The organism is Streptomyces sp. WP-1, from assembly GCF_030450125.1.
Classification (GTDB): Bacteria; Actinomycetota; Actinomycetes; order Streptomycetales; family Streptomycetaceae; genus Streptomyces; species Streptomyces incarnatus.
The window spans coordinates 5,137,653-5,194,506 of sequence record NZ_CP123923.1 but is presented as its reverse complement, the minus strand read 5'-3'; the positions used below and the strand labels follow the sequence as shown (position 1 = coordinate 5,194,506).

Annotated in this window: 51 protein-coding genes, 2 tRNA genes and 2 pseudogenes (2 of these 55 only partly in view); 23 read left to right on the top strand and 32 right to left on the bottom strand. The window is 73.0% G+C overall.

The features are described 5' to 3' along the window. On the top strand, positions 1–486 hold the 3' portion of the coding sequence (locus QHG49_RS22885) for a VWA domain-containing protein (RefSeq protein ID WP_301491026.1). The gene continues 864 nt to the left of window position 1, outside the view; the window shows 486 of its 1,350 coding nt (coding positions 865–1,350); the start codon falls outside the window, past its left edge; the stop codon is at positions 484–486. A gap of 59 nt (positions 487–545) precedes the next feature. Beyond that, complete coding sequence (locus tag QHG49_RS22880) at positions 546–2,480, top strand: FHA domain-containing protein (RefSeq protein ID WP_301491023.1); 1,935 nt, start codon at positions 546–548, stop codon at positions 2,478–2,480. A gap of 18 nt (positions 2,481–2,498) precedes the next feature. On the opposite strand, the gene QHG49_RS22875 is transcribed toward QHG49_RS22880, so the two are convergent. Next, positions 2,499–3,470, bottom strand: coding sequence for a methyltransferase domain-containing protein (locus tag QHG49_RS22875; RefSeq protein WP_301491021.1), 972 nt, complete (start codon positions 3,468–3,470; stop codon positions 2,499–2,501). Between the two features lie 79 nt (positions 3,471–3,549). On the opposite strand from QHG49_RS22875, the gene QHG49_RS22870 reads away from it, so the two are divergent. After that, on the top strand, positions 3,550–3,954 hold the full coding sequence (locus tag QHG49_RS22870; RefSeq protein ID WP_145485455.1) for a globin: 405 nt from the start codon (positions 3,550–3,552) through the stop codon (positions 3,952–3,954). Positions 3,955–3,978: 24 nt separating this feature from the next. Here the strand turns inward: QHG49_RS22870 and QHG49_RS22865 are convergent, their stop codons facing one another. The 5 genes and pseudogenes from QHG49_RS22865 to QHG49_RS22845 form a co-directional block, all read right to left on the bottom strand. Further along, positions 3,979–4,671, bottom strand: a complete 693-nt coding sequence (locus QHG49_RS22865) for a hypothetical protein (RefSeq protein WP_301491018.1) — start codon at positions 4,669–4,671, stop codon at positions 3,979–3,981. Then, the gene (locus QHG49_RS22860; RefSeq protein ID WP_145485453.1) at positions 4,668–5,090 is read right to left on the bottom strand and encodes a thioesterase family protein; all 423 of its coding nucleotides are present in this window, start codon (positions 5,088–5,090) and stop codon (positions 4,668–4,670) included. Before QHG49_RS22860 ends, QHG49_RS22865 begins: the two co-directional genes overlap by 4 nt. Before the next feature lie 6 nt (positions 5,091–5,096). After that, positions 5,097–6,761 carry an energy-dependent translational throttle protein EttA gene (gene ettA / locus QHG49_RS22855; protein WP_145485452.1) on the bottom strand — a complete coding sequence of 555 codons (1,665 nt, stop codon included), beginning with the start codon at positions 6,759–6,761 and terminating at the stop codon, positions 5,097–5,099. A 236-nt stretch (positions 6,762–6,997) separates the two neighbouring features. Further along, complete coding sequence (locus tag QHG49_RS22850) at positions 6,998–7,258, bottom strand: cold-shock protein (protein ID WP_301491015.1); 261 nt, start codon at positions 7,256–7,258, stop codon at positions 6,998–7,000. 166 nt (positions 7,259–7,424) lie between these two features. Next, positions 7,425–7,577 (bottom strand): annotated as a pseudogene (locus QHG49_RS22845) (GntR family transcriptional regulator); the annotation flags it as partial. Positions 7,578–7,814: 237 nt separating this feature from the next. On the opposite strand from QHG49_RS22845, the pseudogene QHG49_RS22835 reads away from it, so the two are divergent. Further along, positions 7,815–8,546: pseudogene (locus QHG49_RS22835) on the top strand (GntR family transcriptional regulator); the annotation flags it as partial. A 73-nt stretch (positions 8,547–8,619) separates the two neighbouring features. Beyond that, positions 8,620–8,859, top strand: a complete 240-nt coding sequence (locus QHG49_RS22830) for a hypothetical protein (RefSeq protein WP_301492893.1) — start codon at positions 8,620–8,622, stop codon at positions 8,857–8,859. A gap of 873 nt (positions 8,860–9,732) precedes the next feature. On the opposite strand, the gene QHG49_RS22825 is transcribed toward QHG49_RS22830, so the two are convergent. Both QHG49_RS22825 and QHG49_RS22820 read right to left on the bottom strand, forming a co-directional pair. After that, a complete protein-coding gene (locus QHG49_RS22825; protein ID WP_301491013.1) occupies positions 9,733–12,327 on the bottom strand; it encodes a DUF262 domain-containing protein in 2,595 nt (864 codons plus the stop codon). 476 nt (positions 12,328–12,803) lie between these two features. Beyond that, a tRNA-Gly gene (locus QHG49_RS22820) sits at positions 12,804–12,874 on the bottom strand. Between the two features lie 626 nt (positions 12,875–13,500). On the opposite strand from QHG49_RS22820, the gene QHG49_RS22815 reads away from it, so the two are divergent. From QHG49_RS22815 to QHG49_RS22805, 3 genes are all read left to right on the top strand, one after another. Next, positions 13,501–13,851, top strand: a complete 351-nt coding sequence (locus tag QHG49_RS22815; protein ID WP_301491011.1) for a hypothetical protein — start codon at positions 13,501–13,503, stop codon at positions 13,849–13,851. Between the two features lie 356 nt (positions 13,852–14,207). Then, positions 14,208–14,555 carry a hypothetical protein gene (locus tag QHG49_RS22810; RefSeq protein ID WP_301491010.1) on the top strand — a complete coding sequence of 116 codons (348 nt, stop codon included), beginning with the start codon at positions 14,208–14,210 and terminating at the stop codon, positions 14,553–14,555. A gap of 352 nt (positions 14,556–14,907) precedes the next feature. Continuing rightward, a complete protein-coding gene (locus QHG49_RS22805; RefSeq protein ID WP_301491008.1) occupies positions 14,908–15,318 on the top strand; it encodes a hypothetical protein in 411 nt (136 codons plus the stop codon). Between the two features lie 21 nt (positions 15,319–15,339). Here QHG49_RS22805 and QHG49_RS22800 read toward each other — a convergent pair whose 3' ends face one another. From QHG49_RS22800 to QHG49_RS22785, 4 genes are all read right to left on the bottom strand, one after another. Continuing rightward, a complete protein-coding gene (locus QHG49_RS22800; protein WP_370530497.1) occupies positions 15,340–16,737 on the bottom strand; it encodes a TQXA domain-containing protein in 1,398 nt (465 codons plus the stop codon). A 215-nt stretch (positions 16,738–16,952) separates the two neighbouring features. Next, the gene (locus QHG49_RS22795) at positions 16,953–17,438 is read right to left on the bottom strand and encodes a single-stranded DNA-binding protein (protein ID WP_159701455.1); all 486 of its coding nucleotides are present in this window, start codon (positions 17,436–17,438) and stop codon (positions 16,953–16,955) included. A gap of 238 nt (positions 17,439–17,676) precedes the next feature. Further along, positions 17,677–19,851 (bottom strand): GTPase, encoded by a 2,175-nt coding sequence (locus QHG49_RS22790; protein WP_370530583.1) that lies wholly within the window; start codon positions 19,849–19,851, stop codon positions 17,677–17,679. Positions 19,852–19,881: 30 nt separating this feature from the next. After that, positions 19,882–21,504 carry a dynamin family protein gene (locus QHG49_RS22785; RefSeq protein ID WP_145485449.1) on the bottom strand — a complete coding sequence of 541 codons (1,623 nt, stop codon included), beginning with the start codon at positions 21,502–21,504 and terminating at the stop codon, positions 19,882–19,884. A 274-nt stretch (positions 21,505–21,778) separates the two neighbouring features. On the opposite strand from QHG49_RS22785, the gene QHG49_RS22780 reads away from it, so the two are divergent. Then, positions 21,779–21,851 (top strand) — tRNA-Arg (locus QHG49_RS22780). 489 nt (positions 21,852–22,340) lie between these two features. Then, positions 22,341–25,514, top strand: a complete 3,174-nt coding sequence (locus QHG49_RS22775; protein ID WP_301491005.1) for an AfsR/SARP family transcriptional regulator — start codon at positions 22,341–22,343, stop codon at positions 25,512–25,514. Here the strand turns inward: QHG49_RS22775 and QHG49_RS22770 are convergent. From QHG49_RS22770 to QHG49_RS22710, 13 genes are all read right to left on the bottom strand, one after another. Beyond that, positions 25,487–25,687: a hypothetical protein gene (locus tag QHG49_RS22770; protein ID WP_301491003.1), complete on the bottom strand. Its 201-nt coding sequence runs from the start codon at positions 25,685–25,687 to the stop codon at positions 25,487–25,489. The two genes, QHG49_RS22775 and QHG49_RS22770, sit on opposite strands and share 28 nt — an antisense overlap. A 98-nt stretch (positions 25,688–25,785) precedes the next feature. Then, positions 25,786–26,001: a hypothetical protein gene (locus QHG49_RS22765; RefSeq protein ID WP_301491002.1), complete on the bottom strand. Its 216-nt coding sequence runs from the start codon at positions 25,999–26,001 to the stop codon at positions 25,786–25,788. Positions 26,002–26,168: 167 nt separating this feature from the next. Next, positions 26,169–27,569: a helix-turn-helix transcriptional regulator gene (locus QHG49_RS22760; RefSeq protein ID WP_145485446.1), complete on the bottom strand. Its 1,401-nt coding sequence runs from the start codon at positions 27,567–27,569 to the stop codon at positions 26,169–26,171. A 138-nt stretch (positions 27,570–27,707) separates the two neighbouring features. Further along, positions 27,708–28,385 (bottom strand): PIG-L deacetylase family protein, encoded by a 678-nt coding sequence (locus tag QHG49_RS22755; RefSeq protein WP_236576286.1) that lies wholly within the window; start codon positions 28,383–28,385, stop codon positions 27,708–27,710. Next, positions 28,382–29,299, bottom strand: coding sequence for an NAD(P)-dependent oxidoreductase (locus QHG49_RS22750; protein ID WP_145485445.1), 918 nt, complete (start codon positions 29,297–29,299; stop codon positions 28,382–28,384). Before QHG49_RS22750 ends, QHG49_RS22755 begins: the two co-directional genes overlap by 4 nt. Positions 29,300–29,370: 71 nt before the next feature. Next, complete coding sequence (locus QHG49_RS22745) at positions 29,371–30,720, bottom strand: UDP binding domain-containing protein (protein WP_301491001.1); 1,350 nt, start codon at positions 30,718–30,720, stop codon at positions 29,371–29,373. 85 nt (positions 30,721–30,805) lie between these two features. Next, the gene (locus QHG49_RS22740) at positions 30,806–32,113 is read right to left on the bottom strand and encodes an ATP phosphoribosyltransferase regulatory subunit (RefSeq protein WP_301491000.1); all 1,308 of its coding nucleotides are present in this window, start codon (positions 32,111–32,113) and stop codon (positions 30,806–30,808) included. 23 nt (positions 32,114–32,136) lie between these two features. Continuing rightward, entirely contained in the window at positions 32,137–33,009 is an 873-nt protein-coding gene (locus QHG49_RS22735) for a hypothetical protein (RefSeq protein ID WP_301490999.1), read from the bottom strand. Continuing rightward, positions 33,002–33,757, bottom strand: coding sequence for an ABC transporter permease (locus QHG49_RS22730; protein WP_145485441.1), 756 nt, complete (start codon positions 33,755–33,757; stop codon positions 33,002–33,004). The genes QHG49_RS22735 and QHG49_RS22730 overlap by 8 nt, the downstream gene beginning before the upstream one ends. Continuing rightward, complete coding sequence (locus tag QHG49_RS22725; protein ID WP_145485440.1) at positions 33,757–34,695, bottom strand: ABC transporter ATP-binding protein; 939 nt, start codon at positions 34,693–34,695, stop codon at positions 33,757–33,759. Before QHG49_RS22725 ends, QHG49_RS22730 begins: the two co-directional genes overlap by 1 nt. Before the next feature lie 3 nt (positions 34,696–34,698). Then, positions 34,699–35,820 carry a hypothetical protein gene (locus tag QHG49_RS22720; protein WP_301490998.1) on the bottom strand — a complete coding sequence of 374 codons (1,122 nt, stop codon included), beginning with the start codon at positions 35,818–35,820 and terminating at the stop codon, positions 34,699–34,701. Further along, a complete protein-coding gene (locus QHG49_RS22715; protein ID WP_301490997.1) occupies positions 35,817–36,701 on the bottom strand; it encodes a hypothetical protein in 885 nt (294 codons plus the stop codon). The genes QHG49_RS22720 and QHG49_RS22715 overlap by 4 nt, the downstream gene beginning before the upstream one ends. Further along, positions 36,698–37,927 carry a pitrilysin family protein gene (locus QHG49_RS22710; RefSeq protein WP_159701482.1) on the bottom strand — a complete coding sequence of 410 codons (1,230 nt, stop codon included), beginning with the start codon at positions 37,925–37,927 and terminating at the stop codon, positions 36,698–36,700. Before QHG49_RS22710 ends, QHG49_RS22715 begins: the two co-directional genes overlap by 4 nt. Positions 37,928–38,481: 554 nt before the next feature. On the opposite strand from QHG49_RS22710, the gene QHG49_RS22705 reads away from it, so the two are divergent. The 13 genes from QHG49_RS22705 to QHG49_RS22645 all read left to right on the top strand — a co-directional run bounded on the left by QHG49_RS22705 (position 38,482) and on the right by QHG49_RS22645 (position 52,272). After that, positions 38,482–39,477, top strand: coding sequence for a nucleoside-diphosphate kinase (locus tag QHG49_RS22705; protein WP_301490996.1), 996 nt, complete (start codon positions 38,482–38,484; stop codon positions 39,475–39,477). Beyond that, on the top strand, positions 39,474–41,144 hold the full coding sequence (locus QHG49_RS22700) for a class I adenylate-forming enzyme family protein (protein ID WP_301490995.1): 1,671 nt from the start codon (positions 39,474–39,476) through the stop codon (positions 41,142–41,144). The genes QHG49_RS22705 and QHG49_RS22700 overlap by 4 nt, the downstream gene beginning before the upstream one ends. Further along, complete coding sequence (locus tag QHG49_RS22695; protein WP_301490994.1) at positions 41,141–42,058, top strand: sugar phosphate isomerase/epimerase; 918 nt, start codon at positions 41,141–41,143, stop codon at positions 42,056–42,058. Before QHG49_RS22700 ends, QHG49_RS22695 begins: the two co-directional genes overlap by 4 nt. A gap of 9 nt (positions 42,059–42,067) precedes the next feature. Next, the gene (locus QHG49_RS22690) at positions 42,068–43,495 is read left to right on the top strand and encodes a pentapeptide repeat-containing protein (RefSeq protein ID WP_145485433.1); all 1,428 of its coding nucleotides are present in this window, start codon (positions 42,068–42,070) and stop codon (positions 43,493–43,495) included. Continuing rightward, complete coding sequence (locus tag QHG49_RS22685; protein WP_301490992.1) at positions 43,492–44,694, top strand: DapH/DapD/GlmU-related protein; 1,203 nt, start codon at positions 43,492–43,494, stop codon at positions 44,692–44,694. Before QHG49_RS22690 ends, QHG49_RS22685 begins: the two co-directional genes overlap by 4 nt. Beyond that, the gene (locus tag QHG49_RS22680) at positions 44,691–45,500 is read left to right on the top strand and encodes a trans-aconitate 2-methyltransferase (protein ID WP_301490991.1); all 810 of its coding nucleotides are present in this window, start codon (positions 44,691–44,693) and stop codon (positions 45,498–45,500) included. The genes QHG49_RS22685 and QHG49_RS22680 overlap by 4 nt, the downstream gene beginning before the upstream one ends. Beyond that, positions 45,497–46,678, top strand: coding sequence for a pyridoxal phosphate-dependent aminotransferase (locus QHG49_RS22675; RefSeq protein WP_301490990.1), 1,182 nt, complete (start codon positions 45,497–45,499; stop codon positions 46,676–46,678). The genes QHG49_RS22680 and QHG49_RS22675 overlap by 4 nt, the downstream gene beginning before the upstream one ends. Beyond that, positions 46,675–47,784, top strand: a complete 1,110-nt coding sequence (locus QHG49_RS22670) for a DegT/DnrJ/EryC1/StrS aminotransferase family protein (RefSeq protein ID WP_159701500.1) — start codon at positions 46,675–46,677, stop codon at positions 47,782–47,784. Before QHG49_RS22675 ends, QHG49_RS22670 begins: the two co-directional genes overlap by 4 nt. Positions 47,785–47,896: 112 nt before the next feature. Beyond that, positions 47,897–48,616: a YggS family pyridoxal phosphate-dependent enzyme gene (locus QHG49_RS22665; protein ID WP_159708179.1), complete on the top strand. Its 720-nt coding sequence runs from the start codon at positions 47,897–47,899 to the stop codon at positions 48,614–48,616. A 65-nt stretch (positions 48,617–48,681) separates the two neighbouring features. Further along, positions 48,682–49,983, top strand: coding sequence for a histidine--tRNA ligase (gene hisS / locus QHG49_RS22660; protein ID WP_145485429.1), 1,302 nt, complete (start codon positions 48,682–48,684; stop codon positions 49,981–49,983). Between the two features lie 340 nt (positions 49,984–50,323). After that, positions 50,324–50,665, top strand: a complete 342-nt coding sequence (locus QHG49_RS22655) for a hypothetical protein (RefSeq protein ID WP_301490989.1) — start codon at positions 50,324–50,326, stop codon at positions 50,663–50,665. Between the two features lie 229 nt (positions 50,666–50,894). After that, positions 50,895–51,854 (top strand): D-2-hydroxyacid dehydrogenase family protein, encoded by a 960-nt coding sequence (locus tag QHG49_RS22650; RefSeq protein WP_159701504.1) that lies wholly within the window; start codon positions 50,895–50,897, stop codon positions 51,852–51,854. Between the two features lie 139 nt (positions 51,855–51,993). After that, the gene (locus QHG49_RS22645; protein WP_145485426.1) at positions 51,994–52,272 is read left to right on the top strand and encodes a chaplin; all 279 of its coding nucleotides are present in this window, start codon (positions 51,994–51,996) and stop codon (positions 52,270–52,272) included. A 129-nt stretch (positions 52,273–52,401) separates the two neighbouring features. Here QHG49_RS22645 and QHG49_RS22640 read toward each other — a convergent pair whose 3' ends face one another. From QHG49_RS22640 to QHG49_RS22610, 7 genes are all read right to left on the bottom strand, one after another. Continuing rightward, entirely contained in the window at positions 52,402–53,268 is an 867-nt protein-coding gene (locus QHG49_RS22640; RefSeq protein ID WP_145485425.1) for a tyrosinase family protein, read from the bottom strand. Continuing rightward, on the bottom strand, positions 53,252–53,836 hold the full coding sequence (locus tag QHG49_RS34150; RefSeq protein WP_145485424.1) for a tyrosinase cofactor: 585 nt from the start codon (positions 53,834–53,836) through the stop codon (positions 53,252–53,254). The genes QHG49_RS22640 and QHG49_RS34150 overlap by 17 nt, the downstream gene beginning before the upstream one ends. A gap of 104 nt (positions 53,837–53,940) precedes the next feature. Next, complete coding sequence (locus QHG49_RS22630) at positions 53,941–54,444, bottom strand: hypothetical protein (protein WP_145485423.1); 504 nt, start codon at positions 54,442–54,444, stop codon at positions 53,941–53,943. Positions 54,445–54,762: 318 nt separating this feature from the next. Continuing rightward, positions 54,763–55,254 (bottom strand): DUF5949 family protein, encoded by a 492-nt coding sequence (locus QHG49_RS22625; protein ID WP_145485422.1) that lies wholly within the window; start codon positions 55,252–55,254, stop codon positions 54,763–54,765. A gap of 156 nt (positions 55,255–55,410) precedes the next feature. Further along, positions 55,411–55,701 carry a hypothetical protein gene (locus QHG49_RS22620; RefSeq protein WP_145485421.1) on the bottom strand — a complete coding sequence of 97 codons (291 nt, stop codon included), beginning with the start codon at positions 55,699–55,701 and terminating at the stop codon, positions 55,411–55,413. A 127-nt stretch (positions 55,702–55,828) separates the two neighbouring features. Then, entirely contained in the window at positions 55,829–56,584 is a 756-nt protein-coding gene (locus tag QHG49_RS22615; protein ID WP_301490987.1) for a hypothetical protein, read from the bottom strand. Between the two features lie 204 nt (positions 56,585–56,788). Further along, positions 56,789–56,854 carry the 3' portion of a chaplin gene (locus tag QHG49_RS22610; RefSeq protein WP_111584533.1) on the bottom strand. The gene runs 174 nt beyond the window's last position, so only the last 66 of its 240 coding nucleotides appear in the window; the start codon falls outside the window, past its right edge; the stop codon is at positions 56,789–56,791.

Below are 56,854 nucleotides of genomic sequence, written 5' to 3'. Positions count from 1 at the left end.
CCGACCGGGTCCTGGGGCGACGAGTCCCGCGACTACCACCTGTGCGTGGAGGTCCCCCCGGCCGGGCTGGGGCGCGAAATGCTGGCCGCGCGGGTGTCGTTGGTGGTGCCGCAACCGGACGGAAGCGCACAGGACCTCGGCGCCCAGGGTCTCGTGCGGGCCGTATGGACCGACGACATGACGGCCTCCACCGCGATCAGCCCGCAGGTCGCCCACTACACGGGCCAGGCCGAACTGGCACAAGTCATCAAGCAGGGGCTCGATCTGCGCAAAGTGGGCGATTTCGATGGAGCAACGGCCAAACTGGGACGGGCCGTTCAGCTGGCGAGCGCCTCGGGGAACGCGGATACTGCGAAACTGCTTTCGAAGGTGGTGGACGTGGTCGACGCCGCGACAGGTACTGTGCGGTTGAAGACGAGGGTCGCGGAGGCCGACGAGATGACTCTGGAGACCCGGTCCACAAAGACTGTTCGTGTAAAGAAGTGACCTGGAAGCGACCCTAGCGATCCAGCCGGACCCTTAACGGAAGAAGGGGAAGCACCGACATGCCGACCTGCCCGAACGGACACCAGTCGGGTTCCGACGACTGGTGCGAGGTCTGCGGTCACCGCATGGCCGGTGCCGTACCTCCGCCGCCCCCGCCGCCCGGCGGTTACGGCTTCCCGCCCCCCGGGGCCGGCCAGCAGGGCGCCCGCCCGCCGGCCGCCACCGGGGAGGCCGAGCTGTGCCCGCAGTGCCGTACGCCCCGCGAGGGCGGCGCACCCTTCTGCGAGGAGTGCCGGTGGAACTTCCTCACCAACACCGCGACCTCGTACACCCCGGCGGCCCCGCGCCCCACGGGCGGCCCGCACTTCCCGTCGCCCAACACGCCGTTCGGCGACGGTGACGGGTACGAGTACCAGGGCTCGCGGCCCTCGCGGGTGAACCGTCCGGCCGAGCCGATCCCGTCGTTCGGCAGCGAGCCCTCGGGCCCGACCCCGTTCGACCGCACCCCGCCGGGCCCGCCGACCTCCCCCGGCCCCCCGGCCCCGCCCGCCTTCGGCCGGGTCCCGGGCCAGGGCGCGCCGGGCGCTCCCTCGGGCCCCGGTCAGGGTCCCGGGGGTCAGGGCCCTGGCGGTCAGCATCAGGGGGGCTACGGCTACCCCCAGCCCGGCAACCAGCAGTCCCCGCCCCCGCCGCCCGGCTTCGGCGGCGACCGCGGCCCCGGCACGGGCCCCGGTGGTCCTTCCGGTCCCGGTCAGGGTCCCGGCGGCCAGAGCGGTCCCGGTGGCCAGGGCGGTGGGTACGGCTACCCGCAGTCCGGTGGCACCCCGTCCCCTCCGTCCCCGCCCGGCTTCGGCGGCGATCGCGCTCCGGCCGGCCGTCCCTCGCCCTTCGGCAACGCTCCGGGACAGGCTCCCGGCGTCGGCGGTCCCGGCGCCGGTGGTCCGGGTGCCGGTGGTCCGGGTGCCGGTGGTCCGGGTGCCGGTGGCCCCTCCGGTCCCGGCCAGGGTCCCGGTGGCCAGGGTCAGGGCGGCGGCTACGGCTACCCCCAGTCCGGCAACCAGCAGTCCCCGCCCCCGCCGCCCGGCTTCGGCGGCGACCGCGGCCCCGGCACGGGCCCCGGTGGTCAGGGCGGCGGCCCCTCGCCCTTCGGGAACGGTCCCGGCCAGGGCCCCTTCGGCGACCCCTCCCGGCCCACGGGCCCCGGCGGCCCGGGAGGTCCCGCCGGTCACGGTGGCCCCTCCGGTCACGGTGGTCACGGTCAGGGTCCCGGTGGTCCCGGTGGCGGCTCGCAGGCGTTCCCGTCGGCGGCCGGCGGCCCGCCCGCGCCCCCCGCGTTCCCGCAGGAGACCGGTCGTCCCCCGGCCGGCGGCCCCTTCGGCGGTCCCGGTGGCGGTCCCGGCTCCGGTGGTCCCTCCTTCGGCGGCGGTGAGGACGACTGGGTGATCTCCCCGCCGTCCTCCGCCGGCCCCTCGGGCCCCGGCCAGGGCGGCGGCTACGGCTACCCCCAGCCCGGTGGCACCCAGGCGCCCTCGGGCCCCGGCTTCCAGAAGGCCCCCGCGGGCCCGGGCTTCCCGGACGCCCCGGGTCAGTCCACCTGGACCGCCACCATCGGCCCGGACCGCGAGTACTTCATGGCGATGATGCACCGCTCCGGTCCCGAGGCCACGGGTCTGAACCTGCCCGCGTACTCCCCCGAGCAGCAGCGCACCCTCACCGGCGACCAGGTGACGATCGGCCGCCGCCGGCACTCCACCGGCGACACCCCGGACATCGACCTGGCCGTGCCCCCGGAGGACCCGGGCGTCTCGCACCAGCACGCGATGCTGGTGCAGCAGCCGGACGGCAGCTGGGCGGTGGTCGACCAGAACTCGACCAACGGCACCACGGTCAACATGTCCGAGGAGCCGATCCAGCCGTTCGTGCCGGTTCCGCTGCGCGACGGCGACCGGGTGCACGTGGGCGCCTGGACGACGATCACCGTGCGCCGGGGCTGAGCACCGGCGGCGGAGCGGTCACGGGAGGGGCCAGGCGTACGGCCCCTCCGGGTCGTCCAGCCAGGCCCAGCCGTGATCGCCGGCGAGCGTGACGCCGTACCGTTCGCGCTCCGGCTCCCGCTCGCGCTCCCACAGCGCGTACGCCTCCCGCGCGTCGAGCGCGCCCCTGGTCAGCGCCAGCAGGAAGCGGAAGGTGTCCTGCTCGCGGGCCCCGTGCGGCAGCCCCGTGCAGCAGACGCCCTCGGGTGCGGCCAGGCCCTGTCCGCGCAGCGGCACGAAGGAGGCGGCCGTCGCGAGGAAGCGGCCCTCGGCGTGCTCCGCGTCCCGCACGGCGAGCGTGAGCAGCCCGGTCGCCAGCGGGAGCAGGACGCGCGCGCCGGGGCGGCACTGAGTGAGCCAGGCGCGCGGCACCGTGGGCAGCGCGCAGGTCGCGATGATCCGGTCGAAGGGGGCGCGTCCGGGCACCCCGCGCGCCCCGTCCCCGGTGACGACCACCGGGTGGTGCCCGGCAGCGGCCAGATGCGCCCGCGCGGACTCGGTGATCTCCGGCTCCAGCTCGACGCTGGTGACGAGACCGTCGTCGCCGAGCCGCCGGGCCAGCAGGGCCGCGTTGTAGCCGGTGCCGGCGCCCACCTCCAGGACCCGGTCGCCGTCCTCGACGTCCAGCGCGGCCAGTATCCGGGCCATCAGGGAGGGCCGGCTGCTGGAGGACAGCAGCTCGCCGTCGCGCAGCCGGGTGGCCAGCGGCTCGTCCGCGTAGGCGCCGCGCACCCAGCGTGCACGGGCCCGGGGGTCGGGGCTCTCGCCCCAGCGCCGCTCGTAGCCGCGCGGCCCGGCGGCGAAGTAGTACGGCACGAACAGGTGCCGGGGCACCCGGGCGAATGGCTCCCGCCATCGCGGGTCCGCCGCGAAGGCGCCCTCCGCCGCGATCTCCCGCACCATCTGGGCCCGCGCGACGGTGGCGAGTTCCTCGGTGTCGTAGGCACCCATGCGCCCACCCTAGGGCCCCGATCTTCTCCCTGGTCCCCAGACTTGAGTCGTGGGCCGCGCCGTCTGAGACCATGGACGGGTGAATGAGATTCGGCGCGGCACGCTTCAGGAGCAGACCTTCTACGAGCAGGTCGGCGGGGAGGACACCTTCCGCCGGCTCGTCCACCGTTTCTACGAGGGGGTCGCCGAGGACCCCGAGCTGCGGGCGATGTACCCGGAGGAGGACCTGGGCCCGGCGGAGGAGCGGCTGCGGCTCTTCCTGATGCAGTACTGGGGCGGCCCCACGACCTACAGCGAGAACCGCGGCCACCCCCGGCTGCGGATGCGGCACGCGCCCTTCACGGTCGACCGGGCGGCGCACGACGCCTGGCTGCGGCACATGCGGGCGGCCGTGGACGACCTGGGCCTGTCCGAGGAGCACGAGCGGACGCTGTGGAACTACCTGACGTACGCCGCCGCTTCGATGATCAACACCGCGGACTGAGCCGGCCGTCGGACCGGCGGCGGTTCAGCCGCCGACGCTGACGCCCAGCGCGCCGAGGGAGCCGGGCGCGTCGGCCCGCCGTACCGCGATCGAGCCGTAGGGCGTGCGCAGCCGCAGCCACGCGCCCGAGGACAGCAGGCCGGTATCGGCCGCCCCGGTGCCCGGGCGCAGGAAGCCCAGGGACTGCGCCGCGTGCACGGCGCGCACGGGCAGCCGGGTGTGCCCGATCTCGCGGGACCAGATGTCCCGCCCGATCCGGTCCAGCTCCGCCCGGGTACGCCCCTCGGGCGCCAACTCCTCGCTGCGCGCCCGGAATTCACCGACCGCCGCGGCGACCATCGCGCGCAGCGCGTCCGGCGCCGGCAGCCCCGGCTCGGTCCGCCAGCCGCCGCGCGGCGGCAGCACACCGGCCCACGGCGGCCCGGTGACCGCGCCCGGCACGGCCGCGGTGGCCGCCCGTTCGGACACCGACTCCAGCAGCTCGCCTGCGGAGACGGTGGCGTCGAGAGTGACATCGAGGCCGTGCTCGTACGGCTTCGCGAGCCGTACCGCGCGCACCGCGAGCACCTCGAAGGACGGTGGCCGGCCGAAGACGGCGAGCGCGGTGCCGGCCGCCTGGAGGCGCACCGCGGCACCGCGGTCGTAGTGGAGCAGCCGGGCGAGGAAGGCGGCGAGGTCCGCCGCCTCCGTCTCGTCCACGAGGTGCAGCACCGTCATGCCGCGACGGCCTCGCCCTCTTCGGCGCCGGCCTTCTCCAGGTACTCCTGGAGGAACTCGCGCTCCTCGGAGGTGATCCGGCGCGGCCGCTGGGCCTCGAAGTCGAACGGTACGACGACGGTGGAGGCCCGCACGTAGACCTCGTCCGCGTCCTTCACCTCGTAGGCGATGGTGAAGGACGCGGCCCGGATCTCGGTGATCCACAGCTCGATGTCCACCGGGTGGTGCCGGTGGACGAGCTGGCGCTTGTAGTCGATCTCGTGGCGCGCCACCACGGAGCCCTGCCGGAACTCCTTGTCCGGACGGAACAGGAAGTTGATCCGGGCTTCTTCCAGATAACGGACGAAGACCGCGTTGTTGACATGGCCGTAGGCGTCCATGTCGGACCAGCGCAGCGGGCACGCGTAGATGTGGCGCAAGACCGATCAGCCCCGGGTCAGCTTCTTGTAGGTCGCCCGGTGCGGCCGCGCGGCGTCCGCGCCGAGGCGCTCGACCTTGTTCTTCTCGTACGACTCGAAGTTGCCCTCGAACCAGAACCACTTGGAGTCACCCTCGTAGGCGAGGATGTGGGTGGCGACCCGGTCGAGGAACCAGCGGTCGTGGGAGACGACGACGGCGCAGCCGGGGAACTCCAGCAGCGCGTTCTCCAGGCTGGAGAGGGTCTCGACGTCGAGGTCGTTGGTGGGCTCGTCGAGGAGGAGCAGGTTGCCGCCCTGCTTCAGGGTGAGCGCGAGGTTGAGGCGGTTGCGCTCACCGCCGGACAGGATGCCGGCCGGCTTCTGCTGGTCCGGGCCCTTGAAACCGAACGCGGAGACGTAGGCGCGGCTGGGCATCTCGACCTGGCCGACGTTGATGTAGTCGAGCCCGTCGGAGACGACCTCCCACAGCGTCTTCTTCGGGTCGATGTTGGCGCGGCCCTGGTCGACGTAGGAGACCTTGACGGTGTCGCCGACCTTGATGGTGCCGGAGTCGGGGGTCTCCAGGCCCTGGATCATCTTGAACAGCGTGGTCTTGCCGGCGCCGTTCGGACCGATGACGCCGACGATGCCGTTGCGCGGCAGCGTGAAGGACAGGTCGTCGACGAGGACCTTGTCGCCGAAGGCCTTGTTGAGCTTGTCGACCTCGACCACGACGTTGCCCAGGCGGGGGCCCGGCGGGATCTGGATCTCCTCGAAGTCCAGCTTCCGCATCTTGTCGGCCTCGGCGGCCATCTCCTCGTACCGAGCGAGGCGGGCCTTGGACTTGGCCTGACGCCCCTTGGCGTTCGACCGCACCCAGTCCAGCTCCTCCTTGAGGCGCTTCTGCCGCTTGGCGTCCTTCTGGCCCTCGACCTTGAGGCGGGCGGCCTTGGTCTCCAGGTACTTGGAGTAGTTGCCCTCGTAGCCGTGCAGACGGCCGCGGTCGACCTCGCAGATCCAGCCGGCCACGTTGTCCAGGAAGTACCGGTCGTGGGTGACGGCCACGACGGTGCCCGGGTACTTGGCCAGGTGCTGCTCCAGCCAGTTCACCGACTCGGCGTCGAGGTGGTTGGTGGGCTCGTCGAGGAGCAGCAGATCGGGCTGCTCCAGGAGCAGCTTGCAGAGCGCGACGCGGCGCTTCTCACCGCCGGAGAGGTTGACGACCGGCCAGTCGCCCGGGGGGCACCCGAGCGCGTCCATGGCCTGCTCCAGCTGGGCGTCGAGGTCCCAGGCGTTGGCGTGGTCCAGCTCCTCCTGGAGCTTGCCCATCTCCTCCAGCAGCGCGTCCGAGTAGTCGGTCGCCATCTGCTCGGCGATCTCGTTGAACCGGTCGAGCTTGCCCTTGACCTCGCGGACGCCGTCCTGGACGTTCTCCAGGACCGTCTTGTCCTCGTCGAGCGGGGGTTCCTGGAGCAGGATGCCGACGGTGTAGCCGGGCGACAGGTACGCGTCACCGTTGGACGGCTGCTCCAGGCCCGCCATGATCTTCAGCACGGTCGACTTACCGGCACCGTTCGGACCGACGACGCCGATCTTGGCACCTGGCAGGAAGTTCAGGGTGACATCGTCGAGGATCACCTTGTCGCCGTGCGCTTTGCGCGCCTTGCGCATGGTGTAAATGAACTCAGCCAAGAGAAACCGTCCGGCAGCTTGAAATCTGGCAGTGGGCAGATACACCCCATCTTGCCGCATCGCCACCCCTGCGCGGAAACCCGTTGGGGCCGGGGGCTGTGACCTGGGCTTTCGCTGGTGGCAGCGGTAGGGCGTCTGTGGCTGCCGGTCACCGGCGGGTGCCTTGGAACCCTCTCACGGGCCGGGGACGGCTCAGCGACCCGATGTCCGCCGAGATCGGGCCGTGACCGCGGAGGTCAAACAGCCCTGGGGACGATGCTCACCGCGCGGTAGTCGTACCCGTCCTGCTTGAAGCCGGGCGCTTCCCAGATGAGATCGACTTCCTGCCCCGGTGACAGCGTGCGAAAGCCGGATCCCTGAATGTCGGAGTAGTGGCCGAAGCACCCTCCGGGAGTCTCGGGCGAGTCGAGCACGCCCCACCCCTCCTCGTCGCTCCACTCACGCACGGTCGCGGTCACGGTTGCGGGGACCTTGCGAGCCCCTTGGCGGCGACGCATCTGCCTCTCCCGTTCCACAAGATCTGTTCGGACTCACACGGCGCTCCGTGGATGCACTGTGCCACCGGTGAGGACGCCGGCCCTCACAAGGGAGATCCGGGTGGTCGAAGCAGGGGGGTGGCCCATGCGCGCTGGATTCCGGAGGGAGTCTCGCTGAACGGCGCGATCACCGGTAGATCGGGGTCCCGTAGACGATCCCGCAGTGCGCGGCGGGCACGACGACGCCCGCGCTTTCCACGGGCCGTCCCTGGCCGCTGTAGTACGTCCGTCGGATGTGTGTGACGAGTGTGGCCTTCTGGATGCCGAGTATCGACGCCTCTCGGCGGGGGCGGACCGGTGAACGGCTGGGCACCTGGCAGCACATTGGTGTCCGACGTCGAGGTCAGCGCGGCCACCGTGCAAGGAGGGGACCTCACCAGCTCGGAGACCAGCCCTGCCGGGTGGCAGACCTCTTCCAACTCCCGCAAGGTGCCGAGCAGATCGTGTTCGAGTCGGGCGAACTGCTGACCGTGCACGCGCGAACGCGGCTCGCCGCCGTCCCCATGCCGAGAAGGCGGTGAACCGGTCCGTGCGCTCACGCCATCACGACATCGCCGACGATCTCCGGCACCAGATCACGACCGGCCGTATCAAGCCTGGCAAACGCCTCCTGTCAGAGGCGCCCCTCGCCGACCGGTACAAGGTCAGTACGGTGCCATTGCGGCGCGCCCTCGCGGTCCTCCAGGACGAGGGCATAGTCGAGAAGATCCCCGGCAAGGGCAACTTCGCCCGCCGCCGGCCTCGCAAGACCGTGTACGTGGGCGGCTGGGGGATGTTGAACCCTTGGACCGCCGACGAAGCAGGTCCGCGAATCACCGTTCGCACCACCACGGTCCAAGCAGCACACGGGCACCTGACGACCTTGCTCAAGGTGCCACCGGACAGCCCTCTCGCAGAGCTTCTCCTGCGTCAGCCACGGGGAGAGTCCCCGCACGGACTGGCCCGCATCTACACCCCACCCGACCTGGCTCCGGCCGCAGTCCAGAACGACAACTCCCCCTGGCGGAAGACGGCCACGCGCTTCGCCGTCCTGAGCACGGCGCGGGCGACAGTCCGTGAAACGGCGTGCGCCCGCCCACCGACCCCGGAGGAAGCCTCTGCTCTCCGGATCCGCTCCTCCGCACCGGTTCTCGCGATCACACGTGTCGCCACCGACACCTCGGGACGGGTCATCGAGGCCGCACTCCTGGCGTTCCCCGGCGACCACGTCGACGCCGTCTTCACCACCCACCCCCGACCGACGAGAGGCAGACCCAAGAATGACGGCACCGAACGAACTACGACTCCTGCCGTGATCCGGCTCGGACGGCAAGCCCTGCTACCTGAACACCGACGACAAGACCGGCTACATGTCCCGCCTGGCGGACAACATCGAAGCGATCCAACTGGGAACGGCGGCCGACCTGCTGGACCACGCCTCAGACACCATCAACGACCCTGACACGGACCCGGAGGACCTGCGCCTCCTGGCAAAGGAACTGACCGGGTCCCTACGGGACGTACTCCGCGTCGCGACCAGCCGCGGCCATCTCTTGGCCATGGGTAAACCGCACCGTTCCTGAACCGACGGCCGCAAACAGCGTCCACCCATGACGTCCCTCCATCTCACACGGAGAGGGAAGCCCAAGCACCAACCGGCTCCCCTCCCCGCTGCCTCCGTCGGCCGCCGGAACGCTAGGCATCGGGGGAGGAAGAGACTCTGAGCCCTCAGCTTAGGAATCAGCGGCCCTTGGGCGGTCGCATCCCCTATGACCTGCACGTTTGGTCGAGATGCGCGAGGTTGGCATGACCTCCAGGTGCCGTACTTGACCGCTGTTGTCCGTTCCGCTGGGCACGGATGGGACACGACCTGGATAGATCGGACGCCACTTCCGGAAGCGCCCGGCTCTCGCCTGTGGGGAGCCGACCTCGGCACCAGCCTTCACGGCGGCCGGTCCCCAGAGGTCTCTGACGCTGGTCATTCCACTCTGCGTAGCAGCTCGATGACGGCGTTCTTCAGTTCGTCGTCCGGCAAATCTCCGGCTCCTTGAACTCGGGTCGATGAAGTAGTCCTCCAGCAGCGAGAAGAAACGACCGAGAAGAGTCTCCAACGGATCGCGTACCCGCGCGCTCCGCTGCCGTGAACGGCGGCGTGCGTCCAGCCATCCGACGGCGAATTCTGCCCCTGTGCAGCGTCCGCTGCTACATCTCTCATAAGTGCTAGCTGTTGTCCTGTGGCGGTGGCCCCAGGAACGTCGTTCGGATACTTCCAGTCGATGTGTCCGGGAGGAAATGATCGCGCGGTCGACTCGAGAACGGGCCGTTTCCCCTGCTGTCCTTGCGTAACGGGCGAAGTGAGCCCGCCCGGCACCGAGGGCGGCGATGAGGGCCGCGTTGCAGTGAAGCGACAGCGCGGCCCCGAGACCAGTCGGCTTACGCCGATCAGTTGGGTGGGGTTAGACGGAGACTTGGCCCGGCTCGTCCGATGGTTCGTGCGCCATGACCTGCTGGACGAACCAGGACATGATTCCGACGATCTCCTCGGAATGATCCGCCAAAACCTCGAGAGGAAACGACGGGCGCAGTTCGAGCTTCGCCTCCGCCAGCTCGATTCCTGGGACGGCATTCAGACGGGACATGAATTCCTGACGCAGTCCGCTGTCGTCGAAGGGCGGCCTGGAGCGCATGTACTGGAAGACGACCTCGACTGTGCCGAATACAGGATAGAGAGTGAATGGCCAGATGGCGGCGGTACGGGGCACGGACTCCTTGCGCAGCATCAGGAAGCAGCTGGTCTCGGTCGCCTTGCCATAGTCGAGATGGCAGCCGGGAGCGAGACCTTCCCACGATTGGAGGAAGCTGAGGATGGGGGCGGCGGCGTCCGGCCGATTCGCCCGCAGCAGTTCGGTGAAGCGCGTGGCACGAGCATCGAATGTTCTGCCCGTGGCCACCTGATCGGAGGAGCCGCTCGACGTTCCGATCTCGGGCACCTCTTTGCCCAGAAGCGATGCGAGGTCCTCTGCGGTCAGGCGATGGGAACTGCGCGCCTTCCCGCTGGAGTCGAATGGCACCCCTTCTGCGTGTAGGAGCGTGAGGGGGTTGCCACCGTATTCGTGGTTCGGCCAGCGGAATGACGCGGAGACCCGTCCGGCAGCGGTCAGGACCCGGTAAGCCCCGTGTACGCCGGCCTTTGTGGCGAGAAAGTTGCCGACCGGAACAGGGTGGCTGCCGATCAGTTCAGCGATGTCCCCGTAAGTTGTCCAGGTGCCGGTGGGCATGGCAATCAGCGCTGCGCGCAGATCGGCCCATCCCGTCCACTCCTCGCTGTCCGCGCGTTGCTCCCCCTCGGGGCCAGGCCACAGGGAGACGGCACGCGTGGCCAGGTTGTCCGCGCGGTTCAGGATCTCCTTGCGGCCCCACCGTCGGGTCCCAGCGATCTCCTGGTTCATCCGGAGTGAACTTGCTTCCAGAATCTGTTGCTTCCGTTGGAAGGGGTGGTTGGAGAGTTTTGTGTTCTCGGCCGAGAGCGTCAGGTTTCCCAGGGTGTGGACCAACAGATCGTGCAGTTCTTGAGGGGTCTGGCCGTCATCCGAATCCTCGGCGAGGACGTCGATCCATGCCTGGGCTGGCCGCTGTGGCAGAACGTGCTCCACCGTGAGCTTGGCCCGCTTGAAGTCCACGGGCTCCGTCGATCCGTAACTCTCCTCCAGCCGCTCCAGGACGTACGCGCGTTGCGGTGCCTGCCCGTTCCAGTAGAACGGCTTGCTGCGGATCCCGTCGGCTACCTCAGCGTCAGTGGGCCAGCCGCGGCGTCGGCCCGAGAGGTAGCGTCGCACCGCCTCCGGAGCTGGTTGGTCAGTCTCCATGTCACCCGGCATCGACATGAAGAGGCGGTTCAGGCTCTGGGTGCTGGCCTGGCACAGCATGCGGCGGACGAGGAATCCTTCGACGTATCCGAGGGCTTCAGCCGCCTCGTCGGCCTGGGCGCGCCCGGTATCCACGAGATCGAGCAGGTGGAGCGCGATCGGATAGTGGATGCGTCCGCCCCAGCGGGCAAGGTGGTGAAGCTGCTGGCGCAGTTCGTCGTGCGGCTCCAGCGCGGGATCGAGAATTCGCCGCAACAGCTCGGCGCGCCGGGCGAGCTCGCCGACTTCCTTCTCCAGCGCCTCCTCGTTACCTGCCAGCGGTTCGAGCCGCTGTTGCTGGACGCGGTAGATGTCGGTCTGCTTCGTTTTGCTCTCGCCGCGTACGACGAGGTCGAGCCAGACGAGGAGTTCCAGATTCTTGGGCCCCAGTTGCTGCTGCATAGGCAGCCACAACTGCTCGTACACACGCTCTCCCCGGCCCGGGAGCAGCATGAACACGTAGTTTCGGAGCAAATCGCTCTGACTCAGGCCGACACCGGTGTTGTTGATCGATTCGAAGATCCGGTACACGTTGTCACCGCGCTCGGCGGTAATCTCCACGATGGAGAGCAAGTCCCGTAGGGCTATCTCCACTGCGGTCGTCCACTCCGCTCCATATTGCTCTTGTCCGCTCGCCAGCACGCCGCGGAAGAAACGGTAGGAGGCCCCGATGTTGTCGGCGCCTCCTGAACGAGGACTGCTGGAGACGCAGGCCCCATAGGACGCCCGGTCGGCCTGGGTGGGAAGCAGCCGGAAGTACTCATCGCCTTCCAGGAACTCGTTGACGAGGTACTGGCGGTGGATACGGTCGGCCGTTCGCGCGGAGCCCTCAGCCCCGGAGTCCCGGATGTGGTCGCGCAACGCGGTGAACGCCAGCATGATCGTTGTGATCCGCTGCTGACCGTCCACGACGAGCCAGCGTTGCACTCCTCCGGCCTGCAACTGGCCTGGGGCCAGAACGACGGAGCCGAGGAAGTGCGAGGGAGGACTGCCCCCTTCGAGCTGCTGCTCGGCCAAGTCGATCAGGTCGTCCCACAGCCGTTCCAGCTGCTTCCGCGTCCAACTGTAGGTCCGTTGGTAGAGAGGTACCTGAAACTGCTTCTCCCCCTGAACGAGCTTCAAAAATGTGATCTCTTGTGCGCGCAAGGAGCGGCCCTCTCGATTGTGAACGTCTTGCTCGGCAGCCTCGCGACCTGTGACGTCTCCCCACCAAGAGCGTAGTGCGGGGCTTCGCTACCCGTAGCGCGGTCGGGGAATGTGCACAGGACTGTGGAGTCACCCTCCCCATGTCCCGAGCCACGATCTATGTCCGTGCCGCGCCTCTCTGCGCAGGCCCGTCGATGTTCGACGGGGCCGTTACGGGGGCGCTGCGCATGCTCGTCACGCTCGCCGTGGGCTGTGCCTATGCGGATCGCGCAGCTCTCAAGCAGCAGCAAGCGGGGAGGCCGAGAGGCTCGTCATAGCCGGGGTGGCGGCCCTGGGGTGAGCCCGAGTTCCGGGCGCCGCCGATGAGCTCGGGCTGATGTCGGCGGTCTGCATCAGCCGGATCGCTCCACTCCCCACTCCAGCGCGTCGCGGACATGAAAGCAGGCCCAGGTCATCGACCTGGGCCTTGATCAAAGAGCGGGTGACGAGAATCGAACTCGCGCTCTGAGCTTGGGAAGCTCAGGTGATCCAGAGGTGATTACCTCGCTGACGTGCGGCGGGCTGGTGTCGGCACATGCCCGACCATCTGAGGACTCCTCGGTGTTCCCCGTGGTTCCCCGCGCCATCTGGCACGTATCTGGCACGAGCGCTGCAAGCGATGCTCATCGCTCTCCAAGCGCGCAAGGATCCGTGACGGTAGTTACTGCCGTACCGCCCAGAGATCAACGACGATGTTAGTCAGGATCCACACAGAGGCAACGGCGAGGATCGAACGATTGACCAGCCGGGACCGGCGTCGCGCCACGGCGGCGAGCTGTTCTGTGTTCCTGCCTTCAGCGCGTGGGTGATCCCGCCATCGGCCTGTTGCAACCCAGACTGCCGCCAAGCCGAGGGCGATCCAGATGGTCCACTGTCCCTCCGCATAGCCCAATTGGTACGCCGTCATCTGTTGCCCCCCGTCGGCAGAGGGAGACTCTACCGTGGCGGCGCGACACAACTTCGACGAGTGCCGCCACCAGAGTGGGGCACGGACGACTTCTGATCCGTAGCTCTAGAGAGATGGGTCGGAGACGGCCATACAGGTTGCGTTCTGGCCTCAAGGGGTCGCTACGGGGTGGGGCCGGTTGCTGTGGTTGCTGTATCCGGCTGCTGTACAACAGGATCCGGGTGGGGGTGACGGGTGTGGAGCGGGAACGACTCGAACGACTGCTGGTCGGTAGCGATGAGGCGTCTGCAGCCGCTCTGGTTGCGCTCCGCTGCGGCGGCTCCTACGTGATCTGGGACGGAGCTACGTCCGCCGAGTCGCTCGCCCTCGTCTATGCGCGCCGGCTGCGGCTCACGCGTCGTCGGGGCAGCGAGACCACGAACTTGGACCGTGCCGTGGAGTTACTCGGTCGGCATCAGCAGCCGGTTCGCCTGGGGCAGATCAGGACTGCCGATGGCTCCTGGATGTTCACGCTGTTCCTCACCGATGACGGAAGCAGGCTGATCGCGTGCACTGGCGTGCGACGGCCTCAGGTCTGAGCCCCGGCCGACGACAGTCAGCCACGATGGCGGGTGCGTCGATTGATCAGGCGCGCGTGTGTAGCGCTGCCCCCACCGGCATCAGCCACGCTGCTCGATCGGCGTCTGTCAGAGCAAGCTGCGACAGAGGAACCGCAGTGACGAGACGTTGCGCGGTGACTTCTTCATCCCAAAGCAACTTGGATGGGTGCGCTGCCTTGGGCTCGTAAGCCTCTTACCTGTGCTGATGGTCCGTAGGTGTCCGCGCTCGTTCGCCACTGTTCGTCGGCGTTGTCACGCAGTTAGACACTCACCACGGCGCCGACGCCGAGGACCAAGGCTTCCCTGCCACTCAGTGGTCACCGCATAGTGCAGGAATGAAACTAGCGATCACCATCCTGACCGTAGCCAGCGGCGTGCTGCCGGCGCTTGGCGTCTGGCTGCTGTGGCGGCGGATTGACGGCCGACGAGATCACCTCAGGCGGAAACTCCGAAGGTACGAAGAGATCATGGGAGATCCTGGACTCTCGGAGGAAGAGCGTAGGACCAGGCTGGAACGGGAGGCACCCAGCGAGAGCACCATTGGGGACCTCTTGCACATCCGAGAGCGGATCGAGCTTGTAGGTCTTGAGCAGGCCCCAGAATTCACAGCTCCCGCCGTCCTCGCTTCCATCGGCCTGATATGCGCGACTATCGCGGGTCTGCTGTCGACGTGGTTTGACTGACGTCGCGCGCGTCCACAGCAAGCCCAGCTGTCCTTCCACGGCCCAGGACGGCCCGCGAGGCGCTCGTGCGTGATCACCATTTTAGGAGCGAGGCGGGCAGTCGTGTTGACCTGCGACTTCTTGGCCGCGCTGCTCGTGGTGCATGAAGCTCGGCAGACTCCGAGATTCCCCGTGGCACCCCAACTTGCCGTATCGCCACACCTACACGGAAACCCGTTGTGGCCGAGGGCGCTGACCTGGACTTTCTTCCTGGGGCGGCTTGCTGGCAGGGGGTGAGTGAGTAGGAGTGCGGGGGTTGAGGTGAGTACGAGTGCTCTGCGCGGGGGCCAGAGGCGGGGGTGACGCTGGGGGTATGCGTCCAGAAACGTGGTGGAAGAAGTTGGCCAAGCAGTCCGTGTGGGTGCTCGGGTTGGGAGTCGTCGCGGGCGGGCTGTGGGGTGGTTGGCTGGGGTGGGATCAGTACAGGGACGTGGGGGCCGGCGGGGTGGGGAGTGGGCCGTACCAGGTGTGGCAGGTGGCCGGGCTGGTGGTGAGTCTGCTGGTGGCGGTCTGCTGGGCAGCCCTCCGGCGGCACACCGTGGCAACGGTGGCCGGGACGACGATCGGGCTGACCCTCGCCGCCTGGTGCGACTGGTCCGACGACTCCAGCGGTCTCTTCGCGGTCGGGGTGGCGATGGTCATGGTCGGGAGCCTGGGCGCCACCGGCCTCGTCTGTGCGCTGGTCGGTGTGGTGGCGCCGGGGGCACGGCGGGCGGGGCGTTGATCCGGCCGCCGTGCGGCGGGGTCATTCGCCGGGCTGTTCCGGCTTGCGCAGGACGACCAGGACCGCGCCGCCGATGACGACCAGGCCGATGGCGACGCCGGCGATCAGGGGGGTGAGGGCGGAGCCGCCCGTAGCCGCGAGGTCGGTGTCGTCGGGGGCGGGGGTGGCCAGCGGGGTCGGTTCGCCGACGGTCTGGGCGGCGGCCCTGGAGACGATCGTGCCCTGGGTCTTGCAGTCCAGGACGCCGGTGAAGCGGCGGGTGAAGCCGTTCGGGCCGGTGATCGTGAAGTCGTAGCCCTGGTCCTCCTGGAGCGGGACCGGGACGGTGCGCGTGGCGCCGGCCGGGACGGTGTGCCCGGTGCCCATCAGGCTGAAGGTGAAGGGCTGGTCGCCCTGGTCGGCGGCCGTGATGTCCACGGTGCCCTTGGCGCAGTCCTTGCGTGCCGTCACCGCCGGTATCGCGCCCCGCGCGGCCCAGTCGGCCGTCGCGCTCGCGGAGACCGCGGACTCGCTGGAGCCGGCCAGGATCTGGGTCTGGCTGCGGCTGTCGGAGGCGAGAGCGCGCCCCACCGGGACGGTCGTCGACGCCTGCACGCTCAGCTGGGCGGAGCCGTCCGCCGCGTCCTTCGGGATGTCGAAGTAGATCCGGCTGCCGTCCTTGACCCTGGTGAGCGCCTTGCCGGTCTTGTCGGTGATCCGCACCCCGCTGGTGGCCGCGTCCGCGGGCGGTATCACCGTGACCGCGCTCGCGTCGGTGTGCACGGTCACCGGTCCGACCACGCCCGGGCGGCCGGAGACCGCGGCCGGGTCCAGGGTCAGCGAGGCCCCCGGTTCGCCGCCGGCGCGGGCGCTGCGCTGGAGGTAGTCGGCGAGCTTCTCGGCGCCCGGGGCCACGGCGTCGACCTTGGCGTGGTCCGAGTACCGCCAGATGGCCACCTGGGTGCCGGTCGCCGCGTCCTGCTCGGTGAGGCTGCCCACGCCGGCCCGGTGGGCGAGCGCGGCGAGGTCGTTGACCTGGGGGTAGGAGTGCTGCACGATCCAGTCGATCCTGCCCGCGTCCCGGTTGGTGCCCAACGAGGTGCCGCTCCAGGACGTCTCCTGGTAGCGGGCGTCGCGCTGGACCGGGTTGTGCAGGTCGACGCCGTACGTCTGGAGGGTGCCGCCGCCGTCCACGGACATCTCGAACAGACCCGCCGACACCCGCTGGTCGCCGCCCGCCTCATGGACCACGGCCTCGCCGAAGGTCTTCAGGCCGTCCAGCGTGGCGCTCGCCCCGCCCTCGGTCTGCGGTGCCACATCGGCCGCGGCCGTACCGGCGCCGGACAGCACACCAGCCGCCACGAGCCCGGAGACCGTGGCGGTGGCGGCCAGGCGGGCCACGGTGGTGGACCGGCAGAACCCAGAGAGCGCAGCAAGCACAGAATTCCCCTTCGAGCAGGACCCGTTGAACGTGGGGGACGGGTCCCACCAGCAGAATCGGTGGCCCCGAGGGGCACGCCCGGCATCCTATGGACTCGGGCTGTGCCTCCCTGGCCGGTCGGATGATCCGATGGCGTTTCCGATCCGGAATCGTTATCGCCGGACCGCCGTTGAGCAGCGATTATCGATAAATAAACCCGGGCGGAAGGCTGACTTCACGTCACGGTGGCTGGTTCCGAAGCCTGTTGGACGGCGTCGCCCTCCCCGGTCTCCGGCGGACGCGGAGTCGCCCAGTCGGGCTCGGGCCGGGCGGCCCCGGCGGGGGGTTCCGGCTTGCCCGCGCGGCGGAAGACCGCCGTACCCCGCGAGAGGTCATGGCCGATCGCCGTGGCGTCGATGTCGGCCGACGCCCACTGCTGCTGCCCCTCGCGTCCGTCGCGCCCGTCGGTGCGCACCTTCAGCCGGCCCTGCACGACCAGCGGCTGCCCCACCTCCACCGACGCCATCGCGTTGGCGGCGAGCTGGCGGTTGGCCCACACCGTGAAGAAGTTGGTGTGCCCGTCCGTCCAGGCGCTCTTCTCCCGGTCCCAGTAGCGCGCGGTCGCCGCGAGCCGGAACCGCAGCGACGGCCCCGCCGCCAGCTCCCGGTACACCGGCGCGGTCGCCACATTGCCCACCACACAGACCAAGGTCTCGTTCATCCTCGCGCTCCCCTCCCCCGCCCGGCGCCCTCGCCGGACGGGCGGACGTACGTACGGGCCCGTCCCGTACGGCGGCGTCTGCCACGACCTCAGACTGCCTCCGCCGGGCCGAGCCCGCCGAGCGCTGTGGACGGTCCCCGCACCTGTGGAAAACTCCGCCACCCGTGCGAGTGACCACCGCCGGCCACCCCCGCTACGACCCCGAACTCACCCCGCCCCCACCGCCCTCAGATCAGCCTCACCCCACCCCCGCCTCCGCCCGCACCACCCTCCCGTACTGCTCCCGCACCTCTCCGTACCGCAGCAGCTCCGACGCCACCGGATCCAGCACCCGCGCCCGGCCGCAACTCGCGGCCGACTCGCACAACCGCCGTTCCGCGTCCTGGCCGTACCGCCGCGCCGGCCCCCGCGCGGCCATCCGGCAGCCCCACTCCACCAGCGGCCCGCCGACGATCCCGCACACCATCAGCAGCACCGGAACCCCCAGATTGGGCGCCATCAACCCGGCGATCTGCCCGACCAGCCACAGCCCGCCCGCGATCTGGAGCAGCGTCATCGCCGCCTGGACCAGCACCGCGGCCGGCCACCAGCCGGGACGCGGCGGCCGCCCGGAAGGACCCCCGGCCCGTTCCGCCAGCTCGTCCAGCGCCTCCGGCAGCCCCTGCGCACCGCGTACGGCCGCCTCGCGCACCGCCTGCGCCCAGGGCGCCGGCAGCCCGGCCGAGGCCCGGTCGGCGACCGTACGCACCGCCTGTTCCACCCGCTGCCGCGCCGTCGCCTCCTCGTCGGCCTGGGCGTCCACCTGATGGCGGCCGGTCGCCGCCGTACCGCGCTTCTGGTACCAGCGCCACAGCCGCAGCCAGGGCGTGCCGCAGGCCCGGTTGGCGTTGCGCAGCCAGGCCCGTTCGGCGGCCTCGCCCGCCGCCGTGGCGCCCACCGCCTCCGCGAGCCGCGCGGCGAACTCCTCGCGCGCCTCCTCGCTGAGCCCGACCCGGCGCCCGGCGGCGTAGACCGGCCGCAGCCCGGCCGCGGCCGCGTCCACGTCGGCGGCGACCCGGCGGGCCGCCGCGCCCCGCTCGGCCACGAACTCACCGAGCGACTCGCGCAGGTCACCGACGCCCTCGCCGGTGAGCGCGGACAGCGCGAGCACGGTGGCGCCGGGCTCCCCGTGCTCGCCGAGCGCCACGCCGTCCTCGTCCAGCAGCCGCCGCAGATCGTCCAGGACCTGGTCGGCGGCCTCCCCAGGCAGCCGGTCGACCTGGTTGAGCACGATGAACATGACCTCGGCGTGCCCGGCCATGGGCCGCAGATAGCGCTCGTGCAGCACGGCGTCGGCGTACTTCTCCGGGTCGACCACCCAGATCACCGCGTCCACCAGCTTCAGGATGCGGTCGACCTGTTCACGATGCTGTACGGCGGCGGAGTCGTGGTCGGGCAGGTCGATCAGGACCAGCCCGCGCAACTGCTCCTCCGACTCCGGGTTGTTCAGCGGACGGCGGCGCAGCCGGCCCGGGATGCCGAGCCGGTCGATGAGTCCCGCGGCGCCGTCGCTCCAGCTGCACGCGATCGGCGAGGAGGTGGTCGGGCGCCGTACGCCGGTCTCCGAAATGGCCACCCCGGCGAGCGAGTTGAACAGCTGCGACTTGCCGCTGCCGGTGGCGCCCGCGATCGCGACGACCGTGTGCCGCCCGGACAGCTTGCGCCGGTCCGCCGCCTCGTCCAGCACCCGGCCCGCCTCGGCCAGGGTCTGGCTGTCCAGCCGCGTCCGGGAGAGCCCGACGAGTTCCCGCAAGGCGTCGAGACGGGAGCGGAGGGGGCCTTCGTAGGCGAGCGGTACGACCGTACGGGCGGCCCCGCCACGCGCCGGGACCGGCGCCACGGGGGCGGCGAGCGCGGCGGAGGCGTCGGTGATACGGCGGGCGATGAGCCCGTCGTCCCAGGAACCGGAGGGGGTGGAGGGGGCTGACCCGCCGGACGCGTCCGGCGGGTCGGCGGGGGTGGCCGGGGCGCTTCCGGGGCCAGCGGCACGGGGGGCGCGCGCGGCACGAGGGGAGCCGCCCGGCGCACTCTCCTGCGCACCGGCGCCACTTGCCCCGCCCCGCGCACCCGGGCCCGCCTTCCTCCCGCCCTCGCCGCCTTCCCGGGCCTCGTCCGCTACGGCCCCGCCCGCGTCCGGCATCGACGTGCCCTCCTCGTCCCGCTCCTCCGGGGCGGCGGCAGCGGAGGCCGTCGTACCGTCTCCGCCTCTGTCCCTGCTTCTTCTGCCGTCCCCTGCTCCGCCCTGGTCGCCTCGGGCGCCCTCCCCCTGCTTGCCGATGTCGACGGCCCTGGGCCCCGCGATGGGGCTGGCGGGGTTGGTGCGCTTCACAGGGCTCATGGGGTCCCTGGGCTCGACGCGGTCTGTGTGGTCCATGTGCTCCTGGTCAGTGACGGCGGACACCGGTCACCTCTCCTTCTGCAGTACGGACAGGGCGGCGATGAGTTCGGCCTGGGGCTCGGGATGGATGTCGAGGGCGTCGAGCGGGGCGAGCCGGCGTTCGCGTTCGCGGTGGACGACGCGGTCCACGTGGTCGACGAGCAGCCGTTCGGCGCGGTCGCGCAGGCGCAGCGCGCCGTGGGCGCCGACCCGGTCGGCGAGCCGTTCGCCCGCGTGGCGCGCCCGGCGGCCGCCCAGCAGGGCGGTGGCGGCGAGGGCGGCGACGGCCTCGGGGTCGGGCGCGACGCTGCGGTCCAGCTCGCGCACCTCGTCCTCGGCGTACTCCTCCAGTTCGCGCCGCCAGCGCCGTACGGCGAGGCCGATACGGTGCTCCGCGCTCTCCGGCGAGGGCTCGCACCCGGCGAGTCCCGGGGCCGCGGCGGCGGGTTCGCGGCGCCAGGCCTCGGCCACCCGCTCGTCGGCGGCGGTGACCGCGCACAGCAGCAGCGCGCCGAGGCTCTCCACGAGGGCGTCGAGGAGTTCGCCCGCCGTGCAGTCCAGGGGGAAGGCGCGCCAGCGTTTGAGGGCGCCCCCGGCGAGTACGGCGCCGGACTGGAGGCGGTCGCGCAGGCGCGCGTGCTCCCGGTCGTACGCCCCCTCCACCGCCGTGGTGAGCCGGAGCGCGGCCGCGTACTGGGCGGCGGCGGCGCCGGCCAGCTCGGGCATGCGGGTCTTCAGCGAGTCGAGGAGGCCGTGGGCGGTACGGGCCATGACGTACTGCCGGGCGCCGGGGTCCTGGGCGTGCTGGATGAGCCAGGTGCGCAGGGCCGCGACGGCGGTGGCGGGCAGCAGGCCCGCGCTCCAGACGGATTCGGGCAGCTCGGGCACGGTGAAGCGGGGCACGTCGCCGAGGCCGGCCTTGGTGAGCAGGGCGGCGTACTGCCGGGAGACCTCGGAGACGACCTGGTGGGGTACGCGGTCGAGGACGGTGACGAGCGTGGCGTCGTACTCCTTGGCGGTGCGCAGCAGGTGCCAGGGGACGGCGTCGGCGTAGCGGGCCGCGCTGGTGACCATGACCCAGATGTCGGCGGCGCAGAGCAGTTCGGCGGCGAGGACGCGGTTCTCGGCGACCAGGGAGTCGACGTCGGGGGCGTCGAGGAGGGCGAGTCCGCGCGGGAGGGTGTCGGCGGTCTCGACGCGCAGGGCGCGGACGGGCTGGTCGCCGGGGAGTTCGCCCGGGAGCAGGAGGTCGTCGTCGCGGGAGGCGTGGTGGGGCACCCAGACGCGCGCGAGGTCGGGCAGGACGCGCATGCCGCTGAACCAGTGGTGATCCGCCGGATGGCAGACCAGCACCGGGGTGCGGGTCGTCGGCCTGAGCACGCCGGCCTCGCTCACGCGGCGCCCGACGAGGGAGTTGACGAGGGTCGACTTCCCCGCGCCGGTGGACCCGCCGACCACGGCCAGCAGCGGCGCCTCGGGTGCCCGTAGTCTGGGTACGAGGTAGTCGTCCAGCTGGGCGAGGAGTTCGTCGCGGTTGGCACGCGCGCGTGGGGCCCCGGCCAGGGGCAGCGGAAAGCGTGCGGCGGCGACACGGTCGCGCAGAGCGGAGAGTGTGTCGAGCAGCTGAGGCCGTACGTCCAAGGTCACCACATGTGAAGAATGCCCAATTTTAGGGGAATTCTGAAGCATATGGACATGTCTGCGCGCCGACGGAACAGAAAGGGCGGATGGGGCGACTGGGACATGGGCGCGGGCCAGGCATAACGAGTGCACAACACCCGGTCGCGTCGGACGCCAAAAGCGCTGCACGATTCGTACCCGCCTGCGATTATCAGGACCGCTTCACCGAACCTCCACATCGAGCCACGGAGGCGAAGCGACAGGGTCGGCGAGCAGGGAGCTTTATCCTTGGACGCGCCACCAGGCCCCCGTAGCTCAGCGGATAGAGCAGGCGCCTTCTAAGCGCTTGGCCGCAGGTTCGAGTCCTGCCGGGGGCGCTCTGCAATGGGCCGGTCGACGGGCTGGTCGACAGCCCATCGATGGTCGCGGCGGCCCGCCGACCGGCCCGCCCGGACCGGATCGAGCCGCTGACGCCGGCCGGTCCAGTCCGTGGGCGGCGACGGGTCGGCCACCGTCGCACCCTTGAGGCCATCGCCCGCCGATCACCCGCTCGGGCGCTCCGGCGGTGGGCCGAGCACCGAGGTCCACCTGGACGGCGCAGGGCTGCGGGCATCGGGCCGTCGGCGGCCTTCTCGCCGGTGGTGGTCCCTTCGCGGGCGCTGGCGGGCCGGGCGGCCAGGAGCACGTGCGTGCGCGGCCGGCGGACCGTGCAGATCGACAGCCGGGCCCCGGACCGGCACACCCGTCCCTCAAGCGCGCACCAAGTCGTAACAAAGTGGATCCCCGGCCCGGCCGATGCCGTCTTTAAGGTATCCGCGAGCGATCTTGTCCGCTTGCCCCACTGACCGTCGCGAGGGGAACACCGGGTGGCCGGAGCATTCCATTTCCAGATACTCGGCGCGGTGCGCGCGTACCGGGGGGACGCCGAGCTGCGCGTGGGACCGCCGCAGCAGCAGGCGTTGCTGTCGCTGCTGCTGCTGCGCGCCAACCAGCCCGTGTCCATGGCCCAGATCGTCGGCGCGCTCTGGGCGGACGCGCCGCCGACCCGGGCGGTGACCACCATCCGCACCTACGTCTGGCGGCTGCGCAAGCTGCTGGAGGCGGAGGGTGCCGCGCCGACCGTCCTGGAACTGGCCGGTGACGGCTACCGGTTGGCCGTGCCGGACGGGGCGCTGGATCTCAACCGTGCCGAGGAGCTGGCCGCCGGGGCCGCCCGCGCCGCGGCGGACGGCCGGGTACCGGAGGCCGCGCGGCTGCTGGCGCGGGCCCTGGACCTGTGGCAGGGGGAGCCGCTGGCAGGGGTGCCCGGGCCGTTCGCCGAGCGGCAGCGCGTCCGGCTGGAGGAGTTGCGGCTGACGCTGTGCGAGAAGCGCTTCGAACTCGCCCTGGCGCTGGGCCATCACCGTTCCGCCGTCCCGGACCTGGTCGAGCTGACCGACGCCCATCCGCTGCGGGAACGCCCGTACGGCCTGCTGATGCGCGCCCTGTACGGGGCGGGCCGTCAGGCCGACGCCCTCGCGGTGTTCAGCCGGGTGCGGGACCTGCTGATCGAGGAGCAGGGCATCGAGCCCGGTCCCGAACTGACCGAGACGCACCGGCGGATCCTGGCCGGCGACCCCGCGCTGGCCGGACCCGACCGGGACCTGCTGGAACCGGCGCGGCCTCGGCCGCCGCGAGAGGACGCCGAGGGTGAGGACGCCGAGGGCGAGGGCGCGCCCGGGCAGGACGGCGACGACGGCGAGGCCGGCCGGGGGACGGCGACGACGGCGGCCGTGGCCCCCGCGTGGCAGCCGGTGCCCGCCCAGCTCCCCTACGACGCACCGGACTTCGTCGGCCGGGCCGAGGAGGTCGACGCCTGGCTCGCGCTGCTCACCGAACCGGTGCGCCGGGCGCCGGTCGTGCTGGCCGCCGCCGGGATGGGGGGCGTCGGCAAGACCTGCCTCACCCTGCACATCGCCCACCGGGCCCGGACCCACTACCCCGACGGGCAGCTCCACACCGATCTGCGGGGCAGCGGGGCCGACCCGGCGAAACCGGGCTTCGTCCTGGCCGGGTTCCTGGCCGCGCTGGGCGTGCCCGAGGACGAGGTGCCCGACGACGTCGAGGACCGCTGCCGGCTGTTCCGGTCGCTGGTGGACGGGCGGCGGCTGCTGATCGTCCTGGACAACGCGCGGGACGCCGCCCAGGTCCGCGAGCTGATCCCGGGGTCGTCCAGCTGCGCCGTCGTCATCACCAGCAGATCGCCCATGTTCGACCTTCCGTTGACGGCCCAGCTCCTGCTGGAGCCGTTCCGCTCCGGGGAGGCGCTGGACCTGCTCGGCTCGATCATCGGCCCGGAGCGGCTGGCGGCGCAGCGGGAGGACGCGCTGAAGCTGATCGAGGCCTGCGGGCATCTGCCGCTCGCGGTGCGCATCGTGGCCACCCGGCTGGCGGCGCGGCCCGCCTGGACGGCGGCGACGCTGACCGCGCGGCTGGCGGACGAGCAGCGGCGCATCGCCGAGCTGCGGATCGGGGCGCTGGCCATCGATGCCGTCTTCGAACTGGGCTACGAGCAGCTCACCGTCGCGCAGGCGCGGGCCTTCCGGCTGGTCGCCCTGGCCGGCGCGGCGGACATCGGGGTGCCGGCGGCTGCTGCCGCGATGGGTGTCGACGAGGCCACCACGGAGGTGCTGCTGGAGTCGCTGACCGACGCGGCGATGCTGAAGTCCGCCAAGCCCGGCCGTTACGGGTACCACGATCTGGTGCGGGTCTTCGCCCGGCAGCGCGCGGAGGCGCACGACCCCGGGGAGGCGGCGGCGGCCCTCGGCAGGCTGCTGGACTTCCTGCTGGCGACGGCCGCCAGCGCGTTCCCGCACGCGATCCCCGGGGACGCGGTGGCGGACGCGTTCGGCCCGCTGAGATCGGCGGGGCTGGAGTTCCGCGATGTGCACGCCGCGCGTGCCTGGGTGGCGGCCGAGATCGACGGCCTGGTCGCGGCGGCGTTGAGCGCCGTCACGCTGCGGCTGCCGGACGCGGCGCAGGACCGGCTCGGCAGCGCGGTCGACCTGCTGCTCGCGGTCAGCCCGTTCACCCATGCCGTGTGGTACGAGCGGATGACCCCGGTGGCGCTCGCGCTGGCCGAGACCGCGGAACTGACCGGCTCTCAGCGGATCGTCGGGCGGGCGCGGATGCTCTGCGGGGGCATCGCGCTGCGCGCGGACCGGATCGAGGACGCGGGGCGGCACGCGGGGCTGGCCGTCGAGGCGGCCCGTGCCGCGGGAGACGTGTACACGCTGCGCCAGGCCCTCAACGACCTGGGTCTCGTGGCGCAGTTCCTGCGCCGCTTCGAGGAGGCGGCGGCCTGCTACGACGAGGCGATCGCCCTGGCGCACGCCCTGGGCCACCACTCCGGTGCGGCGGCGACGACCGTCAACGCGGCGCTGGCCCGGGTGCGCAGCGGGCGGCCCGAGGAGGCCATCCCCTCGTGCGAGTCCGCGTTGTCGCTGATGCGGGAGCTGGGTGACAGCGTCGGCACGGCCTACGCGCTGTATGTGCTCGCCCTGGCGCTGCACGGGCTGGGCCGCTACGAGGAGGCGGTGGCCCGGTACGGCGAGGCCCTCGCGGTGTGCCGGGCGGCCGGGCTGCGGGAGCGGGAGGCGCAGGTGCTCTACCGGTTGGCGGAGACCCTGCGCAGCACCGGGCGGCGGCGGGAGGCCGTGGCGCAGGCGGCCGCGGCGGTCGCCCGCTGCGAGGAGGTGTGCTCCGAACGGGACCGGGCGCAGGCCCTGGTCGTCCTGGGGCGGGCGCTGGCCGATCTGGGAGAGGCGGAGCGGGCCAGGGAGCATCTGGAGTCGGCCCGCGGTGTCTTCGCCCGGCTGGGGCTGCCCGACGCGGCCGACGTGTCGAAGCTGCTGGCCGGGCTGGCGGGGCGCGGCGGCGCGGACGAGGGGGGCGGGAGCGGGGCGGCGTACGGGAACGGCCGCCCGGGGCGGGAGGTGGCCACGCCGCCGGACGGCCGTGTGCCGGCCGTGGATCACATCTTCGCGGGCGGCGGGTCGTAGTTCGATCCGGTGTTGTTGACCTCGGTGCGGTCTTCTGCCCGGACGACGCTGTGCTCGCTCCCCGGTGTGCGGGTGTGCGCCGGGCCGGCGAGGGCGGAGCCGGCGGTGCCCAGGGCGGTCACGGCGAGGAGCGTCAGGCCGAGTGCCGTACAGGCGCGGGTCAGCTGAGACATGGGGAGTCCTCCTTGACGGTCACCACCGGTGTTCTGCCGGTGGTCGATGTGAGGGGGTGGGGTGGGGTGGGGTGGGGAGCCGCGGCGGGCGGGTCGCGTCAGCAGCAGAGGGGGATGTCGGTGGTGGGCGAGGGGTTGTGGAACGCGGTCAGCGCGTCGCCCGCCTTCGGTACCGGCGCCGCGGCGAGCGAGGCGGGGAGCACCGCCAGCAGCAGGGCCAGGACCGCCGTCCGGACGGCTCGATGGCGCAAGAGGCCGGTGACGGCCCCTCTGGGCGTGCGGGCACCCGCGGGGCGGGCGGAGGCGTTCGGCATGCGGGGCATCTGCTTTCGTCGGGGAGGAACCGGTGGGTGCCGGGGAGGGGGCGGCGGCCCCTTTCCCGTGCGGTCTCCTCCGACGTTAGGCGCCGGCGATCAACAGGAATTCAGCAAACGATCTACGCCCGGGTCGCGCGGCGGTCAACAGGGATGCAGCGAACGGTCTACGACCGGGTCGCGCGCCGGTGAGCGGCGGGTTCCGCGGCGGCAGCCGGGGCGCCGGACGCCCCCGTGGCGGCTGCTCGGTCCGTGGCCGGGAGCAGGCTGCTGCGCTGGCCGAGGCAGCGCAGGCTCTGCCGGTAGGCGTCCAGGGCGCGGTCGGTGTGTCCGGCGCGCTCCAGCAGGTCCCCGAGGTCGTTCCAGGCGGAGGCCGCCTGCCGGTCCGCCTCGGAGGCCTCCAGCAGCAGCGCGGCCCGCTCGCAGCCGGCCTCGGCCGCCGCCGCGTCGCCGAGCTGCAGCTGGGCGCCGGCCAGCACCAGGAGGGTGCGCGCGGTCTCCAGCCGGTGTCCGCCGCCCAGCAGTTCCAGTGCCCGCCGGGCGTGCCGCTCGGCCTGGCCGGCGTCGGACTCCAGCAGGCACGCGCGGGCCAGCGCGGTCTCGCAGTACGCCATGTCGACGGTGCTGCCGTGCTCCGCCAGGCTCTCGGCGCTGCGGGTCAGCTGCGCCTTGGCCTCCGCGAGGTCGCCGTCCCGCGTCTGCATCAGCACCGACGCGTAGGCGTTGCGCAGCCGGGACAGCGCCCGGGCGTCGTCGCCCTCGGAGTAGATGGCCAGGGCGCGTTCCAGCAGCAGCAGGGCGTCGGCGGAGGCGCCGTTGCGGTGCGCGACCACTCCGGCGTTCCAGTACGCGGCGCCCAGGGCCTTGCGGTCGCTGATCCCCTCCGCCTCCTCGATGGCGGTGCGGGCGAGTGCGGCGGCGCGGTGCAGGTCGCCGCGCTCGCAGTGCAGGCCGACGAGGGTGGCCAGCAGTTCGACGCCCAGCACGGTCGGGGTGAGCTGGAGCCCGCGGGCCTCCTCCAGGGTGGCGGTGGCCAGGTCGATCGCGTGGGCCAGATCGCCCATCTCCCGGTAGCAGCGGCACAGGGCCACCGCCACCGCGAGCCGCGGGACCAGGGTCTGCCCGTAGCCGGCGTGATCCAGCAGCGCCTGGTAGCGGTCGGCGGCCTCCTCCAGCCGGCCGTCGTGCTCCAGGGCCTGGGCCACGCCGTACTCGGCGGACAGCCGGACGGCCTCCTTCCCGGCCGCGGCGGCCTCGTCGCGGACCGCCGCAAAGGTGTTCAGGGCCGTCTTGGGGTCGCCGTTGCGCAGGCTGATCTCCGCGTAGCGCAGATCGGTCTGGAGGGTGTCCTGCCGTTCGGTCGTGAGCAGCTCCAGCAGGTGTCCCGGAGCGCAGCCGAGCCGGGCGGCGATCTGCTCCAGGACTTCCGGGGAGGGGGTCCGCTTGCCCGCCTCCAGCAGCGAGATGTAGCTCGGGGAGAGGGTCGCGCCGGCCAGGTCCGTCTGCGACAGGCCTGCCTCGCGGCGCAGCCGACGGATCCGTGAACCCAGTGCCTGCGATTCCGCCATGACGGCTTCCCCTTATTGTGACTGACAGCAGGAAATAATGAGTGAATATACTCGGTCAATGCCTGGCGGTGCCAGGCCTGCATGTCGGCCGCCGGACGGGGGCGGGATCGAGCCGCCGCGGGGTCGGTCTCCCGCGGTTCAGCCGGTGGGGAGCAGCCCCCCGATTCCGTGGACGCGCTCCACGACGAAGCCCTCCGCGCGGTCGGTTCCGCTCAGGCTCCCGTGGAAGCGGTCCGCGGCCTCCACCGCCGCCAGGTCCAGGGGGCGGAAGCCCGGCCGGGCGGCGCCGAAGGGTGCGAGGGCGCTCCGCTTGGCCGCGGCGTGGGCGGTGATGTCGACGAACGCCTGGGGGGCGAAGCGGGCGAAGGCGGGAGTGCGGGTCTCGCCGGGCCGCATCCCGTAGAGGTCGACGCGGCGGGTGCGGGTGGCGGCGGCGACCGCCCGGGCGGTGAGGCGGTGGTCGGCGTGGCCGTCGCCCCTCCAGTGGGTGAGCACCGCCCGGGGGGCGACGTCGGCGATCAGCCGGTCCACCGCGGCCACCAGGGCGATCTCACCGAGGTCGGCGACCTGCCGGTGCTCGCCGCCGGTCGGCCAGCGCAGTTCGTAGCCGAGGGTCGCGGCCGCCTGTTCGGTGTGGCGGGTGCGCTGCTCGGCCCCGGCGCCGGACTCCGGCAGCGAGAGGACGGCGGTGACCACCCGGACGCCGTGCGCGCCGAGGTGGGCGATGGTGCCGCCGGCGGCGATCTCCGCGTCGTCGGGGTGGGCGACCACCACCAGTACGGAGGCCGGCCGGTGCCCGGCGCCGTGTGCGCTCACACCTGCCATCCGTAGAAGGCCACGGTCTTGTCGATCTGCTCGGCGGGCAGCCGGGCGTACCACTCCAGGGTCTCGGCCAGGGAGGTGGTGTAGTCGCTCAGCCGCGGTTCGCCGAGGACGTCGCGCAGCTCGGTCATGTCGGCGGTGAGGACGGTGCGGGGCACCTCGCCGGGGCGCATCGGCAGGTGCTGGATGCCGGCGGCGTTGCCGAAGTGCTCGTTGACCGCGGTGGCCACCTCGTTGACGCTGACGCTGACGCCGCTGCCGCAGTCCGGGATCACGTCGGTGCGCTCGGTGCGGGTGAAGCGGATGGTCATGTCGGCGAGGTCGTGGGAGAAGACCATGTCCACGATCTGCTCGCCGTCGCCGTACACCTGGATGGGCAGGCCCCGCATGGCCTGGGCGGCGAAGGCGGGGACGATCTTGCGGATGGGGAGCAGCGACTGGCCGGGGCCGTAGGCGTTGTAGTAGCGCAGGGAGCAGATGCGGCTGGGGCCGGAGTCGTTGGCCATCTGGGCGAAGGACTCCGCCGCCGCCTTGGTGATGGTGTAGGTGTTCAGCCAGACGTTGGGCTTGCCGGGGTAGAAGACCCGGGGCACTCCGCAGGTGCCGGCCGCTTCGAAGACCTTGACCGTGCCGCCTATGTTGACGTCGATGGCCTCCTGCGGGGTCTCCTGGAGTTCGGAGGTGCCGAGCACGCCGGCCAGGTGGTAGACCTCCTCGGCGTCCTGGAAGGTCTTCATCAGCAGGTCGAAGTCGCGCACGTCGCCCTGCACGAAGCGGGCGTCGGGACTCAGGGCCTTGGTGCCGATGGGCACCAGGTCCAGGACCGTGACGTCGTGGCCCTCCTCGATCAGGCGGCAGGCGATGGTGCTGCCGAGGAATCCGCTTCCGCCTGTGACGACGGCTTTCATGGGGGTCTCCTTGAGTGGGTGTGCGAACGGACGGACGGGGCGGGCGGACGGGGGTGGCGCCGCCCGGGGGCTCAGGGCCGGGGGGCGGCGGAGGGCCGGGCGGCGGGGGTGCCCCATTCCGCGTAGGGGACGGCGGTGCCGCGCAGCGCGGCGCCGTAGCCGCCGAGGTTGTCCACCAGCGCCGGCGGGTCCTGGAGGGCGGAGAGGCGGGCGGGCAGGTCGGCGTACAGGTCGTGCGGGGTGGCGGCGACCAGGGTGGCGAGGCCGCTCAGGTCGTCCGGCCAGCGCAGCGGGCGGGCGCCGGTGAGGGCGGTGATCTCCTCGGGGGTGAAGTAGGGGTCGTGCAGCAGGACGTCGGCGCCGCGGGCGAGCAGGTGCTCGGCGACCCGCGCGGCGGGCGAGCCCTCGACGATCCTGGCGTTGGGCGCGTAGCTGAGGCCGAGGATGCCGATGGGGCCGTCGGCGATCCGCAGGATCGATTCCGCGACGCGGGCCGGGTGCTCGCCGTCCCAGTCCATCGCGGCGGCGACCAGGGGCAGCGGGGTGTCCTCGCCCGGGCCGGCGGTCCCGTCGACGGCGAACCGGGGGCTGAGCGGGATGCAGTAGCCGCCGATGCCGATGGAGGGGTGGAAGGTGGGGACGTTCCACTTGGTGCCGGCCAGCCGCAGCACCTCGGGCACGTCCAGGCCGGGGTAGGCCTCGGCGAGCTGGTTGGTGAGGACCAGGTCCAGATAGCGGTAGAGGTTCTCCACGGGCTTGGTGAGCCCGGCGTGCCGCCAGTCCGGAGCCACATGGACGACCTCGCTGATCGCCTCGTACAGCTCCCGGGCCGGCGGCAGGGATTCCGGTCGGGCGGTGCCCACCACCCGGGGCAGGGTGCGCAGGTTCATGTCGGGCGAGAGCATCCAGTCCCGGCGGGGCGCGGCCACCAGGTGCAGTGACGCGTCGTCGGCGGGGTCCGCGCCGAGCGCGGCGGGCACCAGGTCGTCGAGCCAGCGCAGGCTGACGGTGCTCTCCAGGGCGACGAGGGTCTCGCCGCCGGAGCGGGCCCGGCCGACGGCGCTCAGCACCTCGGTCAGCGGCCCGGTCACCGGCCGGCCGGCGCGGTCGGTGTTGACGCAGACCAGGTGCACCCTGGCGGCGACGGCCGGGGCGTCGTCGGGGGACGCGGCGCGCAGCCGTCCGCCGGAGCGGGCCTCGGCGAGGGGGATGACGTCCTCGAAGCCCGGCAGCGGGACCACTCCGGCGTTGATCTCGCGCACCCGGTGCTCGTCGGTGTCGAGCACCGTGCAGGGGAATCCCGCCCCGGCCAGCGCGCACGCGGCGGACAGACCGATGAAGCCCGCCCCCCACACCGTGACGGGCTCCGTCCGGTCCTGCAGCGCCGCCAGAAGCGGTCGCGGGGACGTCGAGGGCTGCATCGGCCTACTCCCTTGGGTCGAATCTGATTGACTGAATGATATTGACCGCTTTACAGACCAGTCAATATTCGAGTCACAAACATTGTCAGCGGTGTTCGAATACGGTCTGCGGTTGGGGCAGGTCGAGGTTTCTCGTGACCCCGGTGGTGGCCGCGTTCTGCAGGGTGAGCCGCCTCGTTCCGGCCTCCTTCTCCCCCACCAGCGCGAACCAGTGCGTGGGCCGGGCCGGGACCTGGCGGAGCTGGCGGCCCAGCCTGCGGGGCCGCCAGTGCTCCAGCACGTCGTATCCGGCCCCGCGCAGATGCCGGGCGGCGTCCATGAAGGTGCGCAGGTCGGCGGAGGGCATGCGCATCAGGTGCACGCACTCCGCCTCGGGCACCGGCCCCAGCTCGGCCAGCAGGTTGACCGAGGCGCTGGTGCTCCAGCAGCTGCTCAGCCCGATGTCCAGGGTGCGCACCATGTGGTGGTAGCCGCCGCCGTCGCCCAGCGTGCGGCCGTCACCGGCGCGGGCCAGGAAGCACAACCCCGCCTGGTACTCCGGCGCGTGCTCCCAGTCCAGGCCGAACTCCACCCGGACCCCCAGCTCGTGGGCGATCGTCAGGACGGTCCGCAGGTGGGCCGTCCGCTCCGCGGCCACGGGCTCCGCCGCCGCCACGCGCTCGGGGGCCTCGTCCGGCGGCAGCCCCCGGCAGAGTGCGGAGAGGCGGTCCAGGCGCCGCAGGAACCGTTCGTGGGACGGCGGGTCCGGCTGCGCGTAAGACAGCGGATCCGGCTGCGCGTGCGACGACGGGTCCGGCTGCGCCCCTCGCGGCTCCCCGGTGTCGCGGCGGCGGCGGTGGAGCGCGGCGCGGGCCTCGGCCGGGCTCAGGCCCTCGTCGGCGGCGATCGCGTCGAGCACCCCGTAGTCGCAGTACTCCAGCCTGCCCCCGGTGGCGGGCCCCAGGATCTGGAAGAGCTCGGCCCAGAGCCGCAGCAGGGTGAGGTCGGCGGCGAGTTCGTCGGTCTCGTTGCAGATGACCGCGACCGCCTGGCTCCAGCCCCGGTGCCGCTTGCGCCGGTAGCGCGCGATGGGCACGCAGGCCGCGCCGAGGGCGCTGGCGCCGCCGGTCAGCCGCCCCGACCCGGCCAGTGCCCGCAACACGGCCACCAGGGAGTCCGCGGTCAGGGCGAGCCGCCGGCCGGAGAGGTCCTCGAAGGCGAAGATGCGTCCGGTGGCCGCGGAGCCGAACTGCTCGAAGGTCTCCGCGTACCCGACCGGGGCCACCGTGACGGGCGCGAAGCCGAAGCTGCGCGTCACCGAGCGGAACGTCGCCTCGGCCCACACCCCCTGGGCGGCCTCCTCGCCCACCAGGTCGCTGAACCCGCGGGGCAGGGACTCGAACGTGTGACTCATGTGTATCCCCCCTGGGAGTGTGCTCAGCGCAGCGACAGTGATCCGGTGCGGACGGTGTGCCGCAGCGCCCTGGTCAGCAGCAGCCAGGCCAGCAGCCCCCAGCCCGCGGCGACGGCGGCCTCGCCGGCCACCGCGCCCAGGTCGAGCGGGCCGCCCGCGGCCAGCGTCCGGGCGGCCGACAGGCCGTGGGTGAGCGGCAGGACCCGGGCCAGCAGACCGGCGGCACCGGACCCGGGCACCGCCGTGGTGACCCCGGCGAGCAGCATCAGCACGATGGTGGTGCCGGCGGTCAGATACATCCGGGAGCCGGGCCTGCGGACGCTGACGCTGGTCATGCACAGGGCCAGGCAGTAGCAGGAGACGGTGCTGAGGCAGAGCACGGCGAGGATCACCGGCAGCGCCGCCCAGTGCAGCGGCACCCCCAGCAGCGGGGAGACCACGCACAGCGCGATGGTCGAGGTCAGCAGGCCGTCCGCCATCCAGTGCAGCCCCCGCGAGGCCAGCACCAGGAAGGTGCTGGCCCGGCTGAGCAGCAGGAACTGCAGGGTGCCGGAGACCCGTTCGCCGACGGTGGAGGAGACCACGCCCAGCGCGCCCAGCGGCCCGAGGACCGCGGCGTTGCCGAACGCGAGGTAGGTCTCGGCGGAGGGGGAGCCCACCAGCCGGCCGAGGCCGGCGAAGAACAGCACCTGGCAGATCAGGCGCACGGTCCAGCCGAACAGCCAGGTCCGCAGGGTGAACATCGCGCGGTAGTCCTGGTAGCTCGCCAGCGCGCCGTAGGCGACCTGGCGTCCGGCGGCACGCAGCCGCGCGGCCGGTGCCGGGCGCCCGGCGGGGACCGGATCCGGGGCGGGGCCGCCGGCAGCGGTGCCGGTTCCGAGAGCGAGGTCAGTCATGGAGAACCACCCGTCCACTGCGTACGAAGGACAGCACCCGGCGTACGGCCCACAACCCGGCGGCGGCCTGGAGGGCGACCAGGGCGCACAGCACGGCCAGCCGGGCGCCGAGGTCGCCGACCGGGCCGACGGCGGCGTCGCGCAGCAGTTGCGCTCCCCAGGAGAGGAAGAAGCCGCGGGCGATCCAGCGCAGCGGCTCGGGGAGCGTCGTGACCGGCAGGATCAGCCCGCCCAGCAGGTAGAAGGGGTAGGTCAGGGCGTTCTGCAGGCTGCGGGCGGCGCGGACCAGGATCATCAGGCCGCTCATCAGCAGCGCGGTGGCCGCCACCCCGGTCGTCACCAGCGCCGCGACCAGCAGGGTGAGCCCCGGCCGGTCCACCCGGATCGGCAGCCCGAAGACCCAGCGGCCGACGAGGAACATCTCGCCGAGCACGGGCAGCGCGAGCGAGGTGGTCACCAGGGTCCGCAGGGCCAGCGCGAGCAGGTAGCGGGAGGGCGTCAGCAGGGAGAGGCTCAGGGTGCCCTGGGCCCGGTCGTCGTCCACCGCCTGCGAGGCCACGAACACCGCGTGGGACCAGGCTCCCATCAGGAAGGCGGTCAGGGCCGTGGTGGTGGCCAGGCCGCCCTGGTGGTGCCCTTTCAGGAAGTGGAAGAAGACCAGCGAGTAGCACGGGATCACCACCAGGGTGGCGAAGAGCTGGGGTGAACGGATCAGCATCTGCGCCTGGGCGCGTACGAAGTGGAGCATCAGACCGCGAACTCCCGGTCGGTGATGACCGTGCGGTACAGCTCGGTGAGTCCCGGCGGGGCCACCGCGATCTCGGTGGCCCCGGCCTCCAGCAGGAGGGCCAGCGCCGCGGACTGGGCCTGTGGGCCGTCGAGCCGGGCGGTGAGGGAGCCCTGCTCGGTGACCTCGGTGCTGCCGGGCAGTTCCGCGATCCGGGCGGCGACCTCGGCGCGGACGCCCTCGGCCCGGATCGTGCGCGGCGCGCCGATGCGGGCGAGCAGCTCGTCGGCGGCGCCGATGCGCAGGATGCGGCCGTGGTCGATGAGGGCGATGCGGGTGCAGACGTCCTGGGCCTCGTGCATGTCGTGCGTGGTCAGGACGACCGTGCAGCCCGCGTCCTTCAGTTCGTGGACGAGCTGGCGGAAGCCGGCCCCGGCGTGCGGGTCCATGCCGTTGGTCGGCTCGTCCATGATCAGCAGCGGGGGGCTGCTCAGCAGGGCCCGGGCGAGGTGGACGCGCTGGACCATGCCGCGCGAGAAGAGCTCGACGCGGTCGTCGGCGCGGGCGCCGAGCCCGAAGCGCTCCAGCATCTCGTCGGTCCGCCGCCGGGCCTGCTTGCCGCCGAGGCCCTGCAAGGCGCCCCAGTACAGCAGGTTCTGACGTGCCGTCAGGCGGCCGTACAGGCCCCGGTCGCCGCCCAGGACCAGGCCGATCAGGCGGCGGACCTCCTTGGGCCGGCGCACGACGTCGTGGCCGCCGATCCGGGCGGTTCCGGAGGTGGGCAGCAGCAGGGTGGTCAGGATGCGGGAGAGGGTGGTCTTGCCGGCGCCGTTCGGGCCGAGCAGACCGAGCACCTCCCCCTCACCGATGCTGAAGGTCACCCCTTCCAGCGCGGTGACCTCGGCGCCGCGGCGGGGGGTGAACACCCGGCCGAGGTCTTGTACGTCGACGATCGCCACGGCTCAGCTCCCGCTTCCGACGGGGGCCGCGGCCGTGCGCGGGGCGGGGCGTTCGGGCCACGGCGCGAGCGCGGACAGCGCGGCCTGCGCGGTCTCGTGGTCGGCGAGGCCGACGAGTTCACCGGTGACCAGCAGGAGGTCGGCCACCGGGGTACGGCGCAGCAGCACCCCGTCGAGGTCATGGTCCTCCACTGTCTCCCCGGCCCCGCGGCGCAGCGGTTCGGTGAGCTGGAAGCCGTACAGGCGCGGTGCCTCGGCGAGGGGGCCGGCGGCGGCCCGGCGGGCGCGTTCGAGGCGGGCGCTCTCGCGCAGGCCGTCCAGCAGCGGTGCCGGGACGACGGGGGCCAGCGCCGGGTGCCCGGTGGTCTTGAGGCAGAGCTCCTCCAGCTCGGGCGCCAGCGCGTGGCCGGCGGCGACCCGGGCCAGCGCCGCGGGGTCGGGGGCCGCGGGCGAGGTGAGGACGCAGACGAGGTCCAGTACGTCCTTCAGGGTGAAGTCGCGCTGGAAGCGCTCCTCGGCGACCGCCAGCACATCGGCGTACACCTGCTCGGCGGGCAGTTCGGGCCGCAGCGGGACGCCCTGTTCGGGCAGCCCGCCGTAGGCGAAGGTGGTGACCTCCACCCCGCGGTCGAGGTCGAGCATCGGGTCCTCGCCGAGCCACCACACCGAGACCAGCAGGTCCCGCCGGCCGTCCGTGTCCAGCTGCGTCATCAGGACCTCGACCGCCTCCTGGCGGTCGAGCACCTCGGCCAGCACCCGCCACAGCGTCGCCTCGTCGGGGACGACGACGTCGAGGTCGCCGACCGAGCGCAGCAGGCCCTGCGGGTAGTAGCGGTTCAGGGAGGGGCCCTTGACGGTGCGGGCCCCGGGCACCGCGCGGACCACCGCGTCCAGTTCCCGGTACAGCTCGCATCTGCGGGTCATCCGGGCCAGTTCGGCCCGGGATCCCTCGCCCAGGGCCACCCCCTCGCGTTCGGCCAGGGAGAGCACCAGGGTCGATACGACGGCGCCCTCCTGGCGTGCCCGCCGCAGCAGATGGCGGGGGGCGAGGTCGCGGTCGACGTCCAGCAGCTCGTACAGCAGGTCGAGGCTGAGGGGGAAGACGGAACGAGTCGGTGGGTTCACTGGGTCTCTTCCTGGTCCTGGGGTGCGGCCGCGTCCGTCGCGCTCGGGCGGGACGCGTGGCGGTACTGGTGGGTGCGGCGCCAGCCGCGGGCCTCCAGGGCCACGGCGACGGCTCCGCTGCGGCCCGCTTCGTCGAGGCCGTGGCAGACGTTGCCCAGCAGGGGCAGCCCGAGGTCCCGCGCCAGGAGGGCGGAGGCCCGCACCAGGGCCGTGATCGCGGCGGGGCGCAGGACGGGGTCGTCGATCAGGATGTCGACGAGGTCCACGAAGTCCGTGCCGCTGGGGTCGTCGTGGGCGTCGACGCAGAGCGTGGCGTGGCCGACGGGTTGGTCGCCGCCGTCGGCGTACACCACGAAGGTGCGCCGGCCGGGAGAGTCCAGCAGGGCGTCCACGGCGGCCCGCACCTCCTCGGGCCGGGTGGTCAGGCCGCGGCCCGCGGCACCGGTGACCATGGCCCGGCACAGCCAGTCGTCAACGGCGCGGTCGTGCTCGCGGGTCTCGTCCGGGGCGATCCGCAGCCCGGGAGCGTCCGTGTCCTGCGCGGCGGGCGCGGCGTCGAAGGGCAGGGACAGGTAGCTGAGATGGGGGGTGAGCGCGGGGTGCGGGTCGTCGGCGCCGGGCACCCGGACGACCGCCTCGGCGCACTGCGGGAAGCGGGCGAAGAGGGCTTCGAGGAAGGCAGGCGCCGCGTGGAGCAGGCGCGGGTCGGCGTGCTCGACCAGGCATTGGTCGATCCCGGTGAGCGGCTCGTGGTAGGCGCCGGCCACGTAGACCAGGCCGTCGATGCGGTGCAGCAGGCCCGCCTCGTCGGCGGCGGCCAGGTAGTCGTCGCAGGCGGTCAGGGCCGCGGTGGGCGCCGGGGCGGCGGGGTCGGCGGTCACAGGGCTCGCTCCGCCTCGGGCCGGACCACGGCGACCAGGTCGCGCGCCACCGCGGCCGCCGCGGTGGCGACCTCGTGAGCGGTGACCCGTCCGAGGGCCTCGATCTCCTGCTCGGGCAGGGTGACTTCGGCGGCCAGCACCCGGTCGGTGGCCAGCGCGATGGCGGCCTCCTGCTGGGACTCGGCGCGCAGCACGACCTCCACCACGGCCTGCCGGACGGCTGCCGAGAAGGCCTCCTCGCCCGGCCCGTCGGAGGCGATCTCGGCGAGCAGCGCGCGGAAGGAGTCCAGGAGCCGGGGGCCGTTGGCGGGGTCGACACCGGCCAGCATCCGCCAGGCGCCGGTGTCGCTGTAGCTGCGGGACCAGGACTGGAAGGAGTAGGCGAGCGCCTCGTCGTTGCGGATGCGCGCGTAGAGCAGGGAGGCGGGGCTGGCGCCCATCAGATGGCCGAGCACGGTGTAGGCGTGCCGGCGCGGATCGCCGAGGTGCGGCGCCCGGCTGCCCGCCTGCACCCAGCAGAACTCCTCGGGCCAGCGCTCCGGGGTGGCGGTGCGGACCGGCGGCGGGTCCTGGAGCGGGCGGGCGCCGAGGGGCGGCGCGGCCGGGAGGGTGCCGAGGCCCGCCTTGTCGAGGGCGGCGAGCAGTTCCTCGGGGGGCAGTCCGCCGACGGCGCTCACCGCGACGGGCGCGCCGGACAGGGCCTGGCGGTGGGCGTCGCGCATGGCGTCCACCGTGATGCGGGCGATGCTCTCGGGGTCGCCGCCGACCGGGGAGCCGAGCGGGTGGCCGGCGAACAGCTGGGCCAGGAAGGCGTCCTGCACCGCGTCGGAGGGGTCGGAGGCCGCGGCGCCCAGTTCCTGGAGGACGACCTGGCGTTCCCTGTCCAGGTGGGCGGCGGTCAGTTCGGGGTGGAGCAGGGCCGTGCCGATCCAGCTGATGACCTGGGGCGCGTCCGCGTTGAGCACCTGGGCGTAGATCACCAGGAGTTCGGGGCTCGTGAGGGCGTTGGAGTTGCCGCCGAGCCGCTCGATGCGCTCGCTCAGCGAGGGGCCGCCGTCCAACGGGACCGACATGACGAGGTGTTCGAGCATGTGCGTGGCACCGGCGACCCCCTCGGGGTCGTGCCGGGCACCCGATCCGAGGGCCACGCACACGGTGGTGGTGCGGCTGCCGGGGGTGTGGTCCACCAGTACGGGGACGTTCTGCATCAGGAGCTGTTCGGTCACGGGGGAGGTCTCCGTCGCTGCGCGGTGCGGGCGGGGTGGGGCTGCGGGCGGTCCCGTCCGGGAGGCCGCCGGGAGCACCGCCGGGGACCGGACCCGCGGACACGGCCGGGAACGCGGCGGCCGGGCTGCCGGCCCGAACGGGGTCGGCAGCCCGGCGCTGGTCCTGCTTACTTGCCGGCGCGGACCTGGATCTTGTCGAGACGGGGGCGCAGGCCGACAGCGTGGTTACGGGTCATGATGACTCCTTCATTGTGTGAGTAATCCGCAAGGCATTCGTTCCCTTGCCGACGAAGCGATATGACCATGACTGAGACCAGCGAGTCAAGTAGCTCTGTCAATAACTTCTGAAGCGGTCACATCGGTGACGGCGCGAACGGGTACGAGCACCGCAACGCGGGTGTCGCACCGCAGCGTTGACTTACAGGGCCCCACACACAGAGAGCGCGTCCGCCAGCCGTGCAGGAACTTGACTACGTTTATTGACTAACCGTGCCGTGGCATGTCAATCTCGCGGTGCCAAGCCCGCGAACGTAAAGGGGAATCCGTTGGGAAGCGTGTCGGAGAGCCAGCACTCCCTGCTTCTGATCAAGCCGGACGGGGTCTCGCGCCGCCTCCAGCCCTACATCCTCGACACGGTGCGCGACGCCGGGCTGACCGTCCTGTGCCACCACCGGATCCTGCTGGACGAGGACGACATCCGCCGGGCCTTCGCCGACATGCGACGCAGCGAGAACCCGCTGGAGCACCTCACCCTCGACCTCTGGTACGCGCACCGGCCCATGGAGGTGATCGTCGTCCGCGGCGGCGACGACACCATGGAGACGGCCGCCGCCGTCAAGCGCAAGGCACGCGCCGCCTACCGCCTCGGCGTGTGGGCCAACGTGGTCCACACCCCGGACCACTGGGAGGAGTTCGCGCTCCAGCTCTCCGTCTTCGGGCAGGACTGCGCGGACTGCCGGGCCCTGCTGGGCGACACCGACTTCGGGCACTACCAGGACGTTCCGCAGGCCTACCCGCCCGGGATCCTGCTGCCCCCGCGATGGCGCGATCCCGAGGCGCTGAGCGCGGTCGTCGAACCGCTGTGGCGCGACCCGGCCTCCTGCGTCTGGCGCCCCACCTACCCCCGTCTGTACGAGGCGCCGCACCCCGCGGACGGGCCGCGCGACCACGCCGTGTGCGTCACCCGCTCGCCCAACCAGCTCTCCTTCGACAACCTGGTCGCCGCCGTGATGGCCGCCCTGCCCGGCATGGACTTCCCGCGCGCCTTCGAGGTGATCTTCACCTCCCTGCACCACGCCGAGTTCCCGCTGGCCGCCGGCACGCTCGCGGAGTGCGAGGGATACGCGGCGTCGCTGTGGGACACCGGCCTGCGCACCGTCGTCCGGGCGCTGGACGACGACTTCGTCTATCCCGCCGAGGACGGGCCCGCGCACCGGACCGCGGTCGCAGGCGTGGGCGCGGGCTCCGGCTCGGGCGTGGGCTCGGGCTCGGGCTCGGGCGTGGGCTCGGGCTCCGGCTCGGGCTCGGGCGCCCGGAAGGTTCCGGCATGAGGGCCCCCGCCGCCACCGCGCTCGCGGACCCCGCCCCCCGGCGGCTCGACGCGCTCCTCGGGCGCGCCTGCGCCCGCTTCGCGGACCGCGTCGCCCTGGACGACGGCGAGGACGTCCTGGACTACCGCGCCCTCGGTGAGCGCGGCCACGGCATCGCCGCCGCGCTCACGCGGGCCGGACACCGGCGCGGAGAACCCGTTCTCGTCGCCGTGGACAACCGGTGCGGCGACCTGGTGTGCGAACTCGGCGCCTGGACCGCCGGGGCGGTCGTGGTCCCGGTGCACCGCGACTCCCCCGCCCCGGTACTGCGCTCCACCGCCGAACGGGTCGGCGCCCGCCTGCTGCTCGGCGACCCACGGCACCGCCCCACGGCGTGGGAGGACGCCACCGGCCCGGCCGGCCATCCCTGGATCGACGGGATCGTCCCCGACGCCGGGGCCGGTCCGCACGGCGGCGCCCTGCCGCGGGTACCGGCCGAACTGGGCGCCGACCAGGCACTGGTGGTCTTCACCTCCGGCTCCACCGGCCGCCCCAAGGGCGTGGTGCTCTCCCACCGCGTCCTGCACACCAAGCTCCGGGCGATCTCCTCGACGCTGCCGTTCGCGGAGGGGCACAGCGCCCTGCACCTGCTGCACCTCAACTTCAGCTTCGGGCAGTGGACCTCCCTGCTCACCCTGGCCACCGGCGGCACCCTGCTGCTCACCCCGCGCTTCCGGGCCCGCGAGGTACTGGACCGCCTCGCCGAACGGCCCGTCGAGCGCACCGCCGTCGTGCCCAGCATGCTGCGGCTGATCCGCCGCGAACTGGACGGGTCCCCGGACGCGGCCGCCCTGCTGCGGCGGCTCGCCGAGACGGGCTCCCCCGGCACCTGGATCTGCGGCGGCGAACCCCTGCCCGCCGGACTGGGCCGCGGGATCAGGGCGCTGCTGCCGCACGCCGGGATCGCCGACGTCTTCGGGCTGAGCGAGAGCGCCACCTCCGACTTCATCCTCACGCCCGACCGCTACGACGACGAGGCCGGCACCATCGGGCGCCCCTCCCCCGGCGTGGAGTACCGCATCGTGCCGCCGGGCGCCGCCGGCACCGGCCCGGACGCCGCGGGCGCCGCCGGCCCGGACAGCGGTGCGGACGGGACGGCGGCGGTCCCCGGCGCGGCCGGTGAACTCTGGCTCCGCACGGACCATCTGATGACCGGGTACCTCGACGACACGGCCGCCACCGCCGCCACCATGGCCGGGCCCTGGCTGCGCACCGGCGACCTCGCCCGGCACCGGCCGCAGGACGGCCTGGTGGAACTCGTCGGCCGCGCCAAGCAGCTCATCGTGCGCGGCGGCGCCAAGATCTCCCCGCTGGAGGTGGAGGAGGCCTACGCCGACCACCCCGACTGCGCCGCCGGTGTGGCCGTCGGTGTTCCCGACGCCCTGCTGGGCGAACGCCTGCACCTGCTGTTCGTGCCCCGCGCGGGCCGGACGCCCACCGAGGAGGAGCTGCGGGCGCACGGGCTGGCCCGGCTGGAGGCCCACAAGGTGCCCGAGCGGGTGCACCTCGTCGACGAACCGCCGCTGGGGCGCACCGGCAAGACCGACCGGGCCGCGGCCGCGCGCATCGCCGCGGCACGCGCCGCCACGCCCCCGGCCCCCGACACCGCCACGCGGGGTGCGGCATGACCCTGCTGGGCGTCTCCTCCGGGGTGCTGGCCGACCGTACCGATCTGGCGGGACTGCTCGCGTACGAGCCCGATGTCGTCGAGTTCTACAACTACCCCCGGTCGATGCTCGGCACGATCGGCCGGTTCTGCGACCGCCACGGCATCCGGCCCGCGCTGCACACGCCCGTCCCCTACGACGAGCCGCGCCCGCTGCGCCGGTTCGCCCCGACCGGCCCGGACCCGGACGAGGCGGCGGCCGCGCTGCGGATGACCGGGGCCACGGTCCGCTGCGCGGCCGACCTCGGCGCGCTCCACGTGGTGGTGCACTTCCCGAGCCCCTATCCGCCCTACCCGGCGGCGGGGTTCGACAGCTGGTGCCGTGACTTCCTGGACGCCGCCTGCGGTCTGGCCCGCGAGCACGGGGTCCTCGTCCTGGTGGAGAACCTCTCCGCGCACCCGCTGCTGCACAGCGCGGCGGACTACCGCGACGCCCTCGCCGGCCGCCCGGAGCTGGGACTCTGCCTGGACCTCGGCCACGCCCACCTGCTCGGCCCCCGGCAGGGTCCGCTCGCCTACGCCCAGGCATTGGGCCCCGCCGTGCGCAGCATGCACCTGTACAACACCACCGCCGCGCGGTATCCCGAGCACGGCCACGAACCCGCCCGTCCCGGGCAGTCGGCCGCCGCGGGCTATCTGCCGATCGCCGAGGTGCTGCCCGAGCTGCTCGCCCTCACCGGCGCCCCCGCCGTCGTCCTGGAGCACCGGCCCCTGGCAGCCGGTGACCCGGAGCCCGGGGAGATCGGCCGGTGGATCCGGTCGGTGATCGGCCGCCGCCGGCCGGGCCCCCCGGAGGAGGACGGCCCTCCCCCGCGCGCGCCGGACGGTCCCGCCCGCCTCGCGCCCACCGGACCTCCCTGTCCCGCCCACCCCTGAGGAACCCCGATGCCCGACACCCCTTCCCTGGAACTGCTGCGGCGCCTGGCCGCCGCCGACGACGATCTGCGCCCCGCGCTCCTCAAACACGTCTCCGAGACCACCCAGCGCCTGATCGACCGCACCGGCCGCGGCATGGACCTCACCGAGGCCGACCTGAGCGGGCTCGACCTGCGCGGGGCCGACCTGCGCCGGGCCACCCTCAACCGGGCTCTGCTGCACAGCACCCGCCTCCAGGAGGCGGACCTCTCCGAGGTCACCATGGTGTGTCCCGGCATGGAACGCACCAACCTCACCGGGGCCAGCCTGCGCTCCGCCTACGTCCACGCCCTCGCCGCGCAGACCTGTGTGTTCGACGGCGCCGACCTGACCGGGCTGCGGGACGCCACCGGCACCCTCTTCCACGGGTGCAGCATGCGCGGCACCCACCTGGACGACGGGCACCTGTCCGGCTCCTCGTTCTACCAGTGCGACCTGGCCGACGCCTCGATGCGCAACATGAACCTCCAGGGCGCGCTGATCAGCGAATGCCTGCTGGACTCCGCCACGCTGGACGGCTCCTGCGTCGACCAGCTCTCGATCACCAAGTCCAGTCTGCGCGAGACCTCGCTGCGTTCGGTGGCCGGCCACGGTCTGGCCCTGCAACGCCTCACGGCCGCCGACGGCCTGGTGCTCGCCGACGCGGGACTGCCCCAGCTCCGGCTCACCGGCATTCAGGCGCACGGCTGGAGCGCGGCCGGGCTCAAGGCACCCGACGGCGACTTCACCGACCTCGCCGTCACCGCCGCCGACCTCAGCGGCGCCCAGCTCACCGGGGCCCGCTGGGTGCGCTGCACCCTGCCGCAGGTCCGCCTCGGCGGGGCGTCGCTGAACAACGGCAGCATCGTGGAGAGCAGCCTGCGCGGGGCGGTCCTGACCGCCGCCCGCGGCGAGAACCTCCACATCGTGGAGAGCGACCTGTCCGACGCCGAGATGAGCACCTTCCTGGGCCGCTGTCTCACCGTGCGCGACTCCAGCCTCGCCGGGGCCAACCTGCGCCACGCCAACCTCTACCGGGCGATGATCACGGGTGATCCGCCGCGCGGCATGAGCCTGCGCCGCGCCGTCCTGGACGGCGCCACCCTCGTACAGGCCTACTTCGCCGCGGACCTGCGCGAGGCCGGCCTGGTCGGCGCGAACTGCGCCTACAGCCGGTTCAGCCAGTCCGACCTGTCCGGTGCCCGGCTCGACGGTGCCGGGATGTACCAGTCCACCTGGGTGAAGACCGTCGTGACCGGCGCCAGTCTGACGGGTGTCAAGGCACCGGTGTTCACCGACCGCTGCCCGGGGCTGGCCGAGGCCCTGGAGCGCGACGGCGGGCCGGCCGCGCGCGAGTTCGCCGCCTTCACCGAGAGCCTGGGCGCCGCGCTGGCCAAGGGCCGCAAGGGTTCGACGTGACCATCGACCAGAGCCCCGACGACGGATCGGCCGGCCGGCGCCGGCTGATCGAGGCCGGAGTGACACTGGGGCCGGGCGTGCGCGCCTGGCTCGGCGCCAATGTCCGCATCGGCCGTGACGTGACCATCGGCGCCGGTACGGTCCTGGCCGCGGACACCCTCACGCTGGGCGACGGCGTCACCATCGGGGAGAACTGCGACCTGCGCGCCGGGACCCTCTTCCTGGGGGACGCCGGCGAGTTACAGGACTCGGTCACCGTGCTGGTCGCCGACGCCTTCGAGATCGAGGGCGGCGGCCGCATCGAGTCCGGGACCCGCATCACCTGCCGGTCCTTCCAGGCCGACCGGCTGCTCTACCTCGGTCAGGGCACCAGCGTCGGCTACGGCGGCACCACCGCCTCCACCTCGCACGTCGTCCTCGGCTCCCGGGTGGCGATCGGGCCGCACAGCATCCTCAACGCCAACCACCCCATCATCCTGGGCGACCAGGTCGGCTCCGGCTCGCACCTCACCGTGTGGACCCACGGATTCCACTTCGGCCACCGGCTCCTGGACGGTTACCCCGCGACCTTCGCGCCCGTGCGCATCGAGCGGAACGTGTGGCTCGCCTACCACGCCACGGTGCTCCCCGGGGTGACCATCGGCGCCGACACCATCGTCGCCGCGGGCAGCGTGGTCAGCCGCAGCCTGCCCGCCGGGGTGCTGGCGGGCGGTGTGCCCGCCGCCGTCAAGCGCACCCTGGATCCCCGTCCCCCGCGGGGCGCCGAGGCCCACCGGTGCGTCGACGCGCTGCTCGACGACTGGATCGCCGAACTCCAGTGGAAGGGCCTGACCGCCGAGCGCACCGCCGACGGCGGGATCGACGTCGGCGACGGCCACCGCGTGCTGCTGGTCACCGGGGACACCGGTCCCGACACCGTCAACGCCCACGCCGCCGGCCGGCGGGCCTTCCATCTGCTCACCGTGGAGGACCGCCCCGACCTGCGTCCCTGGACCGGCCGCGGCCGCACCCTGTTCGAACTGCGCTCCGGGCGGCTGACCGGCGGCCTCGACGGGATCGGCCACGACCTGCGCGACTTCCTGCGCCGCAACGCCCTGCCCTGCGGCGACCAACTGCCCTTCCGCAGCCTGCCCGTCGAGGGATTCGCCCGGCTGGCCGCGCTCACCCGCAAGCCCACGACCACCGGGAGCGGCCGATGACCACCACACCCCGACCCGCACGGCACACGGACCTGCCCGGACCGGCCGGCGGCCCGCGCAACCTGGACCTGCGCTACGCCGAGCGCCCCGTGGACAGGGACCACCCGCACTACTTCCCCTTCGTCGTCGACCACGCCGCGGCCTGGCTGGAGGACGTCCCCGGCACCGCGGTGTGCGAAGTGGGCTGCGCGGCCGGGGCCTTCGCCCACTATCTCCTCGAACGGCACCCCGGAACCGACCTGACCGGTGTGGACATCCAGCCCGCCCTGGTCGAGCAGGCCCGGCTGCGGGTGCCCGGCGCCCGCTTCGTGACCGGCGACGTGCTGCGGCCCGACACCCTGCCCACCGGGCCGTTCACCACCGTCTTCATGGTGGCCCTGCACAGCCACTTCGACGACCCCCGGCAGTGGATCGACGCGCTGCTGCGCCTGACCGCGCCCGGCGGACGTGCCTACGTCTTCGGCCTGTTCAACCCCGAGCCGGTGGACGTCGTCGTCCGGCTGCGCCACCCGGACGGCGACCCCGAGTGGCTGCCCGGCTGGAACCAGTTCTCCGTGCGGACGGTCGGCCGGCTGCTGGAGGAGGCCGGACTGCGGCATGCCTTCCACCGCTACCTGCCCGCTGCGGCCCGCGCACGGCGGCCCGAGGACCCGCTGCGCTCGCACACCGTGCCCGACCCGCAGACCGAGGCCGGAGCGGACCCGGCGCTGGTGTTCCTCAACGGCAGCCAGATGCTGCACCGTTTCGCGCTGCTGGAGATCCACCGGCCCGAAGCCGCGGCGGCCGGCAGCGGCGGCCGGCCGTGACCGGCCTACGGCACCGGCCGCCCGGCGGTCCGCGGCGCGGCCGCCTCGCCGCCCACGGGCACAACGTCTTCGCCGAGATGTCGGCCCTGGCCGCGGAGCACGCCGCCGTCAACCTCGGCCAGGGCTTCCCCGACACCGCGGGCCCCCAGACCGTCGTCGAATCCGCCGTGCGGGCCCTGCGCGCCGGACACCACCAGTACCCGCCGGTCCCCGGCCTGCCCGGCCTGCGCCGCGCCGTCGCCGACCACCAACGCCGCTTCTACGGACTGGACATCGATCCCGACCGGGAGGCCGTCGTCACCACCGGCGCCTCCGAGGCCCTGGCCGCGGCGCTGCTCGCGCTGACCTCGCCCGGTGACGAGGTCGTGGCCCTGGAGCCCTTCTACGACTCCTACGCGGCCTGTGCCTCCCTGGCCGGGGCCACCCTGGTGCCGGTGCGGCTGCACGCGCCGGACTTCACCTTCGACACCCGGGACCTGGCCGCGGCGATCACCGGGCGCACACGGGTCCTGCTGCTCAACACGCCCCACAACCCGACCGGCGCGGTCCTGTCCGCCGAGCAGCTGTGCGAGGTGGCCGCGCTGGCCCGCGCCCACGATCTGCTGGTGATCTCCGACGAGGTCTACGAGCACCTGGTCTTCGAAGGGGTCCACCAGCCCGTCGCGGCGCTGCCCGGCATGTTCGAGCGGACGCTCACCGTGTCCTCGGCCGGCAAGTCCTTCTCCTTCACCGGCTGGAAGGTCGGCTGGGCGACCGGCCCCGCCGACCTGGTCACCGCGGTCCGCGAGGTCAAGCAGCACCTCTCCTTCGCGGGCGGCACCCCCTTCCAGCACGCCGTGGCCGACGCCCTGCGCCTGCCCGACGAGTACTTCGCCACCGCCACGGACCGCCTGCGGCGGCGCCGGGACCTGATGACCGACGGGCTGCGCGCCCTCGGCTTCGACGTCCGGCCGCCGCGGGGCACGTACTTCGTCACCGCCGACATCACGCCCCTGGGCGAGCGGGACGGGCTGGAGTTCTGCCGCGCGCTGCCCCGGCGCTGCGGTGTCGCCGCCATCCCCCACCAGGTCTTCTACACCGACCCGGACGCCGGGCGCCGCCACGTCCGCTTCGCCTTCTGCAAGCGCGAGAGCGTGCTGCGCCAGGCACTGGACAGGCTGAAGGAGGGACTGGGGTGACCCCGCCGCAGGCCGGTCCCCGGCACCCGGCCGGTACAGCCCCGGCCGGGCCCGTGGTCCCGCACAACGGGCCGCTGGTCACCGAGGACGACATCGCCGCCGTGACCGAGTCGCTGCGCTCCGGATGGCTCGCCTCCGGCCCCCGGACCGCCGCCCTGGAGGAGGCGTTCGCCGAGCGCTTCCGCCCCCGCCACGCCAGCGCCGTCTCCTCGGGCACCGCGGGGCTGAGGCTGGCGCTGCACGGCGCCGGGCTGGACGGCACCGGCGCCACCGTCGCCGTCCCCACCTACGGCTGCTCGGCCCTGCTCGACGCCGTGCTGGCCGCCGGCTGCACCCCGGTGGTCGTGGACGTCACCGAGCAGACGCTCACCCTCGATCCCGCACGGCTCGACCCGGCGGCCCGGCTCGACGCCGTCATCGCCGTGCACACCCACGGCCACCCCGCCGACCTGGACGCCCTGCGCCCCCTGGCCGCGCTGCTGGTGGAGGACTGCTGCCAGAGCCTGGGCGGCCTGGACCGGCACGGGCGCCTCCTCGGCGGCATCGGGGACGCGGCGGTGTTCTCCTTCTACGCCACCAAGACGCTCGCCGCGGGCGAGGGCGGGATGCTGCTGCAGGCCGACCGCGCGGCCTGGGAGCGCGTCCGCGTCCACCAGGACCCGGCGGCCCGCGAGGTCTACACCCCGCGGTTCAACCACCGCCTCTCCGACCCGGCCGCCGCCCTGGCGCTCAGCCAGTTCCGGCGCCTGGACCGCATCACCGCGCACCGCCGCGCCCTCGCCGCCCGCTACACCGCCGCCCTGCCGCCGCACGTCGCACCGCCGCCCGGCCTGGGTCCCGGCCAGGTGCCCTACCGCTACTGCCTGCGGGCCACCGGCCGCGGCCAGCAGCAGCGGTGGATCGGCCACCTGCGCGCCGCGGGCGTCCGCGCCGACCCTCTGATCCCCGCCCGGCACCTGCTGCACCGGCAACTGGGCCTGGAGCCCGGGGACTACCCGGTGGCCGAACGCGTCGTGGACAGCACGGTCTCGGTGCCGCTGTTCGCCGCGCTCACCGAAGAGCAGGCCCACCGGGTGGCACAGGCCCTGACCGGCCTGCCGGACTGACCCCGGACCGGACCCCGGGCCGAACCCGGATCGAACGAGGACCGAACGAGGAGGAACCACCGTGACGACACCCCTGCCCCCCGCCCCCGGCCGACACCTGGACCCCGGCGTCCTGACAGACCGGCGGGCCGTCCTGGCCCAGCGGCTGGCCGACGTGCGCGCCCGGATCGCGGACGCCGCGCGGGCGGCCGGACGCGACGGCTCGGGGATCACGCTCATCACCGTCACCAAGAACCGGCCCGCCGAGGACGTCCGCCTGCTGGCCGGGCTGGGCGTGCGCGACGTGGGCGAGAACCAGGACCAGCAGGCGTCCGCGAAGGCGGCGGCCTGCGCCGGCCTCTCCCCCGCCCCGACCTGGCACTTCATCGGCCAGCTCCAGACCAACAAGGCGGCTTCGGTGGCCCGTTACGCCGACATGGTGCACTCCGTGGACCGTTCCTCCCTGGTGTCCGCGCTCGGCAAGGCCGCCCGCCGCGCCGAGCGGGAGCTGCGCTGCCTGATCCAGGTCAGCCTGGACGCGGGCCCCGGACGCGGCGGGGCCCACCCCGAGGAGGTCCCCCGGCTCGCCGCGCTCATCGCCGAACAGCCCCTGCTCACCGTGGCCGGGGTGATGGCCGTCGCCCCGCCCCTGGAACCGGCCGACCGGGCGTTCGCCCGGCTGCACGACGTACGGGAACGGCTGCTCGCCGACCACCCGGACGCCGTGGTGATGTCGGCCGGCATGAGCGGAGACCTGGAGGCCGCGATCGCCGCGGGCGCGACGCACGTCAGAGTGGGATCGGCCGTGGTGGGACCCCGCACGCCCGCGGGGACTCCCGCACCACAACTCTGACATGACGTCAACCCCCCCTTGTTACAATGCCCTTCACTACGCGTGACCCCCATAGGAGCCCCTCCGTGAGTCGTCTGCTGCCCACCGCTCCCTACCGCGGCACCAGGGATTTCCTCCCTGCCGAGATGTCCGTCCGACAGCAGGTGTTCAGCCATCTGTACGAGACGGTGGAGCGCTACGGCTACGGCCGCTACGACGGGCCGATCCTGGAGTCCGCGGAGATCTACGAGGCGAAGTCCGGCCAGGAGATCGCCGACCAGCAGCTGTACTCCCTCACCGACCGCGGCGGGCGCCGGATCGCGCTGCGCCCGGAGATGACCCCCTCGGTGGCCCGGATGATCGCGGCCAACGCCAACAGCCTCCAGTTCCCGGTGCGTTGGTACAGCCACGTCAACTGCCACCGCTACGAGCGGCCGCAGCGCGGCCGTACCCGTGAGCACTGGCAGCTCAACGTGGACATCTTCGGGTCCGACAGCCCGAACTGCGAGATCGAGATCTTCGAACTCATCCACGACCTGATGGGCTCGCTCGGCGCGACCCGCGACATGTGGCTGCTGCGGGTGGGCGACCGCGCCATCCTCAACAGCATCCTGCGCGACGTGGTGAAGGTGCCCGAGAGCGCGCACCAGCAGACGATGGCCCTCATCGACCGCTGGGAGAAGGTGCCGGCCGAGAAGCTGCGCGAGGAGGCCGCGGAGTTCGGCCTGGACGCCCGGATGTTCGACCTCCTGGAATCCACGCTGCGCTCCGGGGCCGAGGTGCTGACCGCCCTCCCGGACGAGGTCCGCGAGACCTCCACACTGGCGCGGGTGATGAAGAGCGAGGCCAGGGACCTCTTCGTCTTCGACCCCTTCATCGTGCGCGGCCTGCAGTACTACACCTCCACCGTCTTCGAGGTGTTCGACCGCTCGCCGGACAACAACCGCTCGCTCTTCGGCGGCGGCCGCTACGGCGACCTGGCCGGCCTCTTCACCAACCAGCGCATCCCCGGCATCGGCTTCGGGATGGGCGACGTCACCCTGCACGACTTCCTCGGCACCCACGGCCTGCTCCCCGAGGCCCGCAGCGAGGTGGACGTCAGCGTGATCCCCGTCGACGACGACCTGGTCCCCGCCTCCCGCGAGGTCGCCCGCCGGCTCAGGCAGGCCGGGATCCGCACCTCGACCACGCTGGAGCCGCGCAAGCTGGGCAAGGAACTCTCGCGCGCCGACCGCGACGGCGCCCGCTTCGCGGTCATCGTCGGGCGCGACGAGTGGCAGCGCGAGGCCGTCGTCCTCAAGGACCTCAAGGACGGCGCGCAGCACGAGATCGGACTGGCCGACGTGGTCACCCACCTCACGGAGCGCCTGGCGGCTCCGGGGGCCTGACCTCCCCGAAGCCGCAAAAGACATAGGGGCACCCCCCGGGGAACCGGGAACCGGGCCCCCACCCCTCCGTGCCGACACCGCCGTGAAGCCGCTCCCCGGGGCCGCCGGACCTCTCCGACGCCCCGGGGCACTCCCCCCTCCCCCCACGCCCTCCGGCGAACACGGCCACGCCGACGGGCCGCACGCCGCGGTCTGCCGAAGGAGTCCGGCCGCGCCGGCACTCCCGCACCCCTCCGCGGCCGACAGAGGCATGCCCGAAATGACCCGGCACGTGCCCGGCAAGCGCGGGACGCCGCGTTCCCCCGTCCCGCTCGTCCGGCCCCTTCTTCCCTCTGCACTCATGGAGACCGAGCCCCACATGAACGACGAGAAACGCCCGACCGGCGACGAGCTGATGGAAGGGCTCCGCAAGGCGCTCGCCGCCGACAGCGGCTGGATCCCCGCCCTCGCGGGCCCGAGGGGACCTGCCGGTGTCGGCACCGGTTCGACACTGGACGTGCTCGTGGCACAGCTGTGGAAGTTCGCGACGGCCCCGACCACCCCCGCGCACGTCGCCCGCCCGCTCGCGCGCGCGGCCGAGGCGGCCGACGCCGCCCTCACCACGGACGGCGCCACACGGTACGACGCCCTGGACGCGGCGTACGCATGCGTACTCCAGGCCTGGCAGGCAGCAGCCCGCTGACCCGGCCCTGAGCGGCAGGCGCAACCGCCGGCCCGTCGCACCGGTGGCCCCGGCCCACAGGCCGTGGCGGAGATCTGGTACCTCGGTCGGCGCGACGGCCACCTGGGGAACGTTCCTGACGCCCTGGTCGCGGTGCGGACGCGGGAGTCGTTCGGGGAGCGCGCCGCTCGCCCGCCGTCCGACATACTTCGAGGCGCTCGAAGTGCTCGGAACGTGAGGGGAGAACGGCGTGCGACTTCGCTGTGCGGTGCTAGACGATTTCCAGGGTGTGGCCGTCGAGTCGGCCGACTGGTCGGTGCTCGGGGACGCGGTGGAGGTCGTGTCGCTGCGGGAGCACCTGGCCGACGAGGACGCGCTCGCCGCGGCGCTCGCCGAGTACGACATCGTCGTCACCCTGCGCGAACGCGTCGCCTTCCCGGGCTCGTTGCTCGCCCGGCTGCCCCGGCTGCGGCTGATCGTGGCGACCGGGATGCGCAACACCGTGATCGACTACGCCGCGGCCGAGAAGCACGGTGTCACCGTGTGCGGGACGCAGAGTTCCGGGACTCCCCCGGTGGAGCTGACCTGGGCGCTGCTGCTGGGGCTCGCCCGGGGGATCGTCCAGGAGAACACCGCGCTGCGCACCGGCGGCCCCTGGCAGTCCACGGTCGGCGCCGATCTGCACGGCGCCCGTCTCGGTGTGCTCGGGCTCGGCCGGATCGGCACCTCGGTCGCGCGGGTCGGGCTCGCCTTCGGGATGCGGGTCGGCGCGTGGAGCCCTCGGCTGACCGAGGAGCGCGCCTCGGCGGCCGGGGTGGAACTGGCTCCCTCCAAGGAGGAGTTGCTGACGAGCAGCGACTTCGTCTCCGTGCACGTGCCCGGCGGGGACCGCACCCGGGGGCTGATCGGCGCCGCCGAACTCGCCCTCCTGAAGCCGACCGCCTACCTGATCAACACCTCCCGCGCCTCGGTGGTGGACCAGGACGCACTGCTGGCCGCGCTGCACGAGGGCCGGATCGCGGGCGCCGGCGTCGACGTCTTCGACATCGAGCCCCTGCCCGCCGGCCACCCCATGCGCACCGCGCCCCGCCTGCTCGCCACCCCGCATCTCGGCTATGTCTCCGCGGCCAACTACCGGACGTACTTCACCCAGGCCGTGGAGGACATTCAGTCCTATCTGGCGAAATCTCCGGTACGACAATTGCCGTGAATCCGCCGAGAACGGGCGTCTGTCTGTTGAAAGGGTGATCCCCCGCCGATCACCGTGACCCCTGTCGGACGGCCGCGTTGAACGTGGAGTGCGACGGCGGGAGCAGCCGTCGCGAATCCCGAGCGACAGGAGGAACGTGATGTCTCGCATCGCGAAGGCAGCCGCCGTGGCCCTCGGCACCGGTGCCGTGGTGATCGGTTCGGCCGGGCTGGCTCTGGCCGACGCGGGCGCCGAGGGCGCGGCCGTCGGCTCGCCCGGCGTGCTGTCCGGCAACGTGATCCAGGTTCCGGTCAACATCCCGGTCAACGTCTGCGGTGACAGCATCGACGTCATCGGTCTGCTGAACCCGGCCTTCGGCAACACCTGCGTCAACCAGGGCGGTGCCCTCGCGCGGCCCAGCGCCGACTACGGCGACTGACACCTCGCCCGCGCACCGCGAAGAGCCCCGGCACCTCCGAGCGCCGGGGCTCTTCGCGCGCGTCACCGGACCGAACCCCCTGGCGTACACCGACGGCAATTCACCCGTACCGGTGACCCCGGTGTGAGTTCACGCGTACCGGTAGACGCCGCTCATGTCCTCCAGCTGATCCGGGGTGTCGCTCCACGGCGGCAGCTTTTCGTGCCGGGCGACGACCCGGCCGTGCTGCGCGTCACCGGCGCCGGGCGGATCGGCCGGCAGATAGCGGTGGCTGCTGTGCGCCCGCTGCCAGCGCTCCCACTGCATGTCGAGGTAGGCGTGATGGAGCCAGAACACCGGGTCGTTGACCGACGCGGCGCCGAGCATCGCCCCGCCGACCCAGCGGTGCACCCGGTTGTGGTTGTGCCAGGAGGCGCTGCCGCTGCCGGTGCCCCAGCCCTCCAGCTTGTTCCGGAAGCCCTGGGTGACGGTCGAGTCCCAGGGCCGTACGTCGTAGACCGGGTCGTTCAGCGCCCAGTTCACGTCGTCCTTCGTGGGCAGTTGGAGGGGTGAGGCGGCGCGGCCGAGGTCGCGGGTGAGGTAGCGGCCGTCGGTGACGCCCTCCCTGATGGTCCAGTTGCCCGTCGAGTAGGCGAACGGGCCGGTCGTCACCTGCTGGTCGGAGCTGCGGCCGTTGCCGCCGAGCAGGTCCTTGGTCCAGGGCACCGAGGTCGCCGTGCGGTCCCGGGTCCAGTCCCAGTACGGCAGGGTCACCGAGGAGTCGACGCGGCGCAGCGCGTTCTCCAGGTCCAGCAGGAACCGGCGGTGCCAGGGCAGGAAGGACGGCGCCATGTGGGCGGCCCGCAGATGGGTCTCGCCGTCGGCGGCGAAGTACGCGATGTGGGTGCGCACGAACTCGTCGTACTGGCCGCGCCGCTTGACCTCCAGCAGGGCGTCCACGAACCGTTTCCGCTCGGTCGCGGTGAGGGCGCCGACGTTCTTACGCACGTACGCCATACCGGCCCCCCGTCCCCGTCCCCGCACTCATGTCGGTGCCGCCCATGCCGGTACCGCCCATGTCCATGCCGCCCGTGTCCATGGTCATGCCCATGCGGTCCATCATGTCCTTGACGCCGTCGGGCAGCGCGCCCTCCAGCGGGCCCGGGGCCGGGTCGCTGAGCCGCTGGCCGGGCCCGAGTTCGTCCACCGCGGCCCGCGCCGCCTCCTGGGGCGTGCGGTACGACGTGTAGTGGTCGACCATGCTCAGCCAGGTGCCGTCGGCCCGCCGCATCAGATGCAGCGGGCGGCCGTCGACGGTGATCCGCCAGGCCTCGTCGGCCGTGCTGCGTCCGGCGGCCGGCAGCCGGACGCCCTGGATGCGCCGGCCCCGGTACGTCTCGTCGAAGGAGTCACCGCCGGCGGCCGGGGGCACCGGCCGGGAGGCGGCGACGACCGGCGCGAGGGCGAGGGCGGCGACGCAGGACAGCAGCCCCCGCGTCACCCGCCTGCGCCCGAGGCCGGCCGTCGTATCCGCTCTGACCTGCTCTGTTGCGGCCGCCGCAGCTGCGTCGTCGCCGTCGACCATCGCACTCTCCTCGTCCGGGAACAGATGTCGTACCCGCTAACGGACGAGGAGGGGCCGGGTCACCGGCGTACGGCCGAACGGCGCTGGTGAGGGAGCCCTGCGGGTTACCGGGCGGGCCCCACGCCCAGGTCGCCGCCCGCGACGGTGCGCAGGGCCGGGGCGAGCAGGCCCGCCTCCGGGAGCCGGGGGGCGGGCAGGCCGAACAGGTGCGGGTCGGGCGCGGTCAGGGGGGCGACCAGGTTCAGACCGGGTCCGGCGGTGTGCAGCCCGGCGGCAGGGGCGTCGACGCCGAGCCGGTCGCCGAGCGGATGCGGCAGCGGCGCCCGCAGGTCGGCGCCGGGCAGCGTCCCGCCGATCGGCAGCCTCGGCAGGATCGGCTCGGGCAGCAGCCGGCCGGTGACATAGCGCGGCCCCTCGGGCGCGCCCGGCGTCAGCAGCGGCACCTCCAGCGTGGCCTCGGGCATCCGCGTGCCGAGGGAGTGGGAGACACCCTGGAGCGGTACGGGCACGGGGATCGCGCCGGCCGCGGCGGCGGGGGCGGTCGCGCTCGCGGCGGCCGCGACGCCGGTCAGCACGGCGGCGAGGGTTCCTCGGGTGGTCGGCTTCATCTCGGGTACGGCCCTTTCCGGATGCGGGAGTTCGGCGTCCGTATCGCGTAACGGGCGGTGCCGGGACGGAGAACGGGGCGGCGCGACAATTCCCCCGGTTGCCGTAATAGTCGGCATGGACGACATGGTTACCTGGTCGTCCTGGTGAGCCGGTCGGCCGTACCCGCCGTCGCCCGACCGGCCACGGTCACACTCACCGGCCGATCGCGCTCGTACGACCGGTCGCGCTCGTCAGCCGGTCGGTCACCGGCGGCTCACGCTCGTACGGCCCCTTGTCCGCGCCGCCGTATGCCGGGGCCCCGGCCCTCGTCCACGCCGTCAGCCACGCAGACTGGTGGCCGGCAGCACGACATGCGCGGCGGCGTGCAGGGTCTCCGGGGCGCCGGCGAACGCGGCCAGCGCGTCCGGCTGGACGATCCTGCCGGGCGCGCCCTCGGGCCACGCGCGGGTGGTGAACACCAGGTAGGCGAAGCCGCGGGCCCGGACGGCGGCGAGCCACTCGGGCGGCGCGGGGGCCTGCGCGATCAGCCGCGGCATCCGTACGACGGCCTGCCCGGCCTCCACCAGCAGGGTGATGGGGAGGCTGGGCCGGTAGGTGCCGTCGACGAGGTCGCCGCCGACCGGCAGTCCGTTGCTCACCAGCAGCTGCTCGACCGCGGCCGCGGTCACCTGGGGGCCGCCCGCGGCGTCCCCCAGGGAGTAGGCCAGCAGGTAGGGCATGTCGGTGCCGTCGGGGGCCGCGCCGCTCCAGGGCAGCACGACCAGCGTGCCGAGGTCGGCGGGGCGCAGTTCCGTGGTGGTTGAGGTCACCGCGCGACCATACCGACGCGCCCGGGGGCGGCCCGGCGGCTTCTCACCCGTCCGGACCAGTGGACCGGGGGGCTCCACACGAACGAGGGAAACGGCCTGGAAAGGGGCGGGGCCGGTACCGCGGATGCGGTACCGGCCCCGGGCGCGCGGAGGATGTCAGCCCTTCAGGGGCAGGCCGCCGAGCAGCGGGTTGTGCTGGTTCAGCGCGGTGGTGGCGCCCTTGACCGAGTGCAGCACGGAGTCCTTGTCCTCGGTGTCGAGGGCGTTCGACTGGTGCTGGAGCGGCATCAGGTCCCGCAGGGAGTAGTCACCCTTGGCGAGCTGGTCGACGGCGCCGTTGAGGCTGGAGGGCGTCAGGTCGGAGGCGTTGTAGGCGAACGCGGGCGCGGCGACGCCGGCGAGGGCAACGGAACCGGCCAGGACGGCGGCAGCCTTCAGGGACTTCATCGTGTTCCTTTCTTCGGCAACGACGTGTCCAACGAGCGTCGCGGCGGAGCGGAAACCCCATGGCCGAGAAGACATATGAACATGCCTCGGCCGGAAGGGGGCGGGACCCGGGGCCGGACTCCGCGGGTCAGCCCGCCGCGGGCACGCTCGGAAGCGTCGTCGGGGTGGGGGTCGGGGTGGGCACGCCGATGCCGAGGGCGGAGAGGAGCTGGTCGACCAGGGTGTCGGCGGCGGCGACCACCTGGTCGACGTCGGAGACGGCCGCCTGCACCAGGGCGTCCACCGCGGCCAGCACATCGCTGACGAGGTCACGGGCGACCGGCACGCTGCGGGCCGCCCCCCGCGGGGCCGGGCTGAGCGGTACGGCGGGCGACGCGGCCGGCTCGGGCAGCGCCGACTGGGACTCGGATCCCGAGGGGACGGGGGCGGGCTTGGCGGGGGCGGCCGGGCTCGCGGGGGTCGCGGCCTGGGCCGGAGCGGCAGCCGTCGGAGCAGCGGGCGCCGGAGCGACGGGCGCCGCCGGGACCGCGGCAGCCGTCGGCCCGCCCGGAGCCTGCGCCCCGGCCGTCCCCGCCGCCAACGCCCGTACGACGGCCTGCTTCGCCGCCTCGCCGAGCCGCTCGGCCTCCGCCGCGGGCAGTCGGCCCTTCGTCAGTGAGCGGTCGAGCAGTTCGACGACCGGCTTGGGCAGGGTGCCCGCGCGGTCCAGGGTCCTGACCCGGGCGAGGAGTTTCGCGGCGCCGGGCAGGGCGGTCTGGGAGGCGGGGGCCTCGCCATGGCCGCGCGCCGTGTCGACGGCGACGGCGACCGGGCCGGTGATCGCGGCGATGACGGCGGCGCTCAGAGCGGTGGACGCGAGGCGCCGGACGGGCAGAGCACGCATGCGGGTTCCTTTCGGCTGGGCTTCGGGGTCTGAGCCCACCGTCAGTTCGCCCCACCCGCCCCGCAACCGCTCGCGACGCCATGTGCCCCGTCCGGGCCCGCCACTGCCCCGTCCGGGGGATGGGCGGACATGAGAACCGGCCGCCCACCTCCGCGACGGATGCGCGGAGTGGACGGCCGGTCGAAGGGGTGTGCGCCCCGGACGTCAGCCGTTGACGCAGGTGTTGCCGAACGCCGGGTTCAGCAGACCGATGACGTCGATGCTGTCACC

Excerpts from the sequence above, each read along its gene's own strand:
- QHG49_RS22700 (WP_301490995.1), top strand. The coding sequence starts at position 39,474 with ATGAGGGCCCCCGCCGCCACCGCGCTCGCGGACCCCGCCCCCCGGCGG.
- QHG49_RS22745 (WP_301491001.1), bottom strand. The coding sequence starts at position 30,720 with ATGCAGCCCTCGACGTCCCCGCGACCGCTTCTGGCGGCGCTGCAGGAC.
- QHG49_RS22630 (WP_145485423.1), bottom strand. The coding sequence starts at position 54,444 with ATGAAGCCGACCACCCGAGGAACCCTCGCCGCCGTGCTGACCGGCGTC.
- QHG49_RS22655 (WP_301490989.1), top strand. The coding sequence starts at position 50,324 with ATGGAGACCGAGCCCCACATGAACGACGAGAAACGCCCGACCGGCGAC.
- QHG49_RS22740 (WP_301491000.1), bottom strand. The coding sequence starts at position 32,113 with ATGAGTCACACGTTCGAGTCCCTGCCCCGCGGGTTCAGCGACCTGGTG.
- QHG49_RS22750 (WP_145485445.1), bottom strand. The coding sequence starts at position 29,299 with ATGAAAGCCGTCGTCACAGGCGGAAGCGGATTCCTCGGCAGCACCATC.
- QHG49_RS22765 (WP_301491002.1), bottom strand. The coding sequence starts at position 26,001 with ATGCCGAACGCCTCCGCCCGCCCCGCGGGTGCCCGCACGCCCAGAGGG.
- QHG49_RS22690 (WP_145485433.1), top strand. The coding sequence starts at position 42,068 with ATGCCCGACACCCCTTCCCTGGAACTGCTGCGGCGCCTGGCCGCCGCC.
- QHG49_RS22850 (WP_301491015.1), bottom strand. The coding sequence starts at position 7,258 with ATGCGTCGCCGCCAAGGGGCTCGCAAGGTCCCCGCAACCGTGACCGCG.
- QHG49_RS22735 (WP_301490999.1), bottom strand. The coding sequence starts at position 33,009 with ATGACTGACCTCGCTCTCGGAACCGGCACCGCTGCCGGCGGCCCCGCC.
- QHG49_RS22760 (WP_145485446.1), bottom strand. The coding sequence starts at position 27,569 with ATGGCGGAATCGCAGGCACTGGGTTCACGGATCCGTCGGCTGCGCCGC.
- QHG49_RS22645 (WP_145485426.1), top strand. The coding sequence starts at position 51,994 with ATGTCTCGCATCGCGAAGGCAGCCGCCGTGGCCCTCGGCACCGGTGCC.
- QHG49_RS22770 (WP_301491003.1), bottom strand. The coding sequence starts at position 25,687 with ATGTCTCAGCTGACCCGCGCCTGTACGGCACTCGGCCTGACGCTCCTC.
- QHG49_RS34150 (WP_145485424.1), bottom strand. The coding sequence starts at position 53,836 with ATGGTCGACGGCGACGACGCAGCTGCGGCGGCCGCAACAGAGCAGGTC.
- QHG49_RS22880 (WP_301491023.1), top strand. The coding sequence starts at position 546 with ATGCCGACCTGCCCGAACGGACACCAGTCGGGTTCCGACGACTGGTGC.
- QHG49_RS22790 (WP_370530583.1), bottom strand. The coding sequence starts at position 19,851 with ATGGACCACACAGACCGCGTCGAGCCCAGGGACCCCATGAGCCCTGTG.
- QHG49_RS22615 (WP_301490987.1), bottom strand. The coding sequence starts at position 56,584 with ATGCGTGCTCTGCCCGTCCGGCGCCTCGCGTCCACCGCTCTGAGCGCC.
- QHG49_RS22620 (WP_145485421.1), bottom strand. The coding sequence starts at position 55,701 with ATGAAGTCCCTGAAGGCTGCCGCCGTCCTGGCCGGTTCCGTTGCCCTC.
- QHG49_RS22805 (WP_301491008.1), top strand. The coding sequence starts at position 14,908 with ATGCGTCCAGAAACGTGGTGGAAGAAGTTGGCCAAGCAGTCCGTGTGG.
- QHG49_RS22640 (WP_145485425.1), bottom strand. The coding sequence starts at position 53,268 with ATGGCGTACGTGCGTAAGAACGTCGGCGCCCTCACCGCGACCGAGCGG.
- QHG49_RS22695 (WP_301490994.1), top strand. The coding sequence starts at position 41,141 with ATGACCCTGCTGGGCGTCTCCTCCGGGGTGCTGGCCGACCGTACCGAT.
- QHG49_RS22875 (WP_301491021.1), bottom strand. The coding sequence starts at position 3,470 with ATGGGTGCCTACGACACCGAGGAACTCGCCACCGTCGCGCGGGCCCAG.
- QHG49_RS22865 (WP_301491018.1), bottom strand. The coding sequence starts at position 4,671 with ATGACGGTGCTGCACCTCGTGGACGAGACGGAGGCGGCGGACCTCGCC.
- QHG49_RS22730 (WP_145485441.1), bottom strand. The coding sequence starts at position 33,757 with ATGCTCCACTTCGTACGCGCCCAGGCGCAGATGCTGATCCGTTCACCC.
- QHG49_RS22810 (WP_301491010.1), top strand. The coding sequence starts at position 14,208 with ATGAAACTAGCGATCACCATCCTGACCGTAGCCAGCGGCGTGCTGCCG.
- QHG49_RS22680 (WP_301490991.1), top strand. The coding sequence starts at position 44,691 with ATGACCACCACACCCCGACCCGCACGGCACACGGACCTGCCCGGACCG.
- QHG49_RS22795 (WP_159701455.1), bottom strand. The coding sequence starts at position 17,438 with ATGAACGAGACCTTGGTCTGTGTGGTGGGCAATGTGGCGACCGCGCCG.